The following is a 46,859-nucleotide window of genomic DNA, read 5'->3' on the forward strand; positions in this document are numbered from 1 at the left end:
GTTCCGCTTCAGGCTGCGATGCTCGGCGAGACATAGGGGAATGTATTCGTGCCGTTTGCGCGAGCGCGATGGAAACTCTGCACTTATGCAACGGACTGTTCCGATTGAAGGTAACGCTATGACGACACACAAAATGGACAGCCGCGAGCTGGGGCTGGTGCTGGGCAAGCAGTTGCTCGGCGTGGAAGATCTGCACTACGGCCTGTGGGAGGCGGACCTCACGCCGTCGCTGGCGCGCATGGTGCACGCGCGGCTGGCCGAGTTGCCGGGCAATCAGGCGCGGGTGTTCGAGACCACCTTCGAGGGCATGCCGGTGGCGGAGGTGGAAGGGCAGTACGACGCCATTCTGTTCAGCGAAAGCTTTCAGTACATCGATCTGCATACCGTGCTCGGCCATTGCGCGCGCCTGCTCAAACCGCAGGGCCGGGTGGTGATCTGCGACTTCTTCAAGACGCCCGCCGCAGGTGACGGTCAGCCCGGCGATGGTGTCATCGGCGGCGGCCACCGGCTGGACGAGTTCCGCCGCGTGCTGGCGGCGGCGCCGTTCGACGTGGTGCGCGACGAGGACATCACGGCGCTGGTGGCGCCCAACATGGACATCGTCGACGATCTGTTGATGCACAAGCTCAAGCCCTCGGGCGAGGCGATCTGGGAGTATCTGCGCGGCAGCTATCCGTTCACGGCGCGGCTGCTCGGCTTCTTCCTGCGCAAGAAGCTGCCCAAGGTGCAGAAGAAGTATTTCTCCGGCCTGCGCACCGGCGCCACCTTCGCCAAGTACAAGAACTACCGCCTCGTGGTGCTGGCCAAGCGTGATGGCGCCTGATCTCTATTTCGCCGACCCGCGCGCCTGGTCGCGTTGGGGCTACGGCAGCGCGGCCGTGCTGGCCGCGCTGCTGCTGTTGCTGCTGGCCAGCGACGGTAACGCGGCCCTGTTCCACCTCGTCAACGGCGCAGCGTGGCCGGCAGGGGACTGGCTGTGGTCCAACATCACCGTGTTGGGCGACACCATGACGTTGTTGTGCCTGCTGCTGCCCTTCGTCGGCCGCCGCCCCGACCTGGTGTGGAGCATCATGGTGGCGGTGATCGTGGTGTCCGTGCTCATCCATGGTGCCAAGCTGGTGTTCGACATGCCGCGGCCGCCCTATGTGCTGGATGGCGCCGACCTCCGCGTCATCGGCTTTCGCGCCATCTCCGGTTCCTTTCCTTCCGGCCACAGCGCGGCGGCCTTCGCCTTTGCCGGGGCGGTGTGCGTGATGCGTTTTCCCCTGGCCGCCAAGGTGGTAGTGTTGCTCGCCGCGAGCGCGGTGGGCCTCTCCCGCGTGGCGGTGGGCATCCACTGGCCGCTGGATGTGGTGGCCGGCGCCCTCATCGGCTGGCTCGGCGTGATGCTCAGCGTGTGGCTGGGGCAACGCTGGCCGCTGGGTCTGCGCCTCCCGGTGCAGCGCGGCATCGCCGTGCTGCTGGTGGCCGCCGGCTTGTACACCTTGTGGGATTATGACGGCGGCTATCCGCTGGCGCGTCCCTTGTTGGTAGTGTTGTCCCTGGTTGTGTTGGCGCTGGCCTGGCCGGGGCTGCGGCGTCTGTTCCAGCGGAGAATTGCATGACCCATCATCTCAAGCGCATGTTTTCGCTGCTGCTGCGCCTGGCTGTCACCCTGCTGGTGTTCTGGCTCATCTTCCGCGCCATCGATCTGGATGGCGTGGTGCAGACGATCTCGGGCGCGGCGCCCGGCCTGTTGCTGGTGGCGTTGGTGTTTCAGCTGGCCAGCACCCTGCTGGCCTCCTGGCGCTGGAAGCTGGTGATGCAGCGCCTCGGCTTCGGCCGCGACTTTGTCTTTTATCTGCGTAGCTATTTCAAGGGCGCCTTCTTCAATCAGGGCCTGCCCACCAGCGTGGGCGGCGATGCGTTGCGCGTGCTCGACGTGGCGCGCACCGGTCACCGCAAGCGCGATGCCTTCTACGGCGTGGCGGTGGACCGCGGCCTCGGCCTGGCCGGCCTGCTGGTGTTCAACCTGCTGGCGCACCTGCTGGCGCCGGATCTGCTGCCGCGCCAGGCCTTCCTCGCCATCAATGGCATCGTCCTGCTCGGTATCGCCGGCTTTGCCGCCACCTGGTTCCTGCATCGGCTCGAACTGCTGGAGCACTGGGCACCGACGCGCGTGCTGCGGCGCATCTCGCAGCGGCTGGCGGCGGTGCTGGCCGGGGGGCGCGATGTCGGCGTGCAGCTGGGCCTGTCGCTGCTGATCCATCTGCTGGCGCTGCTCGCCATCTATTACATCGGCCGCAGTGTCGGCCTGGAGTTCGGCCTGCTCACCTACATGGTGATCGTGCCGCCGGTGATCCTGCTCACCCTGGTACCGGTGTCGCTGGCGGGGTGGGGCGTGCGCGAGGGCGGCATGATTGGGCTGTTCACCCTCATCGGTGCCGACAAGACCCTGGTGCTGTCCATGTCCATCCTCTACGGCGTGACCCTCATCGTCAGCAGCCTGCCCGGCCTCTACGCCTATCTCACCGGCAAGCACCACCTGTAACGTGAACGACGCGCGCCGCAATTTTTACTACGCCCTGGGCGGCGTCACGCTGCTCAAGCTGCTGCTGGCCGCCTGGCTGCCGCTCACCGGCGACGAGGCCTATTTCTTCGTCTGGGGCAGCCATCCCAGCGCGGGTTATTACGATCATCCGCCCATGGTGGGCTGGTGGTTGACGGTCTTGCTGCCGCTGGGACAGGCAGAGTGGTGGCTGCGCCTGCCGGCCTACGCCATGACCAGCTTCATCGCCTGGGTCGTCTATCGTCTGCTGCGCGATGGTCTTGGTGAGGAGCGCGCGATGCTGGCGGGCCTGCTCTATCTGTTGGCGCCGGTGAACATCGTCAACGTGCTGATCAGCACCGACACCCCGCTGATCCTGTTTTCCTTCCTTTCCGCGCTGGCCTTGCAGCGCGCGCTGCAACAGGAGGGCTACCGCTGGTTCGTCTACGCCGGCGCCCTGCTCGGCCTTGCCTTCCTCGCCAAGTACTTCGCCGTGTTGCTCGGTCTGGCCTATGGCGTCTATCTGCTGTTGATCAGGCCGTCGCGGCGCAATCTCATCGGCCTGGTGCTGCTGTTCCTTGCCGTGCTGCCCTTTGCCGCGTTCAACGTCTGGTGGAACTATGGCCACTGCTGGAACAATGTGCTGTTCAATCTATACAGCCGTCACAGCGGCGGCAGTTTCGATTGGAGCCATCCGGCGCTGTATCTGCTGATGCTGATCTATCTGCTGGGGCCGCTGGCGTGGTACGGCTGGCGGCAGCGCGGCGCGGTGCTGGCTGTTGCACGCCGGCGCGAGCTGTTCTTGTGGCTGTGGCTGCTGCCGATGGCTCTGTTCGCGCTGCTGTCGTTCACCGCGCGCATCGGCCTGCACTGGGTGCTGGCCTTTTATCCCTTTCTGTTTCTGTTCCTGCCGGCTGTCCTGGATGCCGCACAACTGCGCCGCAGCGTGCGTTTCATGGCCGGCTTCTCTGCGCTGCATGTGGCGGCGCTAGCCGTGGTGCTGGTGCTGCCGACGGATGTGTGGCGGGAGCGGCCGGTGCTTCACCACGACATGGTGTTCGGCAGCCACAGCGGTGAGTTTTGGCAGCAGATGGCGCCGCAGGTGGAGGGCTATGCCCTGGCCACCGAGAGCTATGTCTATTCGGCGATCCTGGAACACCGTTCCGGCCGTCGTTTTCATGTGTTCGGCGATGCCTCCAAATATGGCCGCCATGACGACCAGCTCACCGATTACCGCGCGCTGGATGGGCAGAATATCGCCGTGTTGCTGTACGCGGAACAGTCGCCGGCGGTGCATGCGCGCTATTTCGAACGGCACGAGGTGCGCGAGATTACCGTGCGCGGCGTCACCGACTATCTGCTGCTCGGCCGCGGTTTCCGCTATGCCTTGTACCGCGACGAGGTGCTGCGGCGGGCGCAGCAGCAGTTTTACCGCCTGCCATGGTTCCTGCCAGCCGGCGCATGCTATTTTTACGAGCGTTATTTTCCCGACGAGGACGTGCAACGGTTGCCACGCGGATGAATATTTTGAATAAGGACATTGCCGGCTGGGGGCACTACCCGGTGCAGCGCTGCGAGCTGGTGCGGCCGGAACGCCACTCCGAACTGTGGTCGGAGGCGCCGTCGCTGCTGGCGCGCGGCCAGGGCCGCAGCTATGGCGATGCCGCGCTCAACGAGGGTGGCCGCGTGGTGCTCACCGAACGGGTCAACCGTTTTCTCGCCTTTGATCGCGACAAGGGCATCGTGCGCGCCGAGGCCGGCCTCACCCTGGCGGAACTGCTGGCGGTCACCGTGCCGCGCGGCTGGTTTCCGCTGGTGACGCCGGGCACCAAACACGTCTCCCTGGGCGGCTGTGTGGCCGCCGATGTGCACGGCAAGAATCATCACCACGACGGCGCCTTTGGCCGCAGCGTGCGCGAGTTGGAATTGATCAGCGCCGACGGCCGCCGTCTGCGCTGTTCGCCGCAGGAAAATGCCGCGGCCTTCCACGCCACGCTGGGCGGTATGGGTCTCACCGGCCTCATCGGCGAGGTGGAGCTGCAATTGCAGCCCATCGACAGCGCCTGGATCCGCGCCCGTCATCAGGGGGCGGCCCATCTGGAACAGCTGTTCCAGTTGTTGCAGGACAGCGACGGTGAGGCGCGCTACAGCGTCGCCTGGGTGGACCTGATGAGCCGCGGCGCGGCGCTGGGTCGCGGGGTGGTGATGAACGGCGATCACGCCGGGCGCGACGAGCTGTCCGGCGGCCGTCGCCTGACACCGCTGCGCCTGCCGCCGCACACGGTGCGCACCATTCCCTTCAACATGCCCGGCTGGTTGCTCAACGGTCTGTCCATCCGCGCCTTCAACAGCCGCTATTTCCGCAGCGAGGGCAGCCGCACGGCGCCCTTCCTGGTGGACTACGACACCTTCTTCTATCCGCTGGACACGCTGCACCACTGGAACCGCCTGTACGGCAAGCGCGGTTTCGTGCAGTACCAGTGCGTGGTGCCGACTGCGGGCGCCCTTGCGGCGATGCAGCGGATCATGCAGCGCCTGGCCGCCAGCGGCCACCCGGCCTTCCTCGGCGTGCTGAAGCGCATGGGCGCGCAGGGTGACGGCCATCTGTCCTTCCCCCTGGAGGGTTATACCCTGGCGATGGATCTGCCCATGCAGGGTGAGGCGACCTTGCGCCTGCTGGATGATTTCGACGCGGTGGTGCTGGCCCACGGCGGGCGCGTCTATCTGGCCAAGGACGCGCGTCTCCAGCCGGAGTCGTTCCGCGCCATGTATCCGCGTTTTGCCGACTGGCGGCGCATCAAGAACGAACTGGATCCGCTGGGCGTGTTCAGCTCCAGCCTGTCGCGCCGGCTACGTCTGGAGGATGAGGCATGAGCGGCGCGATCCTGATCCTCGGCGCCACCTCCGCCATCGCCCGCGGCACGGCCGCGGCCTGGGCGCGGCGCGGCTATCGGTTGTATCTGGCCGGCCGTGACGTGGAATCCCTGCGCCGTGATGCCGCCGACCTCGCCATCCGTTACGGCGTGGCGGTGCACTTCGGCGCCTTCGACGCGGCGGCCCATGACAGCCATGCGGCCTTTCTGCAGCGGGTGACTGACGAGATGGGCGAGCTGGAGGGCGTGTTGCTGGCCTTCGGCTACCTGGGCAGCCAGAGCAGGGCGGCGGGCGACTTGCGCGAAACCATGGCCATCATCAACCGCAATTTCGTCGATGCGGTGTCCATACTCAATCTGTGCGCCGACCACCTGGAACAGCGCGGCCGCGGCTTCATCGCCGGCATCGCCTCGGTGGCCGGCGATCGCGGCCGCCAGAGCAATTACACCTACGGCGCCGCCAAGGGGGCCTTCGCCCTGTACCTGCAGGGCCTGCGCAACCGCCTGTTCCCGGCGGGGGTGCAGGTGTTGACCATCAAGCCCGGTTTCGTCGACACCGCCATGACCTACGGCATGCCGGGGCTGTTTCTGGTGGCGACGCCGGCCTATGTGGGCGAGCGCATCGTCACGGCGCTGGAACGCGGGCGCGAGGTGATCTATGTGCCGTGGTTCTGGCGCTACATCATGCTGATCATCCGCAGCATCCCCGAGCGCTTGTTCAAGCGCTTGAAGTTGTGACAAGAATCAGTCCGCAAATGAACGCGAATATACGCGAATGGAACATACTTGTTCGAACGCTTTGGTCAGGCATGGGTGATCATGGCTTGTCTGGCATGGCTTCATTTGCGTCCATTTGCGTTCATGCGCGGACTTGGTTTTATGGCTGCTAACCGTCCCGTCGTCGCCGCCTTCGATTTCGATGGCACCATCACCTGCCGTGACACCTTGCGCCCGTTTCTGCTGCAACTGGCGGGTTGGGGTGGCGTGCTGCGCGGCATCGTGCCGCTGCTGCCGACGCTGTTCGGTTATGGCCTGCGCCTGACACCCAACGACGTGGCCAAGGAGCGGGTGCTGCGGCGCTTTCTGGGCGGTATGGACAATGAGGCGCTGCATCGCGCCGGCGCGCGCTTTGCGCAGGAACAGCTGCTGCGGATGGTGCGCCCGGCGGCGCTGGCGCGGCTGCAATGGCACCAGGCGCAGGGGCATCGCTGTGTGGTGATCTCTGCCTCCATCGAGCATTATGTGGCGCCATGGGCGCGCGGTGCCGGTTTCGACGATGTCATTGCCACGCGTCTGGCGCTGGATGACAACGGTTGCGTGACCGGTCGCTACGACGGCGCCAACTGCTACGGCGCGGAGAAGGCGCGTCGCCTGCACGCCCTGCTGGGCGCGCGCGCGGATTACGAACTGTATGCCTACGGCGACAGCCGCGGCGACCGCGAGCTGCTGGCTCTGGCCGACCACGCCTACTACCGCACCATGCCGGGAGAAGGAAATGGCGCTTGATTTGCGCGCAATGATCAAATTGCTGCGGCCGCATCAGTGGCTGAAGAACGGCTTCGTCTTCGTCGGTCTGCTGTTCGGCCATGCCTGGAACGATGTGGTGACGGTGCAGGCGGTGGTGCTGGCGGCGCTGGCCTTCTGTTTCGTCTCCAGCGCCATCTACGTGATTAACGATCTGGCCGACCGCGAGGCCGACCGCCTGCACCCGCACAAGAAGCACCGTCCGCTGGCGGCGGGCACGGTGACGGCAGGGCAGGGCATGGTGCTGGGGGCGCTGTGCGCCCTGGCCGGTTTTGCCCTCGCCTGGACGGCTTCACCGACGGTGCTGCTCATCGTGGCGCTCTACGCCGTGCTCAACCTGCTTTATTCGTGGCGCCTGAAGCACGTGGTGATCCTCGACGTGTTCATCATCGCCGCCGGCTTCATGCTGCGCATCCTGGCCGGCACCATCGGCGTCGGCATTCCGCCCTCGTCCTGGCTGCTGCTCACCGGCCTGATGGTCACGCTGTTTCTCGGCTTCGCCAAGCGCCGCTCCGAACTGGCGGTGATGGAACACAGCACCGCCCCGGCGCGCAAGGTGCTGCAGAATTACTCGCTGCCGATGCTGGACCTGATGATCGGCGTCTGCGCCACCGGCGTGGTGATGGCCTACAGCCTGTACACCATGAGCGCCGATACCATCGCCGCCCACCGCACCGGCAATCTCATCTACACGGTGCCCTTCGTGCTCTACGGCCTGTTCCGCTATCTGCACCTCACCTTCAGTACCGATGCCGGTGAAGATCCGGCACGCGACCTGTTGCGCGACCCGCACCTGCTGCTGACGGTGCTGGGCTGGGCCGCGCTCACCTTCTGGTTGCTGGCATGAGCGAGGCCACACCGCGGCCGGTGCGCGGCCTGCGCGCGCTGATCCTGTCGGTGGTGGCGGCGGCGCTCGGCTATCTGGCCTTTTCCCTGTGGGGCGGCTGGCGCGAGGTGGTGGACGCATTGCGCGAGGTGTCGCTGCCGGTGCTGGCGCTTTTGCTGGCCCTGTCCCTGGTCAACTACGGCCTGCGTTTCCTGCGCTGGCAGCATTACCTGCACCTGTTCGGCCACCGCGTACCGTGGCTCACCAGCCTGCGCATCTATCTGGGTGGTTTTGCCCTCACCACCACGCCGGGCAAGGCGGGGGAGGCGTTGCGTTGCGTGCTGTTGCAGCCACGCGGCGTGTCCTGGCCGCACAGCCTGGCCGCCCTGCTGGCCGAGCGTCTGGGCGATCTCATCGCCATCCTGCTGCTCGCCGCCGTCGGCCTGGCCGCCTACCCGCCGGCGCGCGGCGTGGTGGTGGTCATGACCGTACTGTTGTTCGCCATGCTGCTGCTCATCCAGCAGCGTGCCTGGCTGGAGCAACTGGATGGGTGGTTGCGCCGTCGCTTCAGTGGCCGCCCCGCCGCCCTGGCCGCCGGGCTGATCGAAACGATCCTGCATTCCTCGCGTCTGTTCTCCCTGCCCCTGTTCGGTTATAGCATCGCCCTCGGCGTGGTGGCCTGGGGTGCCGAGGGCGTGGCCTTCTGGTATCTGGTGCAGGTGCTCGGCACTGGCATGGATCTGCCCACCGCCCTGTTCATCTATGCCTTTGCCATGCTGGTGGGGGCGGTGAGCTTCCTGCCCGGCGGCCTGGGCGGCGCGGAGCTCACCATGGTGACCCTGTTGACCCTCAATGGCATGAGCCCGGGTGTGGCGGTGGCGGCGACGGTGCTGATCCGTCTTGCTACCCTGTGGTTCGCCGTCCTGCTCGGCGCCGTTGCCCTGCTGCCCGGCCGGCGCGGACGCGCGGTATAATCGGCCTACTTTTTCCTTTTACGGTTCAGGAGCGGCGGCAATGAAAGTGGATACCATGCGCAAGGTGGATTATTACGCCGGTGTGCCGCTGTGTTTTCTCGTCACCCTGGTGTTTCGCATCATCGGACTGTTCCGCCGCTGGCAGCGCACGGCGCCCCGGCGCGTGCTGTTGGTGGAATTGTCGGAGATGGGCAGCGCGATCCTGGTCGACCCGGCAATGCGCAAGCTGCGGCAGCACGGCGCCGAGCTGTTTTTCGTCATCTTCAAGAAGAACGCCGCCAGCCTGCAGCTGCTGGGCACCGTGCCGGAAGAAAACGTATTCACCATCCGCGAGAGCGGCCTGTTCGTGCTGGCCTACGATACCCTGCGTTTCCTGTTCTGGACCCGCCGTCGCAACATCGATACGGTCATCGATCTGGAACTTTTCTCGCGCTACAGCGCGCTGCTCACCGGCCTGTCCGGCGCCAACAACCGCATCGGTTATCACGCCTTCCACAACGAGGGCCTGTACCGCGGCGAGCTGCTGACCCATCGCGTCGCCTACAACCCGCATCTGCACATCGCCAAGAACTTCATCGCCATGGTCAACACCGCCCTGAGCGACAAGGTGGAGCTGCCGTACTCCAAGACCTTGATCCGGGACGAGGAAATCGTCCTGGCCAAGGCGGAGATCACGGCGGAACAGCAGGAGGCGATGCGCGCCAAGGTGCGGGAGGCGTATCCGGCCTACGACCCGGCGCGCCAGCGCATCGTGCTGATCAATCCCAACGCATCCGACCTGCTGCCGCAGCGGCGCTGGATGCCGGAGCGTTATCTGGAGGTGATGCAGCGCATCATCGACGGCTACGACGACGTGCTGGTGCTGATCACCGGCGCGCCGGGCGAATACGAGGAAGCGGAGCAACTGCGCAAGTGGGTGGGGCGCGAGCGCTGCGTCAACTTCGCCGGGCGCCTCAAACTGCTGGAACTGCCGGCGCTGTACAGCATCTCCCTGCTGATGCTGAGCAATGATTCCGGTCCAGGCCATTTCTCCGCCGTCACCGACCTGCCCACCTTCGTCATCTTCGGTCCGGAGACGCCGAAGCTGTACGGCTCACTGGGCAACTCCACGCCGATCTACGCCGGTATCGCCTGCTCGCCCTGTGTTAGCGCGGGCAATCACCGCAAGACCCCCTGCGTCGATAATGTCTGCCTCCAAGTGATCACCCCCACCCAGGTATTCGATACCCTGCGTCCTGTTCTCGATGTCAAATAGAACCGCCGCACAGGCGCAGGGATTGTGCAGTGGAAAACCCCGCGTCTCTGCGGCAGGTCGTGAACCTTGGAATCATTGATTCTCTATTGCCGCGCCGGATTCGAGGGCGAGTGTGCCGCCGAGGTGCAGGAGCATGCCGCGCTGCTGGGCGTGGCGGGTTATTGCCGCGCCACGACGGGCAGTGCCTATGTGGAGTTCAATCCCTATGAAGGAATGGCGGTCGAATTATTGCAGCGTTTGCCGTTCCATGAACTCATCTTCGCCCGCCAGATGTTCGCGGCGCGGCGCGTCGATGATCTGCCGCTGACCGATCGCATCGGTCCTTTGCTGGCCGCGCTGGGTGACGTGGTGGTGGGTGAGGTGTGGGTGGAGACCGCCGACACCAACGAAGCCAAGGAATTGCAGGTGTTGTGCCGCAAGCTGGCGCCGCCGCTGCGGGCGGAACTGGTGCGGCGCAACTGGCTGCACGAAGAGCGCAGCAACCTGCCGCGTCTGCACGTTTTTTTTCTGAGCTCTTCCTCCGCCTTCATCGGCATTTCGGCGCCGGAGAATGCCTCCCCTTGGTACATGGGCATCCCGCGCCTCAAGTTTCCCGCCGGCGCACCCAGCCGCTCCACCCTGAAGCTGGATGAGGCGCTGCTTACCTTTCTTACGGCAGATGAGCGTGAGCGGCGTTTGCGACCCGGCATGCAGGCGGTGGATCTGGGTGCGGCGCCCGGCGGCTGGACCTGGCAATTGGTGCAGCGCCACCTGCGCGTGGTGGCGGTGGACAACGGGCCGATGGACAGGGAGTTGATGGACAGCGGCGTGGTGGAGCACCGCCGCGAAGACGGTTTTCGCTATCGCCCCGCCAAACCGGTGGACTGGATGGTATGCGACATGGTGGAGCAGCCGGCGCGCATCGCGCGCCTGGTGGCGGACTGGCTGGCGCAGGGCTGGTGCCGCGAGTGCATCTTCAACCTCAAGCTGCCGATGAAGAAACGCCACCAGGAGGTGCAGCACTGCGCCGCCCTCATCGAGCAGCGGCTGTCGCAGGCCGGCGTACGCTACACCCTGCATTTCAAACAGCTCTACCACGACCGTGAGGAAGTGACGGGTTATCTCCGCGTGGTTGGCTAGGGCGCTCCCTGCGAACCGTGTGCCGCGAGGGTTCGGTTCCTGCGGTCTTGTCGTGCCTCGTCCTAGTCCTTGAACGGCAGGACATACTTGTCGTAATAGTCCTCTGCCAGCACCGCCGCTTCACGCATTTGCTGCATGCTCAGCTGGTCGGCGGCGGCATCACGGAACTTGGCGGCGGCGGTGTCGCCCTGGCCGGCAGCGAGGTCGAGCCAGGCATAGGCCTGGATGTAATTCTTTTCCACCCCGACACCGTATAGATACAGCCCGCCGAGTTTGCCCTGGGCACGCATGTCACCCTGCTGGGCGGCATTTAGAAACTCAGTGTAGGCAGTGGCGTAGTCGCCCTTCTCGTAGGCGGTCATGCCGTCTTCAAAGCCCGCGTGGGCAAGCGGGGAGCAGAGCAGAAAGAACAGGGCAGCGATGAGACGTTGGCGCATGGTGTGACCTCCGATGCAGATGACTGTCAGGGGGTGATCGGTTTGCCATCGAGCAGGGCGCGGCCGTGCTCCAGCGTGAGCCGTCCCTCGGCAAACCAGCGGATGGCCTCGGGATAGATGCGGTGTTCCTCGCGTAATACGCGGGCAGCGAGCGATTCGGGGCTGTCGCCAGGTTCAACCGGCACACGTGCCTGCATGACGATCGGGCCGGCGTCCAGTTCCGGCGAAACGAAATGCACGGTGGCGCCGTGTTCGTCGTCGCCGGCGGCGAGGGCACGGGCGTGGGTGTCGAGGCCGCGGTGACGCGGCAGCAGCGAGGGGTGGATGTTGAGCATGCGCCCCTCGTAACGGCGCACGAAGCCGTCGCTCAGTATGCGCATGAAGCCGGCCAGCACCACCAACTCGGCGCCACAGCCGTCGATGATCTGCGCCAGCGCCGCATCGTAGCTTTCCCGATCGGCATAGTCCTTGTGATTGAGCACCTGCGTCGGGATGCCGGCCCGGCGCGCGCGCTCCAGGCCGTAGGCATCCATCTTGTTGCTGATCACCGCACGGATATCCACCGGCAGGCCGGCCCGCGTGGCGTCGATGATGGCCTGCAGGTTGCTGCCGCTGCCGGAGATGAGGACGACGATGGGGAGCTTGCGCGCCTCGGCCATTAGGTATTGATCACGACCTGTTCACCGCCTACCGCCACCGTGTCGATGGCGCCGAGGTGCCAGGCGGTTTCGCCGGCGGCGCGCAGCAGTTCCAGGCTGCGGGCCAGGTCTTCCTGGGCCACGGCGATCACCATGCCGACGCCGCAGTTGAATACACGGTGCATCTCGCGCTCGGCGATGTTGCCCTTCTGCTGCAGCCAGTCGAACACCGGCGGGCGCCGCCAGCTTTTGCCGTCGATGACGGCGCGGCAGTTCTCTGGCAGCACGCGCGGGATGTTTTCCAGCAGGCCGCCGCCGGTGATGTGGGCGAGGGCATGCACGTCCACTTGCGCGAACAGCTGGAGCAGCGGCTTGATGTAGATGCGGGTGGGGGCGAGCAGGGTTTCGCCCAGGGTCTTGCCGTGGAACTCTTCGCCCAGGTAGGCCTTGCTCACCTCGATGACCTTGCGCACCAGCGAGTAGCCATTGGAGTGCGGGCCGGAGGAGGCCAGGCCGATGAGGGCGTCGCCCGTCTTGACCTTGCTGCCGTCGATGATCTTGCTCTTTTCCACCACGCCCACGGCGAAGCCGGCCAGGTCGTAGTCGCCGCCCTGGTACATGCCGGGCATTTCCGCGGTCTCACCGCCGATGAGGGCGCAGCCGGCCTGCTCGCAGCCCGCGGCGATACCCTTGATGACATCAGCAGCGGTGTCCACGTCGAGGTGGCCGGTGGCGAAGTAATCGAGGAAGAACAGCGGCTCGGCACCCTGCACCACCAGGTCGTTGACGCACATGGCGACCAAGTCGATGCCGATGGTGTCGTGCTTGTGCAACTGCATGGCCAGCTTGAGCTTGGTGCCGACGCCGTCGGTGCCGGAGACCAGCACCGGTTCCTTGTAGCGGTCCAGCGGCACCTGGAACAGGGCGCCGAACCCGCCCAGACCGCCCATCACCTCGGGGCGCGTGGTGCGCTTGGCGTAGGGTTTGATGCGTTCGACCAGGGCATCGCCCGCGTCGATGTCGACCCCGGCGTCGCGGTAGCTGAGGCCGGCGCTGTGCTGCTTGTCGTTGCTCACGTGTAGTCCCCGTCGAGGCTGGTGATGCGCGACCGGATTCACAGGCTGGCCGCGCGAAAAGGGCGTCATTGTAACCGGAACGCGCCGCGCCGTCTGCCCGCGGCTTGACTTGCGACGGAGGGTGACATAGCGTGCGCGGGCATGAAACGACTCCCCTTGTATACCTTCATAGCGTTGTTGTGGCTGGCGGGCCATGCCATGGCGGCGGAGGTGGCCGGCCTGTACGAGGCCGAGGTGCCGGTGGCCGATCAGCAGGGCGAGGCGCGCCAGCAGGCCATGCGCGACGGCTTGGCCGAGGTGCTGGTGCGCGCCACCGGCTACAGCGCCACGCCGCAGGATCCCGCCCTGGCCGACCTGTTCAGCAATGCCGCGCGCTATGTGCAGCAGTATCGCTACCGTACGGTGCCGGCGACGGCCACCCAGCCGGCAGGACTGACGCTGTGGATGTCCTTTGACGCCAATAGCCTCGGCCAGGCCCTGCGCAGCCGCGGCCAGCCGGTGTGGGGCAGCGCCCGGCCGCTGTTGCTGGTGTGGCTGGCGGTGGAGACCGGTAGCGAACGGCGCCTGGTGTCCGCGGCGGAAAGTGCCGGCATGCCCGGGCTGGAGACGGCGGCGCGCCGTCGCGGGTTGCCGCTGCGGTTGCCGCTGCTCGATCTGGAGGATCAGGCCCGCATCACCGCCGCTGACGTATGGGGCGGCTTCCAGGAGCCGGTGCTGGCCGCCTCGGCCCGTTATCGGCCGCAAGCGGTGTTGCTCGGTCGCCTGTATCACGACCGTCAGGGTATCTGGCACGCGCGCTGGACGCTGCGGGTGGGCGACGAGGCCATGCACTGGGAGAGCGCCGGCGCCACCCCGGATCAGGTGTTGGGGGCTGGTGTGGACGGCAGCGCCGACGCCCTGGCCATGCGCTTTGCCCAGGTGGTCGACCTCGACGGCGGCAGCGTGGTCACGCTGCATGTCAGCGACGTCACTACCCTGTCCGATTACGCGCGCCTGCTGAATTATCTGGGCGCACTCAGCGGCGTCACCGCGGTGCAGGTCACCGAGGTGGAGCCGCGGGCAGTAACCTGTCGTCTGACCCTGGAGGCAAACCCGGCGGCGCTGACACGCACCATCGGTCTTGGTTCCACCCTGGCCGTCACCACTGCCGGCTCCGCGCCGCTGGATGCGCTGCATACGGAGCTGTATTACCGGTTGCTGCCCTGAAGTCCCGGGGCCGGGCATGCTGCGCTTTCTGCCCAACCTCATCACCGGTCTGCGCATACTGCTGATTCTGCCGTTTCTGTGGCTGCTGCTACGGGGCAGCCATGGTGCCGCCCTGATGCTGTTCGTGCTGGCCGGTGTGTCCGATGCATTGGACGGTTTTCTTGCCAAGCGCTACGGCTGGCGCAGCCGGCTCGGTGCGATCCTGGACCCGGCGGCGGACAAGCTGCTGATGCTGTGTACCTATCTGGCATTGGGCTGGCTGGCGGCCCTGCCGTGGTGGCTGGTGGCGATGGTGCTGCTGCGCGATGGCATCATCGTGGCCGGGGCGCTGGCCTACTACCGGCTGTTCGGTGTGTATGAGATGGAACCCATGCTGGTCAGCAAGCTGAACACGGCGCTGCAAATCGCGCTGGTTCTGGCCGTATTGTGGGCGTCGTGGCATGGCGGCGTGGCCCCGGCGCTGCTGCACTGGCTGATCTACCTGGTGGGACTCACCACCCTGGCCAGCGGCAGCGCCTATGTGTGGGTGTGGAGCCGGCGTGCGCTGGCGGAAAGGGACAAAGGACGATGACGGAATCGCAGAAATGGTTATGGGTGGCGGCAGCGGCGGCCACTGCCCTGTTGTTCTATGCGCTGGCACCGGTGCTGGCGCCGTTCGCCACCGCGGCGATCCTGGCCTATATCGGCAATCCCCTGGTGGAACGACTGGCGCGCTGGCGCCTGGCGCGCACCTGGGCGGTGGTGGTGGTGTTCGCGGTACTGGCGCTGCTGGTGGTGTGGTTGCTGCTGGTGCTGGTGCCGATGCTGGAACGGCAGATCGTGCTGTTTATGGCCAAGCTGCCTGCCATCCTTGATTGGCTGCAACAGCAGGTCTTGCCCTGGCTGCAGACGCGCTTCGGCCTGGCCGCGACGCCGGATATGGGCAGCCTCAAGGGCTATGCGGCGGAGCATTGGCAGTCCGCCGGCGGCCTGGTGACCCAGGTCTTGGCCTCGGCGTCCCGCTCCGGCCTGGTCCTGCTCGGCTGGCTGGCCAATCTGCTGCTGGTGCCGGTGGTTGCCTTCTACCTGCTGCGCGACTGGCCGGCGCTGCTGGCGCGGCTGCACGAATTGCTGCCGCGACGCATCGAGCCGGAGGCGGTAAAGCTGATCCGCGCGGTGGACGAGGTGCTGGGGGCGTTTTTCCGCGGCCAGCTGCTGGTGATGCTGGCGCTGGGTGTCATCTACACCCTCGGCCTGTGGCTGGTGGGGCTGGACCTGGCCCTGCTCATCGGCATGCTGGCGGGTCTGGTCAGTTTCGTGCCTTATCTGGGCCTCATCGTCGGCGTCGCCGCCGCCGGTGTCGCTGCGCTGCTGCAATTTCAGGAGTGGCTGCCTCTCCTGTATGTACTGCTGGTGTTCGGTGTGGCGCAGGTGCTGGAAAGTGTGCTGCTGACCCCGTGGCTGCTGGGCGAGCGCATCGGCCTGCATCCGGTGGCGGTGATCTTCGCGGTGATGGCCGGCGGCCAGCTGTTCGGCTTCCTCGGTGTCCTGCTGGCCCTGCCGGTGGCGGCGGTGGTGGTGGTGCTGCTGCGCTATGCCCACCAGCATTACCTGGACAGCCGGCTCTATTCGGCGGCCAACCGGGGCTGATGTGGAACGGCAACTGACCCTGCGCATCGGTCTGCGCGATAGCGCCACCTTCGGCAATTTCCTCGTTGGCGCTAACGCCGCTCCCCTGCACCTGTTGCAGCAGGGGGCGGAACCGTTCGTTTACCTGTGGGGTGGTTGGGGCAGTGGCCGCAGCCACCTATTGCAGGCGGCCTGCCATGCCGCGACCGCCCGCGGCGGCAATCCGGCCTATCTCCCCCTGGGTGAACTGGCCGGGGCCGGTGTCGAATTGCTGGATGGACTGGAGCAGATGTCGCTGGTGTGTCTCGACGACCTGCAGGCGGTGACGGGTAACGCGGCTTGGGAAGAAGGGCTGTTTCACCTCTACAACCGGGTGCGTGATGCCGGCGGCCACCTGCTCGCGGCGGCGGATGCCAGCCCGGCCGCCCTCGGCGTCGAACTGGCGGACCTGCGCTCGCGGCTCGCCTGGGGACCGGTGTTCCAGCTTCAGCCCCTCGACGACACCGGCAAGCTGATGGCCCTGCAGTTACGCGCGCGGGCCCGCGGCATGGAGTTGAACGAGGAAGTGGGCACTTACCTGTTGCGGCGTTGCCCGCGTGATATGCATGCCCTGTTCGAACTGCTGGAACGGCTGGATCAGGCCTCCCTGGCGGCCCAGCGCCGTCTCACCATCCCCTTCGTGCGCGAGCTGATCAGCTGAGGCGCTGTTCGGCCTAAGGCTCCGGGTGGCGCGGCCGCCGCGGGATCACCCCGCCCTTGAGGCGCACATAGGCCAGCGCACCTACGTATAGGCATAGTGCCAGCAGGATCTCCATCACCGCCAACCGCCGGTCCTGCGGTGTGGCGAACAACTCGCCGGCGCCGTGCAGCAGATACAGCAGCGCCAGCAGGCTGGCCCAGAAGTGACTCTTGGGCCGGCCCTGCAGGAGGCCACGCAGCGGCAACAGCAGTGGCCCGACCAACACCAGCAGCACCAGGCCCACGGGCAGGGCGGGAGGCGACAGCCACAACTGCCAGGCCAGCAGCAGGGCGATGAGGCCGAAATAGCCGGTGAGGGCGGCAGTACGCGCCAGCAACAGACGGTTCATCGGCGCAGCGCCGGGATGTTGCCGCCTTCCAGCTGTGCCTTGGCGGTGGCGGCGAGGCGCCGCCCCAGGGCCTGGCACAGGCGCTTTTCCTCCTCGCTCAGCGGCAGGCTGCCGTCGGCGCCTGCATGATGGGTAGGGCCGTAGGGGGTGCCGCCGCCGCGGGTGTGCAGCAGTTCGGTTTCACTGTAGGGGATGCCGAGCACCACCATACCGTGATGCAGCAGCGGCAGCATCATGGACAGCAGGGTGCTTTCCTGACCGCCGTGCAAGCTGGCGGTGGAGGTGAACACCGCCGCCGGCTTGCCGATGAGGCTGCCGGACAGCCACAGCGGACTGGTGCGGTCGATAAAGTATTTGAGCGGCGCCGCCATGTTGCCGAAATGGGTGGGGCTGCCGAGGGCCAGACCCACACATTCCTCCAGGTCGCGTAATTCCGCATAGGGCGCCCCTTCCGCAGGCACTTCCGGCGCCACCGCCGCGCATTCCGGCGACACCCCTGGCACGGTGCGCAGGCGCGCCTCCATACCGCTGACCTCTTCGATGCCGCGGGCGATGTGCCGCGCCATGTCCGCCACCGCGCCGTGGCGGCTGTAGTAGAGCACCAGGATTTCATTCATGACTCAGAGGATCTCCAACACTTTTTCCGGCGGGCGGCCGATGACGGCCTGCCTGCCGCGGATCACGATGGGGCGTTCGATGAGGCGCGGGTGTTGCACCATGGCATCGATGAGCGCGGCGCGGCTGAGCGTGGGGTTGTCCAGGCCCAGTTCGGTGTATTCATCTTCTTTCCGTCGCATCAATTCCCGTGGCTCCAGCTTGAGCGACTGCAGGATGCGCTCCAGTTCTGCATGGGTCGGCGGCGTGTCGAGGTAGTTGATTACCTCCGGCTCCATGCCGTGTTCAGTAAGCAGTTGCAGGGTCTGGCGCGACTTGGAGCAGCGGGGGTTGTGATAAATGGTTATCGTCATGACGTGTATCTATACTTTTCCAGAGTGGTCGCATTCTAACGGCAGTCGTCGCGCTGGGCCACGGACGGGCAGCATGGGTATTCTGTGACCCCACTAACACAACGCCACAGTGTTACTGCCTGATAATACCGCACCTGTTACTTGACACCCTTTTTGTTGGGGTGTTAGCTTGTGGGAACGCTTGCCGCCTTTCCTGTATGGGAAAGCACAATCAATACGCATGGAGCCATGGATATGAAAATCAAGAACATGTTGAAGTACTCCGGTCTTGCCGCTCTGGTGCTGACGGTTGCCGTCGGCTGCGCCAGTGCCCCGAAGGAAGAGGCAGCAGCGCAACCGGTCGTGCAGGATACCGCCTGCCTGGACGCGCAGAATGCCATCAATGAAGCCAAGCTGGCCGCCGAAAAGGCTGCTGCTGCCGGCGCCATCTGGCGCGATACCGAAGGCCTGCTCAAGCAGGCTGAGGATGCCCTCAAGGCTGGCGATTGCACCAAGGCCATCAGCCTGGCCAAGCAGGCCCGCAGCCAGGCCGAGGCCGCCCAGGCCCAGCGCGAAGCCGAACTGGCCCGCATGGGTGCCGCTGCCGGTGCTGACAGCTACAAGGTAGTGCGTGGTGACAGCCTGTGGCGCATCTCCAGCAAGAAGGAAATCTATGGCAACCCCTACCAGTGGCCGCTGATTTACAAGGCCAACCGCGACAAGATCAAGGATGCCGATCTGATTTACCCGGGTCAGGTGTTCGCCATCAACCGAGCTGCTTCCAGTGCTGATGTTGCCGCTGCCGTGAAGCACGCCAAGACCCGTGGCGCTTGGTCGCTGGGCGTGGTGGAAGAGTCCGACAAGGCCTATCTCGCCAAGTAAGCCGAGCAGTCATGTAGAAAACCGGAGAGCCCCGCAAGGGGCTCTTCGTTTTTATATAGGAAAAATGACATAAGACAGGATGGGAACAGGGGGCGCCGTTGGCTGTCTACACTGTCGCTGACGGTGTGGGAATAAGTTTGGCACCCACTGCAACCATATCGTTGAAGGAGTCCATCGCGTGTCACGCACCGGTTTACTGCTTGTATTGCTGCTGTTGGTGGGGAGTGCCGTGGCCAACCCCGACTTTACCCTGCTGGATATCGACGGCAAGCAGCATCGCCTGTCCGATTACCGCGGCAAGTGGGTGGTGGTCAATTACTGGGCGACGTGGTGTCCTCCCTGTCTGGAGGAAATCCCCGAACTGGTGGATTTTCACGACCGTCACAAGGACCGCGATGCGGTGGTGCTCGGTGTGAATATGGAGACGGTGACGGCCGACAAGCTGCGCCAGTTTGTCGAGGAGAATTTTGTGTCCTATCCGGTCTTGCCGGGTTCCCCTACGATGGATACCGTAGGGCCGGTGCGGGGATTGCCCACCACCTATCTGGTGGCTCCCGATGGCCGATTGGTGGCACGCCAGGTCGGCGGCATCACGGCGGCGGGTATCGAGACGTTTATCAATAACAGCAAATAACCAAGGTAGTGGTATTGGAGGAGATCAGCATGCGGCGCTTTTGGATGGTTCTGTGCCTATTGACGTTGTTGCCCGTGACCTTGGCATCGGCGGCTGGCGGGCGCGATCCCTTGACCCATTTCTTCAATGAAACCTTTGGCAATTTTGCCGAGGAACTGGAGCAGGCGCGTGAGCAGGACAAAAAGGGCGTGCTGGTATTTTATGAGATGGATGAATGCCCGTTCTGCCATTACATGAAGCAGAATGTCTTGAATCAGCCCACAGTGCAGGACTACTACCGCGAGCATTTCCTCAACTTCATGGTCGATATCGGTGGGGACATCGAAATTACCGACTTCAGCGGCAATCACACCAGCCAGAAGGAGTTTGCCAAGGCGGCGCGGGTGCGCGCCACTCCGGTCATCGCCTTCTATGATCTGAATGGCAAGGAACTCTTCCGCCATACCGGCCGTACCTCCGGTATCGAAGAGTTCCTGTTGATGGGGAAATTCATTGCGGAAGGCGCATATAAAACTCAGAAGTTCACCAACTACAAACGCGAACATCTCAAATAACAAGAAATACTGCCCATGCCCATGTTTGATCGTATCGCCGCCTATGGTGCGGTGCTGTGTTTTTCCTTGGCGTGCGCAGTTCCCAGCGTACGCGCCGCAGAACCGTTGCCGGATCCACTGACCTTGGAGCAGGCCCTGGCCCTGGCCGAAGAGGCCGATCCCAGCCTGCAACAGGCTCAGGCCGAGGTGGACCTGGCGCGCGCCGGCGTGCTGGAGGCGGAGGCGCGGGACGGCGTCAATGTCTGGATCGAAGGCCGCGCACGCTGGGTCGAGCCGGCCGACAATACGGTGGACAAGTCCCGTGATGACCACAAGGTCAGCCTGCTGGCGCGCAAGAATCTGTATGATTTCGGCCGCAGCAGCGCGCAACAGGCGGCTGCCCAGGCCGAGCTGGCGGGGCGCGAGCAGTTTTATGTCGACAGTGCGCAGCAACGCCGCATGGAGATCATGCGGCGTTATTTCGATGTGCTGCGTGCCGATCTGGAGTTTGCCCGTGACGATGAAGCCATGGCTGTCGCCTATGTGACCCTGGATCGGTTGCGTACCCGCCACGAGTTGGGACAGGTATCCGATCTGGACATCCTGACGATGGAAAGCGATTACCAGCAGACGCGGCGCAACCGTTTCGCCAGTGAAGGGCGCATGCGCGTGGCGCGGGCGCAGTTGGCCATTGCACTGAACCGTCCCGGCATGCTGCCCGCCAATTTGGTACGTCCTGAACTGCCACAGTTGCAGCGAACGTTGCCCGATTATGAATTGCTGTTGGCCAAGGCACTGGCAGACAATCCGCGGGTGCAGGCCTTGCGCAAGCGGGTGGAGGCGGCCCAGCAGCGACTGGATGCCGCCTACGCCGGGCGCCGCCCGCGCCTCAGCGGTGAACTGGAGGCATCGGAATACAGCCGCTCCATGGGTTCCAACGACAAGATGCGTGCCAGCCTCTACCTGGAGGTGCCGCTGTATGATGGTGGCACGACCAATTCGGCGGTCGCGCGTCAGCAGGCCGAACTGTACCGCGTACAGGCCCAGTTGACCGAAACAGAGCGTAGCTTGCGCCAGACCGTGTTGGAACAGTGGACTGAGCTGAATATGCTGCGCATCGAGCGTGACCGCGCCGCGACCCAGCTCAATTTCCGCGACCTTTATCTGGATCGCAGCCGTGTCATGTACGAAATGGAAGTCAAGGCGGACCTGGGGGATGCCATGGTACGCCTGAGCGAAGCACAACTGGATGAGGCCAATGTCCGCTTTGCCACGGCGCTGGCCTGGGAGCGGATGGATGCACTGACCGGCGGTGCGCTGCCGGCAGAAGCGGAAGCGGCACAACAATAAGGTTGAAACGACGATGAAGACGATGCGTGGGATGGTAGTGCTGTGCATGCTGGGTGTCACCGGTGTGCTGCAGGCGGCGGAAGTGACCGGCAGTCTGCAATGGGTACGACGGGTCGAGTTGAGCACGCCGGTGTCGGGCGTGATCAGTCAGGTGGCGGTGAACAGCGGTGACGAAGTGCAGAAGGGGCAGCCGCTGCTCAATTTGGACGCGCGTGGTTTCAATGCCTTGGTGAAAAAGGCGGAGGCGCGGGTACAGACCGGTAAGGAGGCGCGCGACGAGGCCCGGCGCGAGCTGGAACGTACCACCGAGATGTATGAGCGTACTCTGTTGTCTGATCATGAATTACAGCTCGCCAAGATCGCCCTCAGCAATGCCGAGGCGGAACTGCAGGCAGCGGAGGCCGAACGCACCCTGGCGCGGCTGGAACTGGAGTACAGTCGCGTGCAGGCGCCCTTTGACGGTGTGGTGTTGGAGCGCAGTGCCGAGGTGGGGCAGACGGTGGTGACGCGCATGCAGAGCGTGCCGCTGTTGGTGCTGGCTGAGACCGGCCGCATGCTGGCGCGTATCGAGGTGGGGGAACAGGAGTTGGCTGCCTTGCGCAAGGGCATGGAGGCGCAGGTGCGTGCCGGTGGCAAGACTTTCCGTGGCACGGTACAGCGTCTGGGCATGGAACCGGTGATCGCCGCCGGCGGTGTGGCCAAGTATGAGGCTGACGTACTGTTCGACTATCCCCGCAGCGAGCGCCTGCGCGCCGGGCAGAGTGCGGTGGTCGTGCTGCCCTGATGAGATGTCTGCGTTGCCATGTCGCCGGCCGGGTGCAGGGGGTGTGGTACCGTGGCTCCACCCAGCGCCAGGCACGTGCGCTCGGCATCACCGGTTACGCGCGCAATCTTCCCGATGGTCGCGTCGAGGTGCTGGCCTGCGGCGATGAGGCGGCGCTGCGACAGTTGAGAGACTGGTTGTGGCAGGGGCCGCCCGCTGCCGCGGTGACTGATGTGTGTTGTGAGGTGGCGGCGGATCTGGCGCCGGCTGATTTCACCACCGCCTAGCAACGTTTTCCGTTATTTGTACCAGCGCGTGCGCAGGGCGGTGTAGATGCGCTGCGGGTATTTGGCGCTGCCCAGACTGCCGTTGTAGCGGGCCAGGGCGCGGGTGAGGTCGCCGCGCTCCTTGTCCAGATAGTAGCGCAGGATGGTGCAGCCCATGCGCAGGCTGGTGTGGACGTGAAACAGGTTGTCATCGGGACGGCCGATTTCATCGAGCCAGAAAGGCATGATCTGCATCAACCCCTGCGCACCCGCCGAGGAGATGGCGAAGCGGTCGAAGTTGCTTTCCACCTGAATCACCGCCAGCACCAGTTCCGGCGGCAGGTCGGCACGGCGGGCCTCCAGGTAGACCTGGCGCAGCAGGTTGAGTCGCTCCTTCTGATCCGGTACGCGAGCGGCCAGTCGCGTCGACATGTCGGTCAGCCATACCTCGGCCTCGAAGCGATCCTCTGCGCTGCCCTCGTCGGCCATGGCCAGTGCCAGGCGCAGGCGCAGTTCCTCGTCCAGTTGTTGCGGCGAACCATGGACTGATGCCGCTGCCAGCAGCAGGGTCAGTCCAATGGCACGCCAGATTCTCATCAGCGGGTGATCTTGCCGCGTAGGAAGTCAGCCAGGCCGGCCAGGGCCACGTCCTCTGCCTCGGCGTCGCGGCGGCCCTTGTATTCGATGCTGCCGGCGTCGAGTCCGCGTTCGGACAGCACCAGACGGTGCGGGATACCGAGCAGATCGAGGTCGGCGAAGATCACGCCGGGGCGTTCCTTGCGATCGTCGAACAGCACGGCGAAGCCGGTGGCCTGCAATTCCTCATACAATTTTTCCGCTGCTGCCGCCAGGCGCTCCGACTTGTGCATGCCGATGGGCACCAGAGCGAGGTGGAAGGGGGCGATGGCGTCGGGCCAGATGATGCCGCGCTCGTCGTGGTTCTGCTCGATGGCGGCGGCCACTACGCGCGACACGCCGATGCCATAGCAGCCCATGGTCAGGGTGACGGCCTTGCCGCTCTCATCCAGCACCGCCGCCTTCATCGCCTCGGAATATTTCTTGCCCAATTGGAAGATGTGGCCCACCTCGATGCCGCGTTTGATCTGCAGCGTGCCCTTGCCGTCCGGACTGGGGTCGCCCTCCACTACGTTGCGGATGTCGGCCACCTGCGGCAGCGGCAGGTCGCGCTCCCAGTTGATGCCGAACCAATGCTTGCCGTCGGTGTTGGCGCCGGCAGAGAAGTCGGCCAACTGTGCCACGGCGCGATCGGCGATGATGGCCATGGGCAATTTCACCGGGCCGAGGGAACCGGGACCGGCACCGACGGCGGCGCGGATGTCGGCCTCGCTGGCCATGGCCAGGGGACTGGCCACCTGCGGCAGCTTGGCGGCCTTGATGGCGTTCAGTTCGTGGTCACCGCGCACCAGCAGGGCCACCAGGCCACCGTCGCGGCCATAGACCACCAGGGTCTTTACCGTGCGCTCGATGGGCTGGTTGAACTGCTCCACCAGCTCGGCGATGGTCCTGGCCTTGGGGGTATCCACCAGACGCAGTTCCTCGGACGGTGCCGGACGGCTGCCGCTCGGCGCCAGGGCCTCGGCCATCTCCACGTTGGCGGCGTAGTCGCTTTGGTCGGAAAAGGCGATGGCGTCCTCGCCGGAATCGGCGAGGACGTGGAATTCGTGCGAGCCGGTGCCGCCGATGGCGCCGGTGTCGGCCAGTACCGGGCGGTATTGCAGGCCGAGACGGTCGAAGATGCGGCAGTAGGTGTCGTGCATCACCTGGTAGGTATCCCTCAGCGAAGCCTCGTCGATATGGAAGGAGTAGGCATCCTTCATGAGGAATTCGCGCGCGCGCATCACGCCGAAGCGCGGCCGGCGCTCGTCACGGAACTTGGTCTGGATCTGGTAGAAGTTGGCTGGCAGCTGCTTGTAGGAGCGCAGCTCGTTGCGGCACAGGTCGGTGATGATCTCTTCGTGGGTGGGGCCGAAGCAGAAGTCGCGCTGGTGGCGGTCCTTCAGGCGTAGCATCTCCTCGCCCATCTGGTCCCAGCGGCCGGATTCCTGCCACAGCTCCGCCGGCTGCACCGCCGGCATCAGCACCTCCTGGGCGCCAGAGCGATTCATCTCCTCGCGCACGATGGTCTCGACGTTGCGCAGCACGCGCAGGCCCAGCGGCAGCCAGGTGTAGAGGCCGGCGGCCAGCTTGCGGATCAGACCGGCGCGCAGCATGAGCTGGTGGCTGATGACCTCGGCGTCCGCCGGGGTTTCCTTGACGGTGGCGATCAGGGTGCGGGATGCGCGCATGGAAAGCTTGTTCTCCGTTGATGACAATGCGGTATGCGCCGAGGGCACGGCGCCGGGCTGCCTATGATAATCGAGAAGGGGTTAAAACGTCGCGCCGTTCCAGCCCCACAAGGGGCCGGCGGCATCGGCGAATTCGATATAGATGCGTGCGGGCGGGAGGCCCAGTTCCTCGTGCAGCAGACCGGCGAGCAAGGCGGACAGTTCGCCGGTGCGCTCCTGGGGCAGGCCGATGCTCTTCAACTCCAGGTAGGCGAGGGGGGCGTCGCTGCCGGCGAACAGCATGGGCTGGGAGTGCTCCAGCGCCACCATCACGTAGTCCTCGGGCTTGCCCAGGGCCTGGGCAGCGAGCCGCGACGCCCTGCGCAGCAGCGCAGGAACGGCGCCGACAGCAGGGGTGACGTTGGTCTTGATGAGCAGATAGGGCATCAGCGGCAGTACTTCTTAATCATCTCGTTGGCTTCTTTGATCTTGGCAGCACGCTCGTCGTCGCCCAGGGTGACGATCTCACCCTTGTCGTTCATGACGCGGCGGAAGGCGGTGTATATCTCCAGATTTTTGCGGGCAGTCTCGCAGTTGTGCTTGGCCACTGACGCCTCCAGACGCTTGCGCTCCGCTTCCTCCTGAGTGGCGGCATCGTTGGCTGGGGTGGGTTCGGCCGCCGGTGGGGCCGCGGTTTCCGGCGCCGGGGTGGCCGGCGGGGGCGGCGGGGCCATTTTCTGGAAGTCGCCCCTGGGCGGTGGGCTCTGGGTGTATTGCACGTTGCCCTCGCTGTCGGTCCATTTGTACATGGTGGCGGCAAGGCTGGTGGCGGAGGCGGCCAGCAGGCCGGCGCCGAGCAGCAGCACCCAGAATGAGCTTCCCTTGGTCATGGCTAGTTTGTCCTGTCGAGGGGCGCCGTGTTGACGCCATGGTCTCTATTATGGATTTTTCCCGGCGCCGGACAAGGGGAAAGCGCCGTAGAGTCCCGCCGCTCTTGACCTAGGCGGCGAATCTCAGTAGCTTCCCACCTTCTGACCGTATTCTTTTCGTAACCTGCCCGTTTTTGCGGGCTTTTTTTCTGGGGGATTCCTGAGGTGGAGCTGACCGGTGCCGAAATCGTCGTCCGTTTTCTGCAAGACGAGGGCGTCGAACATCTGTTCGGTTACCCGGGTGGTGCCGTCCTGCATATCTATGACGCCCTGTACAAGCAGGATGCCGTCAAGCACATCCTGGTCCGCCACGAACAGGCCGCAACCCATGCCGCCGACGGCTATGCCCGTTCCACCGGCAAGCCCGGCGTGGTGCTGGTGACCTCCGGCCCCGGCGCCACCAATGCCGTTACCGGCATCGCCACGGCGTATATGGACTCCATCCCGATGGTGGTGTTGACCGGCCAGGTGCCCACCAGCCTGATCGGCAATGACGCCTTCCAGGAAGTGGACGCGGTGGGCATCACCCGTCCCTGCGTCAAGCACAATTTTCTGGTCAAGGATGTGAAGGACCTGGCGATTACCCTGAAGAAGGCCTTTTACATTGCCCAGACCGGCCGTCCCGGCCCGGTGGTGGTGGACATCCCCAAGGATGTCACCGCCAACCGTACCAAGTACACCTATCCGAAGACGGTGTCGATGCGCTCCTACAACCCGGTGGTGAAAGGCCATACCGGCCAGATCAAGCGCGCCGTGGGGATGATCCTGGGCGCCAAGCGGCCGATGCTCTACACCGGCGGCGGTGTGGTGCTCAATGATGCCTCCAAGCAGCTCATCGAATTCGCCCGCTTGCTAGGTTATCCGGTGACCAATACCTCCATGGGTCTGGGCGGCTATCCGGCCAGCGACAAGCAGTTCGTCGGCATGCTCGGTATGCACGGCACCTATGAGGCCAACATGGCCATGTCGCACTGCGACGTGCTGGTGGCCATCGGCGCCCGCTTCGACGACCGCGTCACCGGCAACGTGCAGAAATTCTGCCCGCACGCCAAGATCATCCACATCGACATCGACCCGTCCTCCATCTCCAAGAACGTGAAGGTGGATGTGCCCATCGTCGGCAGCGTCGAGCAGGTGCTGAAGGACATGCTCAAGCTGATCAAGGAGTCCGGCGACACGCCCGATGGCGACGCGCTGGCCAAGTGGTGGAAGCAGATCGACGAGTGGCGCGCCAAGGACTGCCTCAAGTACGACAAGAACTCGGAACTCATCAAGCCGCAGTACGTGCTGGAGACCCTGCACAAGGTCACCAAGGGCGATGCCTTCGTCTGTTCCGACGTGGGGCAGCACCAGATGTGGACGGCGCAGTTCTACCGTTTCGACAAGCCGCGCCGCTGGATCAACTCCGGCGGCCTCGGCACCATGGGTTTCGGCCTGCCGGCGGCCATGGGCGTGCAGTTTGCCCACCCCAAGGCCAACGTGGTGTGCGTCACCGGTGAAGGCTCCATCCAGATGAACATCCAGGAGCTGTCCACCTGCCTGCAGTATGGCCTGCCCATCAAGATCATCTGCCTCAACAACCGTTTCCTCGGCATGGTGCGGCAGTGGCAGGAGTTCTTCTATGACCGGCGCTATTCACACTCCTACATGGAGTCGCTGCCCGATTTTGTGAAGCTGGCCGAGGCCTATGGCCATGTCGGCATGCAGATCGACAAGCCGGCAGACGTGGAGGCGGCCCTGAAGGAGGCCTTCACCAAGCACAAGAACCGTCTGGTGTTCATGAATTTCCTCACCGACCAGACGGAAAATGTTTATCCCATGGTTCCGGCCGGTGCCGGCCTGGACGAAATGATCCTGGTGTAAGCGATGCGGCACATCATTTCCATCCTGATTGAAAACGAGGCCGGTGCGCTGTCGCGCGTGGCCGGGTTGTTCTCCGCACGCGGTTACAACATCGAGTCTCTTACCGTGGCGCCCACCGAGGATGCCTCGCTGTCGCGCATGACCCTGGTGACACGTGGTTCCGACGACATCATCGAGCAGATCACCAAGCAGCTGAACAAGCTCATCGACGTGGTCAAGCTGATGGACCTGACCGAGGGGCCGCACATCGAGCGTGAGATGATGCTGATCAAGGTGCGCGCCGCCGGCGGCGAACAGCGCGATGAGGTCAAACGCCTGGCCGACATCTTCCGTGCCCGTATCATCGACGTCACCGACACCACCTATACCATTGAGGTGACCGGCGACAGCGCCAAGCTGGATGGCTTCATCCAGGCGCTGGACAAGGGCCTGATCCTGGAGACTGTGCGTTCCGGCGTGATGGGTATCCCGCGTGGTGAAAAGGCCCTGCGAATTTGAAAACCAGTACCTAGGATGGGTGGAACGAAGTGAAACCCATCCTATACCCCCGATGGGTTGTGCTGCGCTCCGCCCATCCTACAAAGCTTGCAACTCTCTGAAAGGAACAAAGCTGTGAACATTTACTATGACAAAGACTGTGATCTCTCCATCATCCGTGGCAAGAAAGTGACCATCGTTGGTTACGGTTCCCAGGGCCATGCCCATGCCAACAACCTGAAGGACTCCGGTGTCGACGTGACCGTCGCCCTGCGTCCCGGTTCCGGCTCGGCCAAGAAGGCCGAGGCCGCCGGCCTCAAGGTCAAGAGCGTGCCCGAGGCGGTCGCCAGCGCCGATCTGGTGATGATCCTGACCCCGGACGAGTTCCAGTCCAAGCTGTACAAGGACGAGGTGGAGCCGAACCTGAAGAAGGGCGCCACCCTGGCCTTCGCCCACGGTTTCTCCATCCACTACAACCAGATCGTGCCGCGCGCCGACCTGGACGTGATCATGATCGCCCCCAAGGCCCCGGGCCATACCGTGCGCTCCGAGTTCGTCAAGGGCGGCGGTATCCCTGACCTGATCGCCGTGTTTCAGGATGCCTCCGGCAAGGCCAAGCAGACTGCCCTGTCCTACGCCGCCGGCGTCGGCGGCGGCCGCACCGGTATCATCGAGACCACCTTCAAGGACGAGACCGAGACCGACCTGTTCGGCGAGCAGGCCGTGCTGTGCGGCGGCGCCGTGGAACTGGTCAAGGCCGGTTTCGAGACCCTGGTGGAAGCCGGTTATGCCCCGGAGATGGCCTACTTCGAGTGTCTGCACGAGCTGAAGCTGATCGTCGACCTGATGTACGAAGGCGGTATCGCCAACATGAACTACTCCATTTCCAACAACGCGGAGTATGGCGAGTACGTGACTGGTCCGAAGGTAATCAACGAGGAGTCGCGCTGGGCCATGCGCGAGGCGCTGGAGAACATCCAGAACGGCAGCTACGCCAAGCGCTTCATCCTGGAGGGCATGAGCAACTACCCCGAAATGACCGCCTGGCGCCGCAACAATGCCGCGCACCAGATCGAGGTGGTGGGCGAGAAGCTGCGCTCGATGATGCCCTGGATCGCTGCCAACAAGCTGGTGGACAAGACCAAGAACTAGGATTCTGGTCATCCAGCCGTAACCGACGGCCGGCTCCCGCGAGGGAGTCGGCCGTTTTTTTGTCCAGGGATGGACTTATGCCGCGGAGGCCAAGGATGGCCGAGAGCGGCGCGCTTGAGTGACCGCTTTTGGAGGCACAGGTCCGGGCGCCGCCCAATTGTGCGCAATTGGGAAATGTTCGGGTTAAACTGTGTCCCTGCGAGGAAAACCATGACAGACGAAATCAAGCCCAAACGCCCGCGCGGCATCTATCTGCTGCCCAACCTGTTCACCACCGCTGCCCTGTTCGCCGGCTTTTACGCCATCGTGGCGGCGATGAACGGGCAGTATGTGGCGGCGCCGGTGGCGATCTACATCGCCATGGTGCTGGATGGCATCGACGGCCGCGTGGCGCGCATGACCAACACTCAGAGCGCCTTCGGTGCCGAGTATGACAGCTTGTCCGATATGGTCTCCTTCGGTCTGGCGCCGGCCCTGGTGGTCTACGCCTGGTCACTGGAACATCTGGGCAAGTTGGGTTGGCTGGCTGCCTTTATCTATGCCGCCGCCGCCGCCCTGCGCCTGGCCCGCTTCAACACCCAGGTGCATGTCGCCGACAAACGTTATTTCCAAGGGCTGGCCAGTCCCGCAGCCGCAGCCATCGTCGCCGGTCTGGTGTGGGTCAGTCACGATCTGGGGATTGACGGCGAGACCATGCGCTGGATGGCCTTCGTGCTGACCCTGGCCGCTGGCCTGCTGATGGTGAGCAACATCCGTTATCACAGCTTCAAGGGGCTGGACCTGCGCGGCAAGGTGCCCTTCGTCGCCATCCTCGTGGTGGTACTGGTCTACGTCACCATCACCATCGATCCGCCCAAGGTACTGTTCTTCGGTTTCCTGCTCTACGCCCTGTCCGGGCCGGCGATGACGGTCTATCTGTTGCAGCGCAAGCGCCGCGAGCGCCAGGGCGATGATGGCAGTGCCGGGACGCCGCCGGCCGATATTTGACCCTTCAAAACGGGGTCCGCGAATGAACGCGAGTGGACGCAAATATTGCGGGTGAGGCGAATATGAGCCAATGGTCCCCGACGGGTGTTTATTGCGTACATGGGCGTTCATTTGCGGACTGGATTGAGGTTTTTAGATGAAAGACTCCCTGATCATTTTTGACACCACCCTGCGCGACGGTGAGCAGAGCCCCGGCGCCTCCATGACGCGCGATGAGAAGGTGCGCATCGCCAAGGCGCTGGAGCGCATGGGTGTCAACGTCATCGAGGCCGGTTTCGCCATTGCCAGCCAGGGCGATTTCGAGTCGGTGCAGGCGGTGGCCCGGGCGGTGAAGGACAGCACGGTGTGTTCGCTGGCGCGCGCCCTGGACAAGGACATCGATCGCGCCGGCGAGGCGCTGCAGGACGCCGCCTCCGGCCGCATCCATACCTTCATTGCCACCTCGCCCATCCACATGGAACGCAAGCTGCGCATGACGCCGGATCAGGTGGTGGAACAGGCGGTGCACGCGGTCAAGCGCGCACGTCAGTTCACCGATGATGTGGAGTTCTCCGCCGAGGACGCCGGCCGTTCCGACATCGCCTTCCTCAACCGCATCTTCGAGGCGGTGATCAAGGCCGGCGCGCGCACCATCAATATCCCCGACACCGTGGGCTACAACGTGCCACACCAGTTCGGCGAATTGGTGCGTAAGGCCATCGAGGGTACGCCCAATGCCGACCAGGCGGTGTTCTCGGTGCACTGCCACAACGACCTCGGCCTTGCCGTGGCCAATTCGCTGGCCTCGGTGATGAATGGCGCGCGCCAGGTGGAGTGCACCATCAACGGTCTGGGCGAACGCGCCGGCAATGCGGCGCTGGAAGAGATCGTGATGGCAGTGCGCACTCGCCAGGACGTATTCCCCTGTCAGGTGGAACACATCGACACCACCCAGATCGTGCCCACCTCGCGTCTGGTTGCCAGTATCACTGGCTTCGCTGTGCAGCCCAACAAGGCCATCGTCGGTGCCAATGCCTTCGCCCACGAATCGGGCATCCATCAGGACGGCGTGCTCAAGCACCGTGAGACCTACGAGATCATGCGCGCCGAAGACGTGGGCTGGAGCGCCAACCGTATGGTGCTGGGCAAGCACTCGGGCCGCAACGCCTTCAAGAGCCGCCTGGGCGAGCTGGGCATCGAGTTCGAGTCGGACGAGGCGCTCAACGCGGCCTTTGCCCGCTTCAAGGAGCTGGCCGACAAGAAGCACGAAATCTTCGATGAGGATCTGCAGGCCTTAGTGACCGAGACCGCTACCGAGAGCGACATCAACGAACGCATCAAGCTGGTCTATCTGCATGTCTGTTGCGAGACCGGCGAGACCCCCGAGGCCTGTGTCACCCTGGCGGTGGATGGCGAGGAGCAGAAGCTGTGCGCACAGGGTGGCGGTCCGGTGGATGCCACCTTCAAGGCCATCGAGAGCGTGATCAACAGTGGCACCACCCTGCAACTGTATTCGGTCAACAACATCACCAGCGGTACCGATGCCCAGGGTGAGGTCACCGTGCGTCTGGAGAAGGGTGGCCGCATCGTCAACGGCCAGGGCGCGGACACCGACATCGTCATCGCCTCGGCCAAGGCCTATCTCAACGCGCTGAACAAGATCATGGCGCCGCAGGAACGCGCCCATCCGCAGGTGCCGACCGTCTGACGTCATGGATACGCGGCGCCTGCAATATCTCGATGCCATGGGCATCCAGGCCTGGGAGAGGCGCGCTCCCACGCGGGACGAAGGTCGTGAAACGGGTGGTGAAGAACAACCCGTGCCACAGGCATCGCCACCCGCAGCGCAAAATTTGCCCTCGGCGCTGCCGAATGACATCGCCGCGCTCGACTGGGCTGCGCTGCAACAACGGGTGCAGACCTGTACCTTGTGCAGTGAACTGGCCGCCTCGCGCACCCAGACCGTATTCGGCGTCGGCGACCGCCAGGCGCAGTGGCTGGTGATCGGCGAGGCGCCGGGGGCCGATGAGGATGCCCAGGGCGAACCCTTCGTCGGCCGTGCCGGGCAATTGCTCAACGCCATGCTGCTAGCCATCGGCCTTAGGCGCGAGCAGGTGTACATCGCCAACGTGCTCAAGTGCCGGCCACCCAATAACCGTGATCCCAGGGCCGATGAGGCCGCCCACTGTGAACCGTATCTGCAGCGGCAGATTGCGCTGATTCAGCCGCGCCTGATCCTGGTGGTGGGGCGCATCGCGGCGCAGAATCTGCTCAAGACCGACACCCCCATCGGCAAGCTGCGCGGCCAAGTGCATCGTTACGGCGCTATCCCGCTGGTGGTCACCTATCATCCGGCCTATCTGTTGCGTTCGCCGGGCGAGAAGCGCAAGGCCTGGGACGATCTGCGCCTGGCCGTAGCCACCGTGCAACAGGGGGCCGGCACATGAGTGCGGTGCTGAACGATGCCGTGCCGCGCCTGCGTCCCATGCACGAGGAAGACGTGCCCGGCGTGATGGTGGTGGAGCTGCTCAACTATCCTTACCCGTGGACCGAGGGCATCATGCGCGACTGCCTGCGTGCCCGCTATAGTTGCTGGGTGTACGAGACGGATACGCAGGTGATTGGCTACGCCATCCTGTCGGTGGGCGCGGGCGAGGCCCATGTCCTCAATATCTCCGTGCATCCGGATTTCCAGGGCCGCGGCCTGGGGCGCGAACTGATGGCCCATCTGCTCGACACGGCGCGTAGTCGCGGTGCCGATACTGTCTTTCTCGAGGTGCGGCCGTCCAATCGCGCCGCGGTCCACCTGTACGAATCGATGGGCTTCAATCAGGCCGGCCTGCGCCGCGACTACTACCCGGCGGCGCGCGGACGTGAGGATGCGCTGATCATGGCGCTGGCGCTGTAGGGAAGGATGGTTGCGCAAGGAGGCATGGCGTTCTTGCGCTGAATGCGTTTTGAAGAGGGAGGTAGCGATCATGAGTTTCAGTGACGACCTGGCCAGAAGCCTGCGCCTCAATCGCGTTACCCGGCGTCAGGCCTTGTGGTTGCTCAGCGCCAGCACCCTGAGTGCGGCGGGCGTCTCGTTGCAGGGTTGTGCCACTTCGCCGGTGACCGGCAAGACCATTCTGGTCGGCATGAGCGAGGCGCAGGAACGGGAGATCGATGCGCAGGTGTCGCCGCATCAGTTTTCCCAGGACATGGGCGCGATCCAGGACGGCGCCGTCAACGACTACGTCAGCGGCATCGGCCGCAGCATCCATGAGCGCAGTCACCGGCCGCAGATGCCGTATTCCTACCGGGTGCTCAATGCCAATTACATCAACGCCTATACCTTCCCTGGCGGCGCCATGGGTGTCACCCGCGGCATCCTCACCGAACTGGATGACGAGGCCGAGCTGGCGGCCTTGCTGGGGCATGAGGTGGGGCACGTCAACGCGCGCCACGCCGCGCAGCGCCAGGGCCAGGCCATGGTGGCGCAGGCGGCGGTGGTCGGTATCAATGTCGCGGCGCGGGATTCGCAATGGGGTGCCGTGGCCGGCCTTGGCGGTATGATCGGCGCCAGCGCCCTGCTGGCCAGTTATTCGCGTGACAACGAACGCGAGGCCGATGCGCTGGGGCAGGAATACATGGTGCGCAGCGGCTATCCGGCCGATGGCATGGTGCGCCTGCATCAGCTGCTGGTGGATCAGGAAAAGCATACGCCCAGCATGCTGGAGACCATGTTCTCCACCCATCCCATGAGCACCGAGCGGCGCGAAACCGCACGCCAGCTGGCGGAGACCCGCTATGGCGCCAGCAAGGGGGCCAGCCCGCAGCGCGAGCGCTTCATGGACAACACGGCCAGCCTGCGCAAGATCAAACCCACCATCGACGACTGCAAGCAGGGCGAAACCGCCCTGGCCGCCAAGGATTACAAAAAGGCGGAGGAGAAGTTCCAGTCGGCGCTGAAGCGCACGCCGGATGATTATCCAGCCAACCTGCGCATGGCGCAGTGTCTGCAGGCACAGAAGAAGAATCAGGAGGCGCGGGAGTACGCCAGCAAGGCCAAGGAGATCTACCCGCAGGAGGCGCAGGCGCACAAACTGCTTGGTGTGTTGTCCCTGAGCATGCGCGAACCGGGGGCGGCCTACGAATCACTGGACCGTTTCGACCGCCTGCTGCCGGGCGATGCCGGCGTGGTCTTCCTCAAGGGCGTGGCGTTGGAGGGCATGGGCGATCAGTCGCGCGCCGCCGCGCAGTATCGCGCCTATCTGAACATGGTGCAGCAGGGGGAGGCCGCACAGTATTCCTACTCCCGCCTCAAGAACTGGGGTTACGTGCGCTGACACAGCGCCGCAATCTTGCCAGGGCGGAGGGAACTCGCGGCCATCGGTACTGTCTTCACAGTAAGCGCCTCTCGCGGGCGCTTTTTTATGGCTACGCTTTTCGTAGTCCGGCCCCTTCATCACACCAATAAACGCACCGAACCATGCTGAGCGCCGTACTCGCCGGATTTGTCGTCGCCGCCTGCGCGCCCTGGTTGGCCGCGCGGCTGGGCGCGCGCACCGGTTGGGTGCTGGCCCTGCTGCCGCTGGCGCTCGCGCTGCATTTCGCCTCGTTTCTACCACGGGTGGCGGCCGGCGAGGTGCTGCTGTTCCAGTACGACTGGATCCCCGGTCTCGATATCCAGCTCGGTTTTCTGCTCGACGGTCTCAGCCTGCTGTTCGCCCTGCTCATCAGCGGCATCGGCACCTTGATCGTGATCTACGCCGGCAATTATCTGGCCGGTCAGCGCGATCTTGGCCGCTTCTATCTGTTCCTGTTGTCCTTCATGGCCTCCATGCTCGGACTGGTGCTGTCGGACAACCTGATCACCTTGTTCGTGTTCTGGGAACTGACCTCCATCACCTCGTTCCTGCTCATCGGCTTCAATCACGAAGACAAGACGGCGCGCGCCAGCGCCCTGCAAGGGTTGTTCGTTACCGTCGGCGGTGGTCTCGCACTGCTCGCCGGTTTCGTGCTGCTGGCGCAGGCGGGTGGCAGTTACGACCTGTCCACCCTGTTGAGTCAGGGCGAGATGGTGCGCGCCGATGCACTGTATCTGCCCTTGTTGTTGCTGCTGTTGCTCGGCGCCTTTACCAAATCGGCGCAGGCGCCGTTCCACTTCTGGCTGCCCAATGCCATGGCGGCGCCGACGCCGGTGAGTGCCTACCTGCACTCGGCCACCATGGTGAAGGCCGGCGTCTATCTGCTGGCGCGTTTGCAGCCGGTGGTGGGCGGTACCACCGAGTGGTTGTGGCTGGTATCGCTCACCGGCGCGCTCACTGTACTGGTCGGTGGCGTGCTGGCGCTGCGCGCCACCGGCATGAAGCGGGTGCTGGCCTATTCCACGGTGATGGCGCTGGGTACGCTCACCTTGCTGGCGGGGATCGGCACGCCGACGGCAGCCACCGCGCTGGTCGCCTTCCTGCTGGCGCACTCGCTGTACAAGGGCGCGCTGTTTCTGTGCGCCGGCATCATCGACCACGAAAGTGGCGCGCGTGATTTGCGCGAGATGGGTGGGTTGCGCCGCGCCCTGCCGTGGACGGCGACGGCGTCGATGATCGCCGCGCTGTCGCTGGCCGGGGTGATGCCGCTGTTCGGTTTCATCGCCAAGGAGGCGCTGTTCGAAGCCGCCTTGCAGGCCCCCGGAATCGGCACGTTGCTCACCGTGGTGGCCGCCGTCGGCGCCATGTTTGCAGTGGCCGTGGCGGCCCTGGTGTCCGTGCGGCCCTGGTTCGGTGCGCCGGTGGCCACACCGCGCACGCCGCACGAGGCACCGCCGGCGCTGTTGCTGGGGCCGCTGTTGCTGGCGTCGCTCGGCCTGCTGTTTGGTCTGTGGCCGGGACTGGCGGAGCATGGCCTGCTCGCCGCGGCCGCGAGCGCCGTACACGGCAGCGAGGTGGTGCCGGCACTGGCGTTGTGGCATGGCTTCAATCTGCCGCTGCTGCTCAGCGGGGCGGGTCTGCTGCTTGGTGCGCTGCTGTACCTGAAGTGGGCGTGGGTGCGCACGCTGTTGCAGCGCCTGCCGCTGGAGCGTTACGGCGCCGAGCGTGGCTACGCGGCGTTGATGGCGGCGACGGTGGATTTCGCCGCCTGGCAGACGCGCCTGCTGCAGAGCGGCTATCTGCGCCGCTACATCTTCATCACTCTGGCCACCCTGCTGCTGGTGAGCGGCTATGCGCTCGCCACGCGTTACCCGGTGCTGCCGGCGCTGGATATCTCCGACCTGCGCTTCAATGAGCTGGTGATCGCCCTGGTGATCGTGCTGGCGGGGCTGGCGGCGGTGAAGGCGCGTGATCGTCTCGCCGCGGTGGCAGCGCTCGGCGCCGCCGGCTTCGGCGTCGCGCTGTTGTACGTGATCTTCTCCGCTCCGGACGTGGGCATCACCCAGGTGCTGGTGGAGACGCTCACCGTGATCCTGCTGGTGCTGGTGTTGTTCCGCCTGCCCGGCTACGTCAACACCAGCCGCGGCGTGATCCATGTGCGCGACGCGCTGATGGGGGTGGCGGTGGGCGGCCTGATGACCTGGCTGTTGCTGGAGGCACGCCACGTGAAGCTGTTTCCGTCCATCGCGGACTACTTCATCGAGCAGAGCGTGCCCGGCGGCCACGGCCACAACATCGTCAATGTGATCCTGGTGGATTTCCGTGCCCTCGACACCCTGGGCGAGATCTTCGTGCTGGGCCTGGCGGCGGTGGGCGTCTACGCCATGCTCAAGCTGCGCGCGGAGGACAGGCGATGAAGGTACGCCACTCCCGCATCCTGCGTACCGCCGGCGACATGCTGCTGCCGCTGCTGCTGCTGTTTTCCCTGTTCCTGCTGCTGCGCGGACACGACCTGCCGGGCGGCGGCTTCATCGCCGGGCTGGTGGCGGCGGCGGCCATCGCGCTGTACATCTTCTCGCGCGACATCCGTTCGGCGCGCCAGGTGCTCGGCGCCGACCCGCGCAGCCTGCTCGGCGTCGGCCTGATCATCGCCATCCTGAGTGGTGTGCCGGGGCTGCTGGCCGGCGACGCCTTTCTCACCTCGGAGTGGTACACCGTGCCGCTGCCGGGCGGGCGCGAGTTCACGCTGGGCACGCCCATCATCTTTGATGTCGGCGTCTATCTGGTGGTGATCGGCGCGGTGATGACCATCGTGCTGTCGCTGGCGGAGGCGGAGGAGCGGCCATGGAAACGGTGATGGCCTTCGTGGTGGGCGGGCTGTATGCGGCGGCGGTATACATGATGCTGCGCCGCTCCATCGTCAAGCTGGTGATCGGCCTGGTGCTGCTCGGCAATGCCGCCAATCTGCTCATCTTCACCGCCGGCGGACTGACCCGCGGCGCGCCGCCGTTGATCCCGGAGGGGGCCGTGCTGCCCGACGGCGTCGTCGCCGACCCACTCACCCAGGCGTTGATCCTCACCGCCATCGTCATCGGCTTCGGCGTGCTGGCCTTTGCCGTGGTGCTGATCCACCGTGCCTACGAGGTGGTGCACGCGGTGAACATGGACAAGATGAAGGACACCGATACATGAGTCTGGCGGTGGTGTTGCCGATCCTGATCCCGCTGCTGGCCGGGGCGCTGTCGCTGGCGCTGTGGCGCTCGCACCTGGCGCAGCGCCTGCTTGGCGTGCTCGGCACCGGCGCGCTGCTGCTGGCCGCGCTGTGGCTGTTGCAGCGTGTGTGGTCGGACGGCATTCAGGTGATGTATATGGGTAACTGGCCGGCGCCCTTCGGCATCGTGCTGGTGGCCGATCTGCTCGGCGCCATCATGGTGCTGCTGGCGGCGATCACCGCCTTTGCCGTGGCGCTGTATTCCCTCGCCACCCTCGGCGCGGAGCATGAGCGCTTCGGTTATTACCCGCTGCTGCACATGCTGCTGGCCGGGGTGTGCGGCGCCTTCCTCACCGGCGACATCTTCAATCTCTACGTTTGGTTCGAGGTGATGCTGGTGGCCTCGTTCGCGCTGCTGATCCTCGGCGGTGAGCGGGCGCAGATGGAAGGGGCCATCAAATACGTCACGCTGAATCTCATTTCCTCGGCGCTGTTTCTCTCCGCCATCGGCCTGCTCTACGGTCTCACTGGCACGCTCAACATGGCCGACCTGGCGCTCAAGTTGCAGGACACCGGCGAGGCGCAGGGCCTGGTCACCACCATCGGCCTGATGTTCATGGTCGCCTTCGGCATCAAGGCGGCGGCCTTCCCGCTGTTCTTCTGGCTGCCGGCGTCCTATCACACGCCGCCGGTGGCGGTGTCGGCGCTGTTCGCCGGCTTGCTCACCAAGGTGGGCGTGTACGCCCTGTTCCGCGTGTTCACCCTGATCTTCACCCAGGAGACGGCCTTCACCCACCAATTGCTGCTGTGGCTGGCGGGCTTCACCATGCTTTCCGGCGTGCTGGGCGCGGCGGCGCAGTTCGAGTTCCGCCGCATCCTGTCCTTCCATATCGTCAGCCAGATCGGTTACATGCTGCTCGGTCTGGCACTGTACACGCCGCTGGCCCTGGTGGGCGGCGTGTTCTACCTGATGCACCACATCATCGTGAAGGCCAATCTGTTCCTCATCAGCGGCCTGGTCTATCGCCTGCGCGGCAGCTTCCAGCTCAAGAGCCTGGGCGGCCTGTACCGCGAACGGCCGGGGCTGGCGCTGCTGTTTCTCATCCCGGCACTATCGCTGGCCGGCCTGCCGCCGCTGTCCGGTTTCTTCGCCAAGTTCATCCTGGTGCGTGCCGGCCTGGAGGCGGAGCAGTACGGCGTGGTGGCGGTGGCGCTGCTGGTGAGTCTGCTGACGCTGTATTCGATGGTGAAGATCTGGAACGAGGTGTTCTGGAAGGCGATGCCGGAGGAGGGGGCAGCGGTAGCGGCGCCTAGCAATAATGCCCTGCTGTATGCACCAGCCATCGTCCTGGCGGCACTCACCGTGGCCATCGGCATCGGTGCCGAGCCGGTGTACCGCCTGGCCGAACAGGCCGCCGCGCAGTTGCTTGACCCGCAGTCGTATATCGCCGCGGTGCTGGGGGAGACGCCATGATCGCCTTTACCTGGAATCTGGTGCTGGCCCTGGTGTGGATGGCGCTCACCGGCCGCTTCACCGCCGACAATCTGCTCATTGGGCTGTTTGCCGGTTATGTGGTGCTGGCCTACGCCCTGCGCGGCCGTGCCGAATTCGCCAACTACATCGCCAAGGTGCCGCGCCTGATCCGCTTCTTCTTCTGGTTCAACTGGGCGCTGCTGCGCTCCAATCTGAAAGTGGCCTACGACGTGCTGACGCCCACCCACCATATGCGTCCGGGCGTCATAGCCTATCCGCTGGAGGTGCAGCGCGACGGCGAGATCACCATCCTCGCCAACCTGATCTCGCTTACCCCCGGCTCACTCAGCCTGGACGTGTCCAGCGACGGCACGGTGTTGTACATCCATGTCATGTACCTGGAGGACGAGGCGCAGACGGTGCGCGAGATCAAGGTGCTGGAGCACCGCCTGCTGGAGTTGTTGCGATGAGCGCGTTCGATTTCATCCTCAGCCTGGTGTTCGTGATCCTCAGCCTGGCGCTGCTGCTGGCCTTCGTGCGCCTGGTGCGCGGGCCGACCCTGCCGGATCGGGTGGTGGCGCTGGAACTGCTGGCCTCGCTCACCGTCGGCTTCATTGCTGCTCATGTGGTGTGGTATGGCCGTGCGCCGCTGCTCGACGTGGCCATGGTGCTGGCGCTTACGGCGTTTCTGGCTGCGGTAGGCTTCGCCCGTTATCTGGAGCGGGGGGAGGGACGCGATGATTGAGATCGCCAGCGCGCTGCTGATGCTGCTCGGTGCCGGCTTCATGTTCGTCGCCGCCCTTGGTGTACTGCGCATGCCGGACCTGCTCACCCGCATGCACGCCACCACCAAGGCCGGGGTGCTCGGGGCCGGCCTGATGCTGCTCGGTGTCGCCCTGTACTTCTGGGACATCGGCGTCACCGCCCGTGCCGTGGCCATCGTGGTCTTCACCATGCTCACTGCGCCGGTGGCCGCCCACGCCATCGGCCGTGCCGCCTACATCATGGGGGTGCCGCTGTGGCAGCACACGGTCAAGGATGCCCTCAAGGGCCAGTACGACAGCGCCACCCACAGCCTGGCGGCGGCGGAGACCGCAGATAGCGAGCCGCAGGAGCCGCGGGAATAGTGGTGCTACGCGCCGTGCCAAACCATCGTGAATCGCTCAATCAGTCCGCAAATGAACGCGAATATTCAAGGACTTGCCCGAGGTGATGAGTTGCTCTCAGGGTGTGCTGCCAGCTTGTCAGGCCTATTGGCGTCTATTCGCGTTCATTTGCGGGTCAATGGCTTTTCTCTATGAAGGCGCCCGTGTGCCGTAAGGCACACCGTATGGCTCGGATCGGGTAAAATGGCGCCCTTTTGCGGCCTTTAAGATTCCCATGAGCATCTTCGAGAAAGAGGCGGCACGCCGCCGCACCTTCGCCATCATCTCCCACCCGGACGCCGGCAAGACCACGCTGACGGAAAAGCTGCTGCTGTTCGGCGGGGCGATCCAGCTCGCCGGTACCGTCAAGGGGCGCAAGGCGGCGCGCCACGCCACCTCCGACTGGATGGAGCTGGAAAAGCAGCGCGGCATCTCGGTCACCTCCTCGGTGATGCAGTTTCCCTACCGCGACCACGTCATCAACCTGCTCGATACGCCGGGCCACGAGGACTTCTCCGAGGACACCTACCGCGTGCTCACTGCGGTGGACTCGGCGCTGATGGTCATCGACGGCGCCAAGGGCGTCGAGGATCGCACCATCAAGCTGATGGACGTGTGCCGCCTGCGCGACACGCCGATTATCACCTTTGTCAACAAGATGGACCGCGAGAGCCGCCCGCCCATCGACCTGCTGGACGAGGTGGAGCAGGTGTTGAAGATCAAATGCGCGCCCATCACCTGGCCCATCGGCATGGGCAAGGGCTTCAAGGGTGTATTCCATCTCTACAACGACGCCATCTACCTGTTCTCTGCCCAGCACGGCGGCAGGATCGCCGAGGCGGAGATCGTGCAGGGTCTGGACAACCCGCGTCTGGATGAACTGTTCGGCACCCTGGCGCAGGAACTGCGTGACGAGATCGAACTGGTGCGCGGCGCCAGCCACGAGTTCGACCTGGATGCCTTCCGCAAAGGCGAGCTGACTCCGGTATTCTTCGGTTCCGGCATCAACAACTTTGGCGTGCGCGAGGTGCTCGACGCCCTGGTGGACTATGCGCCGACGCCGTTGCCGCGCGCCACCACGACACGCCAGGTCGAACCGACCGAGGAGAAATTCAGCGGTTTTGTGTTCAAGATCCAGGCCAATATGGACCCGGCGCACCGCGACCGTGTCGCCTTCCTGCGCGTCTGCTCCGGCCGCTATAGCCAAGGCATGAAGGTGAAGCATGTGCGTATCGGCCGCGACGTGAAGATCGCCAATGCCATCACCTTCATGGCGCAGGAGCGCGAGGCGGTGGCGGACGCCTGGCCCGGCGACATCATCGGCCTGCACAACCACGGCACCATCCAGATCGGCGATACCTTCACCGAGGGCGAAGACCTCAAGTTCACCGGCATCCCGCATTTTGCGCCGGAGCTGTTTCGCCGTGCGGTGTTGAAAGACCCGCTGCGCATGAAGGCGCTGCAAAAGGGCTTGGAGCAGCTGTCCGAGGAGGGGGCCACCCAGCTGTTCCGGCCGCTGAAGAACAACGACCTGATCCTCGGCGCCGTCGGTGTGCTGCAGTTCGATGTGGTGGCCTACCGTTTGAAGGACGAATACAACGTCGACTGCATCTTCGAGCCGGTAACCATCCACACGGCGCGCTGGGTGGAGTGCAACGACGCCAAGAAGCTGGAAGAGTTCAAGGTGAAGGCCCACGACAATCTGGCCGTCGACGGCTCCGGCCTGCTCACCTACCTGGCGCCCACCCGCGTCAATCTGAATCTGACCATCGAGCGCTGGCCGGATGTGCGTTTCTTCGACACACGGGAGAAGTAAACACCATGGCCGCAAAGACGCAGAGACGCGGAGAGGCTGGTTGACTTGTGCAAAGATGTTGCGGGCAATGTGATGCATTGCGGTGACTATTCAACATCTCTGCGTCTCTGTGTCTCCGCGACAAGCTGGTTTTATTCCTGATGTCATTGGATGCGGGATTCATCGGCGTGTTCGATTCCGGGGTGGGCGGCCTGTCGGTGCTGCGCGCCATCCGCGAGCTGCTTCCCGCCGAGGACATGCTGTACGTCGCCGACTCTGCTCATGCCCCCTACGGCGACCTGACGCCCGAGCGCATCCGCGACCGCTCCGAACGCATCACCCGCCATCTGGTGGAGCACGGCGCCAAGGCGGTGGTGGTGGCCTGCAATACCGCCACCGCCATCGCCGTCGAGCACCTGCGTACCCTCTATTCCCTGCCCATCGTCGCCATCGAACCGGCGGTCAAGCCGGCGGTGCACCGCACCGCTTCTGGCACCGTCGGTGTGCTCGCCACCAGCGCCACCCTGGCGAGTCCACGCTATGCCGCCCTGCTGGCCCGTTATGGTGATCGCGCCAAGGTGGTGGCGCAGGCCTGTCCCGGTCTGGTGGAGCGCATCGAGCAGGGCGACTGGGATGGTGCGGACACGCGCCGCCTGTTGCAGGGGTATCTGGCGCCGCTGCTCGCTGCCGGTGCCGACCAGCTCGTGCTCGGCTGCACCCACTATCCCTTTCTGCGCAGTCTCATCGCGGAGATCGCCGGGCCGGCGGTGGAGATACTGGAAACCGGTCCCGCCGTGGCGGCGGAGTTGCGCCGCCGTCTCGATGTCATGGGTATGTTGCGGCCGGAGGGCGAGGGCGTGGTGCGCTTCCTCACCTCCGGCGCGCCGGAGCGGGTGGCGCCGGTGCTCAGCCGCCTATGGCGCGAGCCGGTGTTGCTGCAGGCGTGGTTCGAGTAGGGTGTGCCGGTTGGCGGTGCCGATCGACCCAGAAGCCCCACAGCACCAGCAGCCCCTGGGCCTGGCCCAGCCAGCCGATGGCCTCGACACTGGGCGGCGGCGCGCCGAACAGATTGCCGGTGTAGACGAGCAGCAAAAAGGCCACCAGCGCAACGAGCCCCCAGTGGCCCACCGCATCGCGCGCTGTGGTGACGCGGCAATACAACCATACCCCAAGAGCAAACAGCCCCCCTTCCAGCACCAGGGTCAGCGGCAGCGATGACCAGGCATGCAGCCCCACCACGACCTCACCGCCCGGCATCAGGGGCAGGTCGGGCCGGTGCACGATGAGATCGAGCAGCCAGTGGCTGATCACCAGCGCGCCCAACCGTTCCCGCCGCAGCAGGAAATAGCGCCGCCGAGCAGGATGACCCAGATCGCGACGGCGAGCAGGCTGTGGGAAATGGGGTAGTGCTCGAACAGCAGGGGGGGACGGTGGTGATCCCGGGAGCGATGCTGGCGCGCTCCAGGCCGAGGAGCAGCGAGGTCGGCCACAGCAGATCGATGAACTGCGCCGCCAGGAACAGCCAGCCCAGCGCTACCCGGGGAGCGATGGATTTGGCGGCTAAGCCGGCGGAGAAATGACCCAGGAACATGCATGCCCCCTCGTGTCGCGGGACGAATCAGGCGGGCTGCGGCTTTAGGACCGCGCGCGGGTGTGCGGCTCAATGTCCGCGCAGCCGCTCCAGCCAGGTCTCCGCCGGCTCCGGGCGGCAATAGAGGTAACCCTGGTGCAGGATCTTGCCACGGGCATTGAGGAAGGCGGCCTGTTCACTGGTCTCGACACCTTCGGCCACCACATCGAGGCCCATGCGCTCGGCGACGGCCAGGATGGTGTCGACCAGGGTGGCGTCATTGCCGTCGGTGGGGGCGTCCTGCACGAAGGACTTGTCGATCTTGATTTCGTGGATCGGCAGGCGCTTCAGGTAGGTGAGTGAGGAGTAGCCGGTGCCGAAATCGTCGACGGAGAAGCGCACGCCGAGCGCGGCCAGTTCGTTCATCTTGGCGATGATGTCGCTGAGATTGTCGATGAGCAGGCCTTCGGTGATCTCCAGGGTGAGCTGATTGGGATTGGCGCCGGTGGCGTGCAGCGTGTCTTTTATCCAGCTGACGAAGCTGGGTTGGCGGAAGTGGCGTGGACTGATGTTGACGGAGAGCCGCAGCGGCCGTTGGGCAAACTCCGCACGGGTAAGCAGGGCGCAGGCCTGGTTGAATACCCACACCCCGACGTCGATGATGAGGTCGGTTTCCTCGGCGATGGGGATGAAGGCCACCGGTGTGACCAGGCCGCGTTCCGGGTGTTGCCAGCGCACCAGGGTCTCGGCGCCGACAATCTGGCCGGAGGCATCCACCTGCGATTGCAGGAACAGGCGCAGTTCGCCGGCCGAGACGGCGCGGCGCAACTCGCGCTCGATGCGGAAGCGGTGCTCCACCGTCTTGGTCATGGTCTGCTCGAAGAACACGCTCTGATTGCCGCCGCGCTTCTTGGCCTGGTGCAGCGCGGTGTCGGCGCGACGCATGATGTCGCCGGCGCTGTCGCCGCTGCCCGGTGCAAACAGGGCGATGCCCAGGCTGACGCTGACGGATACCTCGTCGGAGCCGATGTGCAGGGGTTGGCGGATGGCATGGTGCAGTTGCGTGGCCAGTTCCGCGATGTTGAGGCGGAAGGTGGTGGCGTGTTCACCGGGACGGTGCAGTAGCAGCGCGAACTCGTCGGCACCGACGCGTGCCAGTGTGTCGCCTTCGCGCAGCAGCGGTTCCAGCCGTGAGCCGATGGCACGCAGCAGGGTGTCGCCGGTGGCGTGGCCGCGTGCGTCGTTGAGGGTCTTGAAGCGATCGAGATTGAAGAACATCAGCGCGCCGTCGCCTTCTTCCGGATGCTCTGCCGCCAGCAACTGCTCCAGGCGGGAGATGAGGAGGGCGCGGTTGGGCAGGCCGGTGAGATGGTCGTAGTAGGCCATGCGGTGCAGCCGGGTCCGGGTGGCCTCCTGGTCTTCGTAATCCTGGAACAGCATGGAGATGAGCATGGTGGCGAGCGGGTAAATCACCAGAATGAGCAGCCCCATCTGGTCGATGACGCGCATGCCGATACCCTCCGGCAGCAGCAGGAACAGCGCCAGCATGATGATATGCACCACCAGGCCGAAACCCAGCAGTTGCAGCGGGCTGAGGTGGCCATCGAGGTGTTTGCGGTAGTAATGGAAGGCGACGCCGATGCCGGCGGAGACGGCGATGACGCTGATGCCGACGGGAGCGCCGCCGCCGCCCAGCCAGAGGCGGTAGGCGCTTGCCACCAGCACGCTGACCAGTGCCACCAGGGGACCGCCGATGAGGCCGGCGACGGCGAGGATGACGGAGCGGCCATCAAAGATGACGCCGGGGGCAAAGGTGAGCGGGGCCATCATGCCGAGTATGGCCACCGTACCGAACAGCAGGCCGAAGATGATCTGACCGCCCAGGGTACGCAGCAGCAGGCGGGAAATGACCACCTGATACAGGGCTGCCAGCGCTACCAGCAGGGCAATGTTGTGGACGATGTCGAGCAGGTTCACGTGCGGTCAGGGAGCTATGGGCACAAGTGTTTGCAGCATACATGGTTGCTGCAGGGATGTCAGGGCATGGCCGTCATAGACCGATCACGGACAGGGATTTGCACCAATCGGGCGCGGCTCCCGCTGTCTCTGCGGCACCACGCGTAAGGGGGATTTGGGAAGGAAATCTGCTGCACCGGCGCAGTCGCCGGTGCAGCCGTTTCTCGGGTAAAGCGTATGGTTTAGTCCTTACCGAACAGGCCGCGGATGCCCTTGCGGATGGAATCGGAGATCTCTTCCTTGGTCGCGCTCTTGGCCTCGTCACGGGCGTCCGCACCGATCTCGCGGGCATCTTGCTCCACCGCCGAGGGCTGCCGGCTGCTGCGCGGCGGCGGCACATCATCCTCATCGCCCTGCGGCATGCCGCGGAAATATTCATCCATGCCCGGCATCTTCTGATAGCCCTTGGGAATGGTGAACAGCGCGGCGGGCTGGACGCCCTCCTTGATGTTGCGCAACTCCATGGAGTAGCTCTGACCCACACTCTTGATGGGATAACCGAGCTTCTGGGAAACCCAGGTGGTGCTCTTTTCCAGTCCCTGCTTTTTGGGGATGAGGGTGTACTTGTCGCACACATAACCGTTGACGGTCTCGGTGCCGACCTTCTTCATCTCGTAATATTCTTCGCGGGTTTTGTCGTCGGCGGCCCAGGCGGCGGTATCGCCGCCGAGAGGAATTTCCATATACATCTTTTCCTCCGGCATCAGCGTGTACATCTTCCTGGCCTTGAGGTCCATGATGCTGACCGCCTGGCGGCCGTCCTCGGTCTTCATTTCCGTGCGCATCTTCTGGTCGCCCTGGTAATAGCGCATGGTGTGGGTCTGGCCACTGGTCTTTTGCACCATGTCGGCGGAGAACTGGGTTCCGGCGGCGCTGGCCTGATGACCGAGGCCGATGGCGGCAAGCAGGAACAGCCAGTGCAAGGTACGGGTTTTCATCGATGACCTCCGTGTGTTGAGTGAAAAAGTTAATTATTTGGGCTCTTCCCCGGATCGAGTGGGTAGCTTAGCCTGTTGAACCATGAGAGACATAGACCTGTACGCCCAGATTCTTGGATTGCGGTCGCCGTGGAAGGTGGCCGATGTGCAATTGTTGCGTGAT

General features: G+C 64.7%; 51 protein-coding genes. 38 read left to right on the top strand and 13 right to left on the bottom strand.

All coding sequences use genetic code 11. The features are described 5' to 3' along the window. Window positions 1-118: 118 nt before the first annotated feature. The 11 genes from ACMV8A_RS13470 (at window position 119) to rlmM (ending at window position 11,098) form a co-directional block, all read left to right on the top strand. A complete protein-coding gene (locus tag ACMV8A_RS13470; protein WP_495326391.1) occupies window positions 119-823 on the top strand; it encodes a class I SAM-dependent methyltransferase in 705 nt (234 codons plus the stop codon). Continuing rightward, window positions 813-1,604: a phosphatase PAP2 family protein gene (locus ACMV8A_RS13475; RefSeq protein ID WP_495326392.1), complete on the top strand. Its 792-nt coding sequence runs from the start codon at window positions 813-815 to the stop codon at window positions 1,602-1,604. Before ACMV8A_RS13470 ends, ACMV8A_RS13475 begins: the two co-directional genes overlap by 11 nt. Then, on the top strand, window positions 1,601-2,530 hold the full coding sequence (locus ACMV8A_RS13480; RefSeq protein ID WP_495326393.1) for a lysylphosphatidylglycerol synthase transmembrane domain-containing protein: 930 nt from the start codon (window positions 1,601-1,603) through the stop codon (window positions 2,528-2,530). The genes ACMV8A_RS13475 and ACMV8A_RS13480 overlap by 4 nt, the downstream gene beginning before the upstream one ends. Window position 2,531: 1 nt before the next feature. After that, window positions 2,532-4,049 (top strand): glycosyltransferase family 39 protein, encoded by a 1,518-nt coding sequence (locus ACMV8A_RS13485; RefSeq protein WP_495326394.1) that lies wholly within the window; start codon window positions 2,532-2,534, stop codon window positions 4,047-4,049. Then, entirely contained in the window at window positions 4,046-5,401 is a 1,356-nt protein-coding gene (locus tag ACMV8A_RS13490; protein WP_495326395.1) for an FAD-binding oxidoreductase, read from the top strand. The genes ACMV8A_RS13485 and ACMV8A_RS13490 overlap by 4 nt, the downstream gene beginning before the upstream one ends. Continuing rightward, window positions 5,398-6,138 carry an SDR family oxidoreductase gene (locus ACMV8A_RS13495; RefSeq protein WP_495326396.1) on the top strand — a complete coding sequence of 247 codons (741 nt, stop codon included), beginning with the start codon at window positions 5,398-5,400 and terminating at the stop codon, window positions 6,136-6,138. The genes ACMV8A_RS13490 and ACMV8A_RS13495 overlap by 4 nt, the downstream gene beginning before the upstream one ends. A 141-nt stretch (window positions 6,139-6,279) precedes the next feature. Beyond that, window positions 6,280-6,906 (top strand): HAD-IB family hydrolase, encoded by a 627-nt coding sequence (locus tag ACMV8A_RS13500; RefSeq protein WP_495326397.1) that lies wholly within the window; start codon window positions 6,280-6,282, stop codon window positions 6,904-6,906. After that, on the top strand, window positions 6,896-7,771 hold the full coding sequence (locus ACMV8A_RS13505; RefSeq protein WP_495326398.1) for a decaprenyl-phosphate phosphoribosyltransferase: 876 nt from the start codon (window positions 6,896-6,898) through the stop codon (window positions 7,769-7,771). The genes ACMV8A_RS13500 and ACMV8A_RS13505 overlap by 11 nt, the downstream gene beginning before the upstream one ends. Continuing rightward, window positions 7,768-8,724, top strand: coding sequence for a lysylphosphatidylglycerol synthase transmembrane domain-containing protein (locus ACMV8A_RS13510; RefSeq protein WP_495326399.1), 957 nt, complete (start codon window positions 7,768-7,770; stop codon window positions 8,722-8,724). Before ACMV8A_RS13505 ends, ACMV8A_RS13510 begins: the two co-directional genes overlap by 4 nt. A 40-nt stretch (window positions 8,725-8,764) precedes the next feature. Next, a complete protein-coding gene (locus ACMV8A_RS13515; protein ID WP_495326400.1) occupies window positions 8,765-9,979 on the top strand; it encodes a glycosyltransferase family 9 protein in 1,215 nt (404 codons plus the stop codon). Window positions 9,980-10,045: 66 nt separating this feature from the next. Then, on the top strand, window positions 10,046-11,098 hold the full coding sequence (rlmM, locus tag ACMV8A_RS13520; protein WP_495326401.1) for a 23S rRNA (cytidine(2498)-2'-O)-methyltransferase RlmM: 1,053 nt from the start codon (window positions 10,046-10,048) through the stop codon (window positions 11,096-11,098). A 62-nt stretch (window positions 11,099-11,160) separates the two neighbouring features. Here rlmM and ACMV8A_RS13525 read toward each other — a convergent pair whose 3' ends face one another. Genes ACMV8A_RS13525 through purM form a run of 3 tightly spaced genes read right to left on the bottom strand, consistent with a single transcriptional unit; the run spans window position 11,161 to window position 13,249 of the window. Further along, window positions 11,161-11,535, bottom strand: a complete 375-nt coding sequence (locus tag ACMV8A_RS13525) for a hypothetical protein (protein WP_495326402.1) — start codon at window positions 11,533-11,535, stop codon at window positions 11,161-11,163. 26 nt (window positions 11,536-11,561) lie between these two features. Then, window positions 11,562-12,194 carry a phosphoribosylglycinamide formyltransferase gene (purN, locus tag ACMV8A_RS13530; RefSeq protein WP_495326403.1) on the bottom strand — a complete coding sequence of 211 codons (633 nt, stop codon included), beginning with the start codon at window positions 12,192-12,194 and terminating at the stop codon, window positions 11,562-11,564. Then, a complete protein-coding gene (purM, locus tag ACMV8A_RS13535; protein ID WP_495326404.1) occupies window positions 12,194-13,249 on the bottom strand; it encodes a phosphoribosylformylglycinamidine cyclo-ligase in 1,056 nt (351 codons plus the stop codon). Before purM ends, purN begins: the two co-directional genes overlap by 1 nt. A gap of 141 nt (window positions 13,250-13,390) precedes the next feature. On the opposite strand from purM, the gene ACMV8A_RS13540 reads away from it, so the two are divergent. The 4 genes from ACMV8A_RS13540 to hda are packed head-to-tail and all read left to right on the top strand — an operon-like array spanning window position 13,391 to window position 16,763. Further along, entirely contained in the window at window positions 13,391-14,455 is a 1,065-nt protein-coding gene (locus ACMV8A_RS13540; RefSeq protein WP_495326405.1) for a DUF2066 domain-containing protein, read from the top strand. A gap of 16 nt (window positions 14,456-14,471) precedes the next feature. Beyond that, entirely contained in the window at window positions 14,472-15,026 is a 555-nt protein-coding gene (locus ACMV8A_RS13545) for a CDP-alcohol phosphatidyltransferase family protein (protein ID WP_495326406.1), read from the top strand. Continuing rightward, window positions 15,023-16,084, top strand: a complete 1,062-nt coding sequence (locus tag ACMV8A_RS13550) for an AI-2E family transporter (protein WP_495326407.1) — start codon at window positions 15,023-15,025, stop codon at window positions 16,082-16,084. The genes ACMV8A_RS13545 and ACMV8A_RS13550 overlap by 4 nt, the downstream gene beginning before the upstream one ends. 1 nt (window position 16,085) lies before the next feature. Continuing rightward, a complete protein-coding gene (hda, locus tag ACMV8A_RS13555; protein ID WP_495326408.1) occupies window positions 16,086-16,763 on the top strand; it encodes a DnaA regulatory inactivator Hda in 678 nt (225 codons plus the stop codon). A gap of 13 nt (window positions 16,764-16,776) precedes the next feature. On the opposite strand, the gene ACMV8A_RS13560 is transcribed toward hda, so the two are convergent. Genes ACMV8A_RS13560 through arsC form a run of 3 tightly spaced genes read right to left on the bottom strand, consistent with a single transcriptional unit; the run spans window position 16,777 to window position 18,119 of the window. Further along, complete coding sequence (locus ACMV8A_RS13560; RefSeq protein WP_495326409.1) at window positions 16,777-17,151, bottom strand: DUF2069 domain-containing protein; 375 nt, start codon at window positions 17,149-17,151, stop codon at window positions 16,777-16,779. After that, entirely contained in the window at window positions 17,148-17,768 is a 621-nt protein-coding gene (wrbA, locus tag ACMV8A_RS13565) for an NAD(P)H:quinone oxidoreductase (protein WP_495326410.1), read from the bottom strand. The genes ACMV8A_RS13560 and wrbA overlap by 4 nt, the downstream gene beginning before the upstream one ends. 3 nt (window positions 17,769-17,771) lie before the next feature. After that, window positions 17,772-18,119 (bottom strand): arsenate reductase (glutaredoxin), encoded by a 348-nt coding sequence (gene arsC, locus ACMV8A_RS13570; RefSeq protein WP_495326411.1) that lies wholly within the window; start codon window positions 18,117-18,119, stop codon window positions 17,772-17,774. A gap of 234 nt (window positions 18,120-18,353) precedes the next feature. On the opposite strand from arsC, the gene ACMV8A_RS13575 reads away from it, so the two are divergent. The 6 genes from ACMV8A_RS13575 to ACMV8A_RS13600 all read left to right on the top strand — a co-directional run bounded on the left by ACMV8A_RS13575 (window position 18,354) and on the right by ACMV8A_RS13600 (window position 22,547). Next, window positions 18,354-18,980 carry a LysM peptidoglycan-binding domain-containing protein gene (locus ACMV8A_RS13575; RefSeq protein WP_495326412.1) on the top strand — a complete coding sequence of 209 codons (627 nt, stop codon included), beginning with the start codon at window positions 18,354-18,356 and terminating at the stop codon, window positions 18,978-18,980. A 178-nt stretch (window positions 18,981-19,158) separates the two neighbouring features. Beyond that, window positions 19,159-19,614, top strand: a complete 456-nt coding sequence (locus tag ACMV8A_RS13580) for a peroxiredoxin family protein (RefSeq protein WP_495326413.1) — start codon at window positions 19,159-19,161, stop codon at window positions 19,612-19,614. Between the two features lie 29 nt (window positions 19,615-19,643). Next, complete coding sequence (locus tag ACMV8A_RS13585; RefSeq protein ID WP_495326414.1) at window positions 19,644-20,168, top strand: thioredoxin family protein; 525 nt, start codon at window positions 19,644-19,646, stop codon at window positions 20,166-20,168. A gap of 15 nt (window positions 20,169-20,183) precedes the next feature. Further along, window positions 20,184-21,497, top strand: coding sequence for a TolC family protein (locus ACMV8A_RS13590; RefSeq protein ID WP_495326415.1), 1,314 nt, complete (start codon window positions 20,184-20,186; stop codon window positions 21,495-21,497). A 13-nt stretch (window positions 21,498-21,510) separates the two neighbouring features. Next, window positions 21,511-22,281 carry an efflux RND transporter periplasmic adaptor subunit gene (locus ACMV8A_RS13595; protein ID WP_495326416.1) on the top strand — a complete coding sequence of 257 codons (771 nt, stop codon included), beginning with the start codon at window positions 21,511-21,513 and terminating at the stop codon, window positions 22,279-22,281. Further along, window positions 22,281-22,547: an acylphosphatase gene (locus ACMV8A_RS13600; RefSeq protein WP_495326417.1), complete on the top strand. Its 267-nt coding sequence runs from the start codon at window positions 22,281-22,283 to the stop codon at window positions 22,545-22,547. The genes ACMV8A_RS13595 and ACMV8A_RS13600 overlap by 1 nt, the downstream gene beginning before the upstream one ends. A 12-nt stretch (window positions 22,548-22,559) precedes the next feature. Here ACMV8A_RS13600 and ACMV8A_RS13605 read toward each other — a convergent pair whose 3' ends face one another. The 4 genes from ACMV8A_RS13605 to ACMV8A_RS13620 form a co-directional block, all read right to left on the bottom strand. Further along, window positions 22,560-23,123, bottom strand: coding sequence for a lytic transglycosylase domain-containing protein (locus tag ACMV8A_RS13605; RefSeq protein WP_495326418.1), 564 nt, complete (start codon window positions 23,121-23,123; stop codon window positions 22,560-22,562). Continuing rightward, window positions 23,123-24,832, bottom strand: coding sequence for a proline--tRNA ligase (locus tag ACMV8A_RS13610; protein WP_495326419.1), 1,710 nt, complete (start codon window positions 24,830-24,832; stop codon window positions 23,123-23,125). Before ACMV8A_RS13610 ends, ACMV8A_RS13605 begins: the two co-directional genes overlap by 1 nt. Window positions 24,833-24,913: 81 nt before the next feature. Beyond that, window positions 24,914-25,258 (bottom strand): phenylpyruvate tautomerase MIF-related protein, encoded by a 345-nt coding sequence (locus tag ACMV8A_RS13615; RefSeq protein WP_495326420.1) that lies wholly within the window; start codon window positions 25,256-25,258, stop codon window positions 24,914-24,916. Further along, the gene (locus ACMV8A_RS13620) at window positions 25,258-25,701 is read right to left on the bottom strand and encodes a DUF4124 domain-containing protein (protein ID WP_495326421.1); all 444 of its coding nucleotides are present in this window, start codon (window positions 25,699-25,701) and stop codon (window positions 25,258-25,260) included. The genes ACMV8A_RS13615 and ACMV8A_RS13620 overlap by 1 nt, the downstream gene beginning before the upstream one ends. Window positions 25,702-25,905: 204 nt before the next feature. Here ACMV8A_RS13620 and ACMV8A_RS13625 point away from each other — a divergent pair, with 204 nt between their 5' ends. The 17 genes from ACMV8A_RS13625 (at window position 25,906) to murI (ending at window position 43,128) form a co-directional block, all read left to right on the top strand. Continuing rightward, window positions 25,906-27,603, top strand: coding sequence for an acetolactate synthase 3 catalytic subunit (locus tag ACMV8A_RS13625; RefSeq protein ID WP_495326422.1), 1,698 nt, complete (start codon window positions 25,906-25,908; stop codon window positions 27,601-27,603). Between the two features lie 3 nt (window positions 27,604-27,606). Then, window positions 27,607-28,101 (top strand): acetolactate synthase small subunit, encoded by a 495-nt coding sequence (gene ilvN / locus ACMV8A_RS13630; RefSeq protein WP_495326423.1) that lies wholly within the window; start codon window positions 27,607-27,609, stop codon window positions 28,099-28,101. A 114-nt stretch (window positions 28,102-28,215) separates the two neighbouring features. Next, window positions 28,216-29,232 carry a ketol-acid reductoisomerase gene (gene ilvC, locus ACMV8A_RS13635; RefSeq protein ID WP_495326424.1) on the top strand — a complete coding sequence of 339 codons (1,017 nt, stop codon included), beginning with the start codon at window positions 28,216-28,218 and terminating at the stop codon, window positions 29,230-29,232. 210 nt (window positions 29,233-29,442) lie between these two features. Then, window positions 29,443-30,219 (top strand): CDP-diacylglycerol--serine O-phosphatidyltransferase, encoded by a 777-nt coding sequence (gene pssA, locus ACMV8A_RS13640; protein WP_495326425.1) that lies wholly within the window; start codon window positions 29,443-29,445, stop codon window positions 30,217-30,219. Between the two features lie 136 nt (window positions 30,220-30,355). Next, window positions 30,356-31,906 (top strand): 2-isopropylmalate synthase, encoded by a 1,551-nt coding sequence (locus ACMV8A_RS13645; protein ID WP_495326426.1) that lies wholly within the window; start codon window positions 30,356-30,358, stop codon window positions 31,904-31,906. 4 nt (window positions 31,907-31,910) lie between these two features. Further along, window positions 31,911-32,645, top strand: coding sequence for a uracil-DNA glycosylase (locus ACMV8A_RS13650; RefSeq protein WP_495326427.1), 735 nt, complete (start codon window positions 31,911-31,913; stop codon window positions 32,643-32,645). Continuing rightward, window positions 32,642-33,106 carry a ribosomal protein S18-alanine N-acetyltransferase gene (rimI, locus tag ACMV8A_RS13655; RefSeq protein ID WP_495326428.1) on the top strand — a complete coding sequence of 155 codons (465 nt, stop codon included), beginning with the start codon at window positions 32,642-32,644 and terminating at the stop codon, window positions 33,104-33,106. Before ACMV8A_RS13650 ends, rimI begins: the two co-directional genes overlap by 4 nt. A 70-nt stretch (window positions 33,107-33,176) precedes the next feature. Further along, on the top strand, window positions 33,177-34,526 hold the full coding sequence (locus ACMV8A_RS13660; RefSeq protein ID WP_495326429.1) for a M48 family metalloprotease: 1,350 nt from the start codon (window positions 33,177-33,179) through the stop codon (window positions 34,524-34,526). A 143-nt stretch (window positions 34,527-34,669) separates the two neighbouring features. Continuing rightward, a complete protein-coding gene (locus tag ACMV8A_RS13665) occupies window positions 34,670-36,964 on the top strand; it encodes a putative monovalent cation/H+ antiporter subunit A (RefSeq protein ID WP_495326430.1) in 2,295 nt (764 codons plus the stop codon). Then, entirely contained in the window at window positions 36,961-37,404 is a 444-nt protein-coding gene (locus ACMV8A_RS13670; protein WP_495326431.1) for a Na+/H+ antiporter subunit B, read from the top strand. Before ACMV8A_RS13665 ends, ACMV8A_RS13670 begins: the two co-directional genes overlap by 4 nt. Next, window positions 37,392-37,739, top strand: coding sequence for a Na+/H+ antiporter subunit C (locus ACMV8A_RS13675; protein ID WP_495326432.1), 348 nt, complete (start codon window positions 37,392-37,394; stop codon window positions 37,737-37,739). The genes ACMV8A_RS13670 and ACMV8A_RS13675 overlap by 13 nt, the downstream gene beginning before the upstream one ends. After that, window positions 37,736-39,232 carry a Na+/H+ antiporter subunit D gene (locus ACMV8A_RS13680; RefSeq protein ID WP_495326433.1) on the top strand — a complete coding sequence of 499 codons (1,497 nt, stop codon included), beginning with the start codon at window positions 37,736-37,738 and terminating at the stop codon, window positions 39,230-39,232. Before ACMV8A_RS13675 ends, ACMV8A_RS13680 begins: the two co-directional genes overlap by 4 nt. Then, window positions 39,229-39,702 carry a Na+/H+ antiporter subunit E gene (locus ACMV8A_RS13685; protein WP_495326434.1) on the top strand — a complete coding sequence of 158 codons (474 nt, stop codon included), beginning with the start codon at window positions 39,229-39,231 and terminating at the stop codon, window positions 39,700-39,702. The genes ACMV8A_RS13680 and ACMV8A_RS13685 overlap by 4 nt, the downstream gene beginning before the upstream one ends. Further along, window positions 39,699-39,977: a cation:proton antiporter gene (locus ACMV8A_RS13690; protein WP_495326435.1), complete on the top strand. Its 279-nt coding sequence runs from the start codon at window positions 39,699-39,701 to the stop codon at window positions 39,975-39,977. Before ACMV8A_RS13685 ends, ACMV8A_RS13690 begins: the two co-directional genes overlap by 4 nt. Beyond that, window positions 39,970-40,359, top strand: a complete 390-nt coding sequence (mnhG, locus tag ACMV8A_RS13695) for a monovalent cation/H(+) antiporter subunit G (RefSeq protein WP_495326436.1) — start codon at window positions 39,970-39,972, stop codon at window positions 40,357-40,359. Before ACMV8A_RS13690 ends, mnhG begins: the two co-directional genes overlap by 8 nt. 253 nt (window positions 40,360-40,612) lie before the next feature. After that, window positions 40,613-42,193, top strand: coding sequence for a peptide chain release factor 3 (locus ACMV8A_RS13700; RefSeq protein ID WP_495326437.1), 1,581 nt, complete (start codon window positions 40,613-40,615; stop codon window positions 42,191-42,193). A gap of 140 nt (window positions 42,194-42,333) precedes the next feature. Next, entirely contained in the window at window positions 42,334-43,128 is a 795-nt protein-coding gene (gene murI / locus ACMV8A_RS13705; RefSeq protein WP_495326438.1) for a glutamate racemase, read from the top strand. On the opposite strand, the gene ACMV8A_RS13710 is transcribed toward murI, so the two are convergent. The 3 genes from ACMV8A_RS13710 to ACMV8A_RS13720 form a co-directional block, all read right to left on the bottom strand. Next, window positions 43,079-43,483 carry a hypothetical protein gene (locus ACMV8A_RS13710; RefSeq protein WP_495326439.1) on the bottom strand — a complete coding sequence of 135 codons (405 nt, stop codon included), beginning with the start codon at window positions 43,481-43,483 and terminating at the stop codon, window positions 43,079-43,081. The two genes, murI and ACMV8A_RS13710, sit on opposite strands and share 50 nt — an antisense overlap. Before the next feature lie 349 nt (window positions 43,484-43,832). Next, window positions 43,833-45,719 carry a putative bifunctional diguanylate cyclase/phosphodiesterase gene (locus ACMV8A_RS13715; RefSeq protein WP_495326440.1) on the bottom strand — a complete coding sequence of 629 codons (1,887 nt, stop codon included), beginning with the start codon at window positions 45,717-45,719 and terminating at the stop codon, window positions 43,833-43,835. A gap of 221 nt (window positions 45,720-45,940) precedes the next feature. Beyond that, window positions 45,941-46,696 carry a DUF4412 domain-containing protein gene (locus tag ACMV8A_RS13720; RefSeq protein ID WP_495326441.1) on the bottom strand — a complete coding sequence of 252 codons (756 nt, stop codon included), beginning with the start codon at window positions 46,694-46,696 and terminating at the stop codon, window positions 45,941-45,943. Window positions 46,697-46,859 lie beyond the last annotated feature (163 nt).

The organism is Sulfurivermis sp. (genome assembly GCF_059410345.1).

What these genes read in the sequence shown, in the direction of transcription:
- ACMV8A_RS13545 (WP_495326406.1), top strand. Translation starts at nt 14,472, where the DNA reads ATGCTGCGCTTTCTGCCCAACCTCATCACCGGTCTGCGCATACTGCTG.
- ACMV8A_RS13720 (WP_495326441.1), bottom strand. Translation starts at nt 46,696, where the DNA reads ATGAAAACCCGTACCTTGCACTGGCTGTTCCTGCTTGCCGCCATCGGC.
- ACMV8A_RS13600 (WP_495326417.1), top strand. Translation starts at nt 22,281, where the DNA reads ATGAGATGTCTGCGTTGCCATGTCGCCGGCCGGGTGCAGGGGGTGTGG.
- ACMV8A_RS13495 (WP_495326396.1), top strand. Translation starts at nt 5,398, where the DNA reads ATGAGCGGCGCGATCCTGATCCTCGGCGCCACCTCCGCCATCGCCCGC.
- ACMV8A_RS13675 (WP_495326432.1), top strand. Translation starts at nt 37,392, where the DNA reads ATGGAAACGGTGATGGCCTTCGTGGTGGGCGGGCTGTATGCGGCGGCG.
- ACMV8A_RS13550 (WP_495326407.1), top strand. Translation starts at nt 15,023, where the DNA reads ATGACGGAATCGCAGAAATGGTTATGGGTGGCGGCAGCGGCGGCCACT.
- ACMV8A_RS13480 (WP_495326393.1), top strand. Translation starts at nt 1,601, where the DNA reads ATGACCCATCATCTCAAGCGCATGTTTTCGCTGCTGCTGCGCCTGGCT.
- ACMV8A_RS13540 (WP_495326405.1), top strand. Translation starts at nt 13,391, where the DNA reads ATGAAACGACTCCCCTTGTATACCTTCATAGCGTTGTTGTGGCTGGCG.
- ACMV8A_RS13660 (WP_495326429.1), top strand. Translation starts at nt 33,177, where the DNA reads ATGAGTTTCAGTGACGACCTGGCCAGAAGCCTGCGCCTCAATCGCGTT.
- ACMV8A_RS13500 (WP_495326397.1), top strand. Translation starts at nt 6,280, where the DNA reads ATGGCTGCTAACCGTCCCGTCGTCGCCGCCTTCGATTTCGATGGCACC.
- ACMV8A_RS13685 (WP_495326434.1), top strand. Translation starts at nt 39,229, where the DNA reads ATGATCGCCTTTACCTGGAATCTGGTGCTGGCCCTGGTGTGGATGGCG.
- ACMV8A_RS13680 (WP_495326433.1), top strand. Translation starts at nt 37,736, where the DNA reads ATGAGTCTGGCGGTGGTGTTGCCGATCCTGATCCCGCTGCTGGCCGGG.
- ACMV8A_RS13610 (WP_495326419.1), bottom strand. Translation starts at nt 24,832, where the DNA reads ATGCGCGCATCCCGCACCCTGATCGCCACCGTCAAGGAAACCCCGGCG.
- ACMV8A_RS13645 (WP_495326426.1), top strand. Translation starts at nt 30,356, where the DNA reads ATGAAAGACTCCCTGATCATTTTTGACACCACCCTGCGCGACGGTGAG.
- ilvN (WP_495326423.1), top strand. Translation starts at nt 27,607, where the DNA reads ATGCGGCACATCATTTCCATCCTGATTGAAAACGAGGCCGGTGCGCTG.
- ACMV8A_RS13595 (WP_495326416.1), top strand. Translation starts at nt 21,511, where the DNA reads ATGAAGACGATGCGTGGGATGGTAGTGCTGTGCATGCTGGGTGTCACC.
- arsC (WP_495326411.1), bottom strand. Translation starts at nt 18,119, where the DNA reads ATGACGATAACCATTTATCACAACCCCCGCTGCTCCAAGTCGCGCCAG.
- ACMV8A_RS13525 (WP_495326402.1), bottom strand. Translation starts at nt 11,535, where the DNA reads ATGCGCCAACGTCTCATCGCTGCCCTGTTCTTTCTGCTCTGCTCCCCG.
- ACMV8A_RS13575 (WP_495326412.1), top strand. Translation starts at nt 18,354, where the DNA reads ATGAAAATCAAGAACATGTTGAAGTACTCCGGTCTTGCCGCTCTGGTG.
- ACMV8A_RS13510 (WP_495326399.1), top strand. Translation starts at nt 7,768, where the DNA reads ATGAGCGAGGCCACACCGCGGCCGGTGCGCGGCCTGCGCGCGCTGATC.
- ACMV8A_RS13665 (WP_495326430.1), top strand. Translation starts at nt 34,670, where the DNA reads ATGCTGAGCGCCGTACTCGCCGGATTTGTCGTCGCCGCCTGCGCGCCC.
- ACMV8A_RS13515 (WP_495326400.1), top strand. Translation starts at nt 8,765, where the DNA reads ATGAAAGTGGATACCATGCGCAAGGTGGATTATTACGCCGGTGTGCCG.
- ACMV8A_RS13650 (WP_495326427.1), top strand. Translation starts at nt 31,911, where the DNA reads ATGGATACGCGGCGCCTGCAATATCTCGATGCCATGGGCATCCAGGCC.
- ACMV8A_RS13690 (WP_495326435.1), top strand. Translation starts at nt 39,699, where the DNA reads ATGAGCGCGTTCGATTTCATCCTCAGCCTGGTGTTCGTGATCCTCAGC.
- ACMV8A_RS13620 (WP_495326421.1), bottom strand. Translation starts at nt 25,701, where the DNA reads ATGACCAAGGGAAGCTCATTCTGGGTGCTGCTGCTCGGCGCCGGCCTG.
- ACMV8A_RS13585 (WP_495326414.1), top strand. Translation starts at nt 19,644, where the DNA reads ATGCGGCGCTTTTGGATGGTTCTGTGCCTATTGACGTTGTTGCCCGTG.
- ACMV8A_RS13560 (WP_495326409.1), bottom strand. Translation starts at nt 17,151, where the DNA reads ATGAACCGTCTGTTGCTGGCGCGTACTGCCGCCCTCACCGGCTATTTC.
- ACMV8A_RS13700 (WP_495326437.1), top strand. Translation starts at nt 40,613, where the DNA reads ATGAGCATCTTCGAGAAAGAGGCGGCACGCCGCCGCACCTTCGCCATC.
- pssA (WP_495326425.1), top strand. Translation starts at nt 29,443, where the DNA reads ATGACAGACGAAATCAAGCCCAAACGCCCGCGCGGCATCTATCTGCTG.
- ACMV8A_RS13615 (WP_495326420.1), bottom strand. Translation starts at nt 25,258, where the DNA reads ATGCCCTATCTGCTCATCAAGACCAACGTCACCCCTGCTGTCGGCGCC.
- ACMV8A_RS13470 (WP_495326391.1), top strand. Translation starts at nt 119, where the DNA reads ATGACGACACACAAAATGGACAGCCGCGAGCTGGGGCTGGTGCTGGGC.
- ACMV8A_RS13605 (WP_495326418.1), bottom strand. Translation starts at nt 23,123, where the DNA reads ATGAGAATCTGGCGTGCCATTGGACTGACCCTGCTGCTGGCAGCGGCA.
- ACMV8A_RS13670 (WP_495326431.1), top strand. Translation starts at nt 36,961, where the DNA reads ATGAAGGTACGCCACTCCCGCATCCTGCGTACCGCCGGCGACATGCTG.
- ACMV8A_RS13590 (WP_495326415.1), top strand. Translation starts at nt 20,184, where the DNA reads ATGCCCATGTTTGATCGTATCGCCGCCTATGGTGCGGTGCTGTGTTTT.
- purN (WP_495326403.1), bottom strand. Translation starts at nt 12,194, where the DNA reads ATGGCCGAGGCGCGCAAGCTCCCCATCGTCGTCCTCATCTCCGGCAGC.
- mnhG (WP_495326436.1), top strand. Translation starts at nt 39,970, where the DNA reads ATGATTGAGATCGCCAGCGCGCTGCTGATGCTGCTCGGTGCCGGCTTC.
- ACMV8A_RS13490 (WP_495326395.1), top strand. Translation starts at nt 4,046, where the DNA reads ATGAATATTTTGAATAAGGACATTGCCGGCTGGGGGCACTACCCGGTG.
- ACMV8A_RS13505 (WP_495326398.1), top strand. Translation starts at nt 6,896, where the DNA reads ATGGCGCTTGATTTGCGCGCAATGATCAAATTGCTGCGGCCGCATCAG.
- wrbA (WP_495326410.1), bottom strand. Translation starts at nt 17,768, where the DNA reads ATGAATGAAATCCTGGTGCTCTACTACAGCCGCCACGGCGCGGTGGCG.
- murI (WP_495326438.1), top strand. Translation starts at nt 42,334, where the DNA reads ATGTCATTGGATGCGGGATTCATCGGCGTGTTCGATTCCGGGGTGGGC.
- ACMV8A_RS13475 (WP_495326392.1), top strand. Translation starts at nt 813, where the DNA reads ATGGCGCCTGATCTCTATTTCGCCGACCCGCGCGCCTGGTCGCGTTGG.
- rimI (WP_495326428.1), top strand. Translation starts at nt 32,642, where the DNA reads ATGAGTGCGGTGCTGAACGATGCCGTGCCGCGCCTGCGTCCCATGCAC.